Source organism: Massilia sp. Masssp93, from assembly GCF_059491295.1.
Genome location: NZ_CP168502.1, coordinates 6,126,113 through 6,183,783 on the forward strand (window position 1 = coordinate 6,126,113; position 57,671 = coordinate 6,183,783).

Below are 57,671 nucleotides of genomic sequence, written 5' to 3' on the forward strand. Positions count from 1 at the left end.
CTCCGGCTTGTATTCGAACCGGTGGAAGACCTCCATGGGCGAATTTGGCGCGCTGGTGGATTTGTCGCTTAACAAAACCAGGAACCGCTTCGATACGCTCAACCAATCCGTCTATTATCCGAGGAGCGGTCTCATTCCAGGCCAGACGGCGTGGGTGCCGGTCGGCGCTGACTGGGGCACCACCACCGGACAAAACCAGCGTACGGGCATCTATGGGGCGTTGCAGTGGAAAAACAGCAGCATGGAGTCATCGCTGACATACTTCGATTCCGCTTTCCACGAAACGACGTATAACAGCGAGATCGGCATTTCCGCCAGCTCCAACTACGGCGATCCCGAAGATCCCTACAAGGTCGTGTACACGGACGCCAAGTTCGACAGCAACGGCGTCTTCCAATCGGGCGTACTGAGCCATCCGCTCGGCGGCAGGGGCGCGAACCAGTTCGCGGACGGCGGCATCGGCACGAACGTCACGCAGAATTACCGCGATGTGCATGGACGCACGCGCGAACTGGCCTGGAACTTCAAGTGGCGGGTCAATGAAAGCTGGACGTTCCAGAACGATCTGCAATGGGTTCACGCCACCAATTCCGGCGATTACGGCATGATCAACCTCGGCACCTTCGCGCCGAGCATCGGCATCAATGAATCCGGCTCGCGGCCCTCGTACTTTTTCGATGACAAGACGCGCGCTTTCCTGGCCGATGCGGGCAACTACTATTGGGGTATTTCGCAGCCTGAAGTCAACAAGGCCAAGGCGGATCTGTATGCGTGGAAGGTGGACGGCAAATACAGCTTCGATCATCCGGTGCTGCGCGATTTCCGCTTTGGCTTACGCGTGACGGAACGTTCTTCGCGTAAGGACAAGAATGCCGGGACGGGTTGGAAATCCTACGCCGAAGACTGGGCCGTGCTGCCCACCAAGGTGGCGGGGCAGTTGCCGAACGTCTCCGATTTGAGCTGGCAGCGCAGTAACTTCGGCTATATGAGCGACCCGAAGTATGCGGCCCTGGGCACCGTCGTCCCCTACACGTTCCCCGACTTCTTCAATGGCAGGATGTCCGCGCCGCCAACGGTCATCGTACCTGCCATGGCGATGGTCATGGATAAACCGGCCGCGTACCGGAACTTGTTGACCGCGCTGAAATATAACTGCATGGACGACAATGCGATCAAGGGCGGCAGTACTGATTGTTCGACGGCCGGCAGTGACTGGAAACCGGATGGCTACAGCAACGATCCGCAATACGTCAGCAAGCACAACGAAGGCACCCAGGCCGTGCACGGCACCCTGCGCTTCGCCTTCGACGACTGGAAATATCCGGTGGAGGGCAATGTGGGCGCCCGCGTGGTCCGGACCAGCACGACGGCCCACGGCTACACGGTGTTCAAGCCACAATATAGCCAGACCACCAATCCGAACGTTCCCCGGTTTGGCGAGGTCGACGAGCCGCTCGATCTCAAGGCCAGTCACGTCGACGTGATCCCCAGCCTGAACCTGAAGGCGAACCTGACGGACAAGCTGCAGGCGCGGTTGGCGCTGTCCCGCGGCATTTCCCGTCCCGGCTTCGATCAGATGCAGGAATACATCACCCTGTCGCAGAACGTGATCAACGACCCCAACGACAGCAAGAAGATCAGCACGATCACCTACACCGGCAAGAATGACGGTAACGTGAATTTGCAGCCGCTCAAGTCGAACAACTTCGACGTGTCGCTGGAATGGTATCCGAATCCGGGGCAGTCGCTGACCGCCGCGGTGTTCTACAAACAGGTCAAGGACATCATCCTGTCCGAAACCTATACGAGGACCTATAAGGATCTCGCCGGCGAGGATATGGACTTCACGATCACCGGGCCGGCCAATGCGGCCAAGGCCAGGGTGCGCGGCGTCGAGCTGGCCGGTATGACCTACCTCGATCACCTGCCTGGCCTGAGCGACAAACTGCCCGACTGGGCGAAGGGTTTCGGCGTGTCGTCGAACTTCACCTACATCGACGGCAAGCAGCAACTGTATCACCCGTTCAAGTCGGATTATTGCCCGTCCGGCGCCCTGACGGGTAGCGCCATGCTGTTTGGTTGCGACACCAACGGCATGCCATTCAAGGATATGCCGCTGCCGTACATGTCGAAGCGCGCATTCAACCTGGCGTTCATGTACGACCACGGTCCGGTGTCGGCGCGCCTGGCTTATAGCTGGCGTGACCGCACGCTGCTGGCGACGGGTGTCTACGGCGCCAGCGGCAGCAATGGCACCAGCGCCGATCCGGCGCGCGCGGATGCCAACGGCAACGAGCCGACGGACGTGGGCTGGGGCCTGCCGGTCTGGCAAGAGCCTGTGGGCCAATGGGATGCGGGTATCACCTACCGCTTCAGCGACCACTTCTCGGGCAGCTTCAATGCCAGCAATCTGACGCGTACCGTGACGAAGCAGACGAACGAGCAGCTCCCCGGCAATATGGGTCGTTCCTGGTTCGATCCGGGCCGCAGCTTCCGGGTACAGGCGGCGTACGTGTTCTGACCTGAGGCGACGCGCCGGCGCGAGTCGGCGCCGTGCGTGATGTCGCAGCAAGGGCGGCCCCGGTATCCGGGGTCGTTTTTTTTTTGGAGAGGGTTTGCAATGAAATCGGTACTCATCACGGCCGCCGCATTGCAGGCCGAGGCGGAAGCCAATTTCAACGCAGCGGCACTCAAACTGTCCGGCAAGAACTGAGCGGACAACATCGCCAAGGACGACGAATCCAACACTCTCGACGATCTGTTGGACTGGAACCAACATACAGCAGTGTAAACGCCGGACTACCGGTTACGCCGCGACAGGCATGCTCCATGCATATCCACAAGTGGGCGCGTGAAATGCGCTCCATCCCATTTCCGACCACTTGAGGAGAACTATCATGAAGACCTTGACTATCGAAGACCTGCCCTTCAACGACGCGGCAAAAGCCGTCGAAGGGGTGCGCTCACTGTCGCCCGAAGAAATGAAGCGGGTATGCGGCGGCCGGGCGATCAGCGTGCTGGTTGACGGCAGGTCCGGCGGCGTCGTGGACGATTTCTCGCTGAATATGGAAATATTCAAAGGGAACATCGGCGGGCCCATGGTGCTGTAAACCTGGCACCCCGATGTGGGCGCCCAGCTTGCAGGCCAGTGGTACGGCCGGCAAGCTGGCGGGGTTTGATAAGGTGTGCACCGATAAAAAGTCGGCCACCGCTTTCCTAATAAATCAAAGGCTTACACCAAGTGTAACGGCCTAGTTTTGAAGAAAGTTTGCCACAGAATCCGGCTGTCACAACCGAAGACAACTTCTCGCAATAAGAAAGTTCGCTACAGGAGACAGGACAGCTGCAAGCTCATACTGACGCCCCATCCTCAAGTACGTCTAAAAACCGTTCGACGTACGTGCAGCAGATGAGCGAGCAGGCCAACAAAGAAAGGCTTGATGAATATCTGCGCGGCGCTCGTAGCGGATCTTCAATCGGCGATATCGGAAGCCACCCAAGTCGATCGTACCGATGACGCGGAGATCTTCGTACTATTGCTTGCTGCTACGCTCATTTAGAATGAAGGCCTCAGCGCGTAACGCTGAGGCCTACTGAGCAGTGTCACACTCTATTAGTTAGTGTCACACTTTATTATTTGCTCACGCCACATAATGGGATAAGTAAATAGAAGCGCTTCGGGAAGCGCTTCTTGAGACCACGCCTCTCCTGGTAACCCTCTGATAACACAAAAGAATTTTATTGGCTGGTCAAATTTTTACCAAACGTTTTCAATGGCCGCAGACCCGCGCCCGGCGCCACAACTGGTGTCACGTCCGGTTCTGCCGGCAAAAGCGCTTCGGCCCGCATGCGCGCTGCCTTCTACGCTCAGCAGACCCCACGGCTCCAAGGCTATTGCCAAGCATAGCCCAGCCGTCTTTACAATCGAACTTGGCCATTCACAACGGCTTGCTCGGCCTGTTCAGCACTGCAATTCTCCCGGGCTGCGGGTAAAGACCAGTCCCAGTAGCGGCAAAGCTGGCTACCTCGCACTGTCTCTCAAGTAACTCCGCACTTACGTGGCGTGGCGCTCAAGTTCGCGAAGCCGCCAGTTGAGCATCAACCGTGAATTTTGGACTGGCAAGCAAACTAGCTCCTAGCGTTGACACTGACCGAACCAAGCCACGTAACGCCCAAGTAGAGTGGAAAGCCTCAACGAACCAGAGCGCTAAGCGCAGTCAGGCTCCAAACATGACCATGCCATATGAACGTACTCGTGCTGTACTAGAGACTCGAGAGTTCCTACTAGCACTAACTCGTCCAAGCCACACGCCCGATGTGCCGGAACCCATACGTCAGCGCGCGATGGCGCTACTTCGCCATTACCCAAACGCTGGCGACATGGATTTGGCTCACAGCGCTATCCCAAATTGGTTTGGCCCCCCAAGTAGCTAGGCCTAAGAACAGGTAATCGCTTGCGTGTGCCACGAAAAATACGACGCCCTTAATGGCCTGTGGTTTTTTAATATCAATAGCTGCGACCTAGTGCGCGAGGCGTTATATTTTTCTTATGGCCTACGGATATTTTTAGTTGCGTGTTGTAAAATATTTAGACGCGCTCGACCGAAGATGTCTGTTAGGGCAACCTACTAGCGGAAACAAATTGGAGAACAATAGCGTGCCGCAACACAACTTCAAGGTTGCTTATGAGCTATGGGTCCATATCGCCGGGATGTTCCCCACAGTCCTCCCTTTTGTCGCGGGTTAATTGGCGTGCCATCAGCAATCGAACTGCTAAGGAACTTCGAAACCGCGAGATTCATGCACCCGTAGTGTCCACGTACCGCTGGTGGGCAAGGCGCCCACATAGCGTGATGGGAGCGCTGCTGGACGCAGCCATTGCACAGTACGGACCGTCTCTCACAGTTTCAGACCCTTTCAGCGGTGGGGGCACGGTTACGTTTGAGGCCACGAGGCGCGGGGTAAAGGCGTATGCTCAGGACTTGTACCCTTGGCCTGCGAGAGGGTTGGCTGCCGCGCTGAGTATTTGCAACGCGGATGAACTCACAAATGCCGCACGTACCGTGCAAACGGCACTTGCGCACCACCGAGAAGCCTACCGGACACAGAACGGGGCCGAGCTCTCACACGTGCTCAGAGTCCGTATTGCAGAGTGCAAAGGTTGCAAGCGCAAGGTACATGAGTTCCCGTATGCGCTAGTCTCATTGACGAGTCGTGGGGTCCATGACAACGGCGCCTATTATGGTTGCAGAGCATGCGGCGCCCTCACGCTACGGAAAAAAAACATCGCCTCGTTCACCTGCGATGGCTGTAGCCATCATTGGCAGTTGGACCAAAAGCTTGTGGGCTGTCCGCACTGTTCAAATGCTGAATTGTCTCCATGTGGATGGCGTGCTGTGCTCGTACAGGAATTGACCACGATTAAGGGGCACCTGCGCGCTGTCCTCAGACCAGTGTCAAAGGGGGACCCTGTCGAAATCCAGCTGGCATCGGCAGCCCATCCTGCACTTGCGACGGGCATTCCTCCGGGAAAAGAGACAAACAGACTCTTAGATAACGACTTCAAGACCTGGGGTGACCTGTACACGCGTCGACAGGCCGACATTCTTATCGACGGATTGCGCGCAATTGCCACATTGGAATGCTCTGGAGCTGTAAAGGACCGCCTCGCCTTCGCGTTGCTTGGCGCGGCCGAGATGCCGGCGTTCCTCAGCAGATGGGACCGATTCCACCTGAAGCCATTCGAAGGAATGGCCAATCATCGGTACACTCAAACAACACTAGCAGTTGAGTCTAACCTTCTCTCCCCGGTTGGCCGGGGCACGATTCCTCGTCGATTGGAAGCAACTGGTCAAGCACTGCAGTGGCTCATCGAGTCCCGCGCCCATCCGCCTAGAGTGGTCACGACAGTGCCGGGCCGGAGGGGACGCATGAAGACTGATTGGGACGTGCTTGTCACCACTGGAAGTAGCGCGAAACAGGCCCTTCAGACTGGGTCTATTAACGTCGTGGTGACCGACCCGCCATATTTCGATGACGTGCAGTATGGTGAACTGGCAAGACTATTTCACGTTTGGCTGTCGGTCTACGACCCTAATGTTACGGTCAATGAAGACGCCGAAGCTGTGCCGAACAGCATACGAGGTACGTCCACTGCAGGGTACGAGGCGACGATTGCTGCATGTTTGGCCGAAAGCCGCCGTACACTAAAAACAGAAGGTCGGGTTGTTCTTACCTTTCACAACAAGAAGATTGTTGCTTGGCGCGCACTGGCTGGCGCGATTGCAACAGCGGGGTTGAAGGTGACAGCACTTGCCGCCGTATTGTCTGAAAACGATGCTGACCATTGCAAACGTAACGTTGAGGCGATGCTTCACGATTTAGTCATTGAGTGCGCGCCAGCAGACACCCCTTTGTTACCTAGCCTCTCCCTAGAGTTCACTCCGAAGTCGACTGCAGAAAAGAACCTCGCAGCCATGGGCTTAGCGCTTGCCGATTGCGTAGCGGCCTGCGATTCGATAGACATCGGCGCCAAGTACCGCAGTCATCTCGACAGGCTTGGTACCCGCACTCGCCTCATAAAGTAGCAATGTGGGACGGCGCGATTCAGTTATCCACACAGCGCGTTACTGACGCGCTTTTGCATCGAGCCGTTCTCCCGCAGGAGGCCCAGGCATTCGAAAAGGTCACCGGGGCCATTGCAGTTCGAGCAGCCTTGCGACCAGGCGAGCAAAACTTGCTGTTCGCCGTGCCGGAGGCAAACGCTTCGATTGCCCGTCACGTCGTCGCCGCACTGCTCATTGGTGACCATGCACACGCAAACGGGCAAAGTGCCCTACCCCCGCTAGAAGTCCACCACCTCCTGCGCGGCGACATCGTCCTAGTGACGCAAGCGATTTCTGTTGGCAAAACAAAACTTGAACAGCTTCAGATTGGCAAGGGGCTCCGCCTTACTGACATCTGGGAAGTGGCTACGCTTAGCCGATATACCGCAGCCAAGTCGTCGAAGCCAAGGATATTCTTGGCCAATCCAGGCTGGCTAGAAAAGGCAATGGAGGGACGACGATTTGGTGCGGTGGTCATCGACGCTTCTCACCCCAACACTTTCGCTCAGCTGCCAGAATTGATGCGTGCAGCCTCGGGATGCACGTCTTTGCGGATAGCTGTGTCTCCGCCGCCCACCGACGCTGCACTAACAGCATGTGGTTATCCTTCAAAGCTGCAGTTGTGGATGTGGGACCCGCAGGCGAAATGTGACGCTGAAACGGTTGTCGAGGCCGCGGACCCGGCGCCGCATATGACCGCTGACCGGTTCCTTTGGATATGTGATTCCGACGACGAATCCGCTCAGGCACTTGCGGACGTCTATAGGTGGCTCTGCACTGCGGCAAGAGCGGCCGATGGGCGAAGCTATCCGGGTCTTCGCCAGTGCTGGGGAGTCTACAACAGACTGCGCCAGGTTGCCGTCCCTCTTGGACAGTTGGAAGAGGTGGCGGGTCGTACCTGGTCTGGCAATTTGCGGCGGCGCATAGACGAATTGAACGCAATCAGCGGACATGGAAACGTTGCGTGGGACACTACCTGGCCCCAACTTGTGACAACGCTCAAAGCTGCATACGAAACGCTGCTACGTCGCGAGGAAACCGCAAAGTTCTGGGCTTTAGCTTCCAATTTGGAGACGTTCCTCGTGTCGCCAGCACCTCTCCGTGTGGTCACGAGCTCAGAAGCGGAAATGACGCTTCTCGTGCCTGCGTTGGAGGCCGTTGTCGGCGGTTTCTCGGAAGCGGTTGCCTCGGGCAGAGTTGAGTTCGTGACTGGCAGTCGTGAGGCCCGACTGGTCGCCGAAGGTCATGTCTGTCCTACGGTACTACTTGCTCCGAGAACTAATCAATTCCGCTACCTCGATGTGTTTCCGGCGGCGCGCATTGATGAGCTGCTCTATCCGCACGAAATCGATATTGAGCGCGGTAACCAGTTCAGGCTTCATGCTGCTTGGGCTCCTCGGCTAACAGACGACGAGCGAGTGCGGTTTCTCGAGCCATATGGGTTTCGTCCCATGAAGTCTTCACGAGCACGAGTTGCCGCGCGGCCGCCTGCCATCATCGTGCGTAAGTCCAACGGGCAACCGGTTTCACTGGTGATGCCAGCAGAAGTCTCCGGTGAAATTGACATCGACGCGCTGGCAAGTGATTCAGGTTCTGGTCTGTTCGACGGACACGCGCCTACAGTCTACGCATCCTCAGGACAAGTGGGAGGGACTACCGAAATACGTTTCACCAACGGTGAGCGGCGTCAGTTTTACGGAACCCAAAAGGTGGACGTCTATCTATCTGAGACGTCAACCATTCAACGTCACTCGGCGAAGGACGTCCGTGTCGGATGGCAAGTCATCACTTTTGTCGACGGCGAGTATGAAGGGCTTTTCCAGCGACTTTCCGACGCTGTTAATTTGCGGCTACCGCAAAGTGAACGTGCCGCCCTAGAACTTTGGCGCAAGGCCAAAGAGCATCTCCTCGCGCGCTTCGATAGTAAACGCGAGTTGTTCGACAGGCTGGTATCGAAGGGTCTTACATCAAGTTACGGCACGTTCATCAGTTGGTTCGGAGACGGTGAAGACTACGTCATTGCCCCACAGCAATTCGAAGAGTTCAAGATTTTAGCGGCTGAAATCGACGCCTACGCAAACTCGACGCTGATGATGAACAGTGCCTTCAAGGCAGTCCAGCACGAACGAGGACGAAATCGAAAGCTCGGCCGTGCTCTTCGAAAATTCCTCCGTGCGGTTGTGACCGGTTCTGGGTACGAAGAAGCTCTCGCTAGTGCACGCAGCCTAGATGCAGCCATTGGGGACGTGTTCGCTGCCGTAGAAGTGTTAGAGGTTAGTTCAGTTTCCGATATTTAAAGGAGTCACGATGGCTAACAAGAACGGCTACAGCCCCACGTACCGCGACGAGCTCGCCATCTCGCGGCATTTTGTACAAGTGCTAGAGCAGAGGCTTGCCGGACGCGATAGCGTCCGAAGGACGAATGTGCACCCCTTGGACTGGTGCCATTTAGGGGTCATCGGGCCCGCGAAGCAGCAGCACACCCCTGTTGAAATAGATGCCGCAGCATTGGAAGCTGAGGCCCTGCCGGATAGCGTCGTTGAAACAAAGTCCTCTGGCGGCTCCTCTGCCGAGGCGCGACCGGCTTCAGTGACTTCTGCCAACGCAAAGGTGAGCACGCTTTCAAACAACGCTCCTGCTGAGCCGGAAGACCCGAAGGCCAGTGAAAAGAACGACGACCGGGAGGGGACACGACGTCCTCCGTCGGCAATTGGTTTTGAAGCTCTGGTTCAGCCCGATGCGCAAGGAATTGTCGAATTGGCCCTCAGCACTCAGTTCTGCATCTTTACAAAGCACCTCCCTGACTTCGCTGAACAGACCAATGTTCTGGACGCGGGAGCGTCTGCTGGGGCGCCTCTTGCCGAGGTAGTGCAGCGATGGCCCCTAGAGCTGTGTGACATCAAACTGAAGATTCCGGCGACGGGCGGCATATTCAACGACAACGGCGCGGTACAACACGTGTTGGACCAGGCCATGAAACGTGCCTTTGAGCGTCCCGATGCAGAACGCGTCCTGCCGGCCACCAGACCAAAGGTGTCAGAGGCCGACATCAAGACGCCCGAAGCGTTCAAAGCATTTTTGGCAGCGCGAGTCCACAGTTTCGATGTCGATAAATGGCAGCTGCAGGCCTCGCTGGAAGTGCGGGCAGTCGCGCGCCTCGACGGAAAGGTTCGCATTGGCTGTTACTTCAAGAACGAGACACCCGAAACGCCGCCATTGACGAAAGGTAAAGGACTAAAAGATGCATTCAAGGTTATCAGCGACGTCCGCATCGAAGCCAAGGTCAGTGGTGGAGCGCTTCATCCCATAGAAATCCTGCCAGTCCCTCAAGACTACCAATACGACCGCCGCGTGTGGGCTGTGGGCCACAACACCAGCGTAGTTACGAAGCCTGAGGATGGCTCGATTCGCACGGCGGCCTTGGCTGTCTTCGAACAGCCTCGCATCATGACGCGCGACGTGGTGCCGGCAAAGTTTGCGGCTCTCGACGAAGCGCCCTTCAAAACGCTCCAGGCTGTCTATGATTCGATGTGCGAATACGAACGGGATTGGCAAAAGCGCATTATCGATGACAACGAGCTCACGCTGGATGACGCAGCTTTGGCCGAATGTCGCCGTGACCATGCCGGCTTCAAGGACGAGATTCGTCGCTTTGCATGCGGTATCGCGGCGTTACAGGCCGATGAGCGGTTGCTTCGTGCCTTCCAAGCGGCGAATCGTGTCTTCGGCAAGCTGGCGAACGGCTATGACGCATGGCGGCTCTTCCAGCTTGTCTACATCGTCACCCAACTTCCGGCGCTCGCAGTCCGCGAGAACCACGTCCAAGGGGAGTTTCCGATTGGAACGAAGCGAGACTGGAGTGACGCCTTGGATTGGGGCGATGTGCTCTGGTTCCGGACTGGCGGCGGTAAGACGGAAGCATACTTGGGGTTAGCATGCTGTGCCATGCTCTACGACCGGCTGCGGACCAAGCGTTTCGGCATGACGGCCTGGCTGCGCTTTCCGTTGCGCATGCTAAGCATCCAACAACTTCAGCGGGCCATGCGTGTCGTCTGGGAGACGGAGACGGAGCGCAAACTAATCCTCGGCGATGAAGCCAGTCAGTCAGCACCGCTGCGCCTCGGTTACTTTGTCGGTAGCACAACGACCCCCAACAGTCTAACGGCTGAATATCTGAGCAACCTCACCGCGGAAGATAGCCTCGAGCGCGTTCGCGCTGTACCCGATTGCCCAGCGTGCGGTGGGCGCGGCACAGTCAAAACCGAGGCAGATGTCGCGGCAATCCGCTTCCGCCATATCTGCACGACCTGTACTGCGGAACTGCCCTTGGATGTGTCCGACGATGAGGTGTATCGACACTTGCCTGCGCTCGTAGTCGGCACTATCGACAAGATGGCGACCGTCGGCCAGCAGCCGAAGTTCGGTCTGCTGTGGGGCGGGGCCAAGTGGAAGTGTCCAGAGCACGGTTATGGCTTTGGAGAATGGTGCTCAGCGTACGGCTGCAAGATAGACAAGAAGCTTCGCAGGAAAGTCAAGCCTTATGACCCTGCGCCCGCACTTCACATTCAGGACGAGCTACACCTATTGCAAGAGGAGCTCGGAGCCTTTTCTGGGCACTACGAGACGCTCATCCGCTACTGTGAAGAAACGGTAGGGGGGTTGCCGTCGAAGGTCATTGCAGCGACGGCCACTATCGAAGGCTTCGAAAATCAAGTGCGGCACCTCTATGGCGTAAAAGCTGCACGACGCTTTCCAGGTAGGGGCTACGACCGCATGCGCAGTTTTTACGCTGCCCCTGACCAGGACACGGAAGGTCAACCAAAGACCGCTCGAATCTTTGTTGCGTTCAAGAGTCCATCGCTATCGCCAGCTGACGCGTCCGCGTTGAGCACCGAAATTCTGCACACTGAAATTGGCCGGCTGTTTGCAAATCCGCATCTCGCCTTGGCAATTTTAAAAGACGCAAAGACATCGGAGGATGTCGATGCGCTCCTGCGCCATTACTCGACCACTTTGAACTACGTCGGGAGCTTGGCCAAGGGTTCCCGGGTTCGGCAGGCCTTGGAAGAGGTGGCGTCGAAGATTAGGCCTGGTGCTCGAGACCTTAATGTCGAATACCATTCCAGCCGCTCATCAAGTGCCGAGGTCGCTGACGTTGTCCACCGAGTTGAAAGTCCTCCCAATTGGACCGATGACGGTTTCCTTGATGCTCTGGTCGCGACGAACATGATTAGCCACGGCGTCGACCTCGAGCGGGTCAACTTAATGACGATGGACGGTGTTCCCGAGGAAACTGCTGAATACATTCAGGCCTCCAGTCGAAGCGGTCGGCGACATATTGGCTTAGTCGTGGTCGTCTTAAGCGGATTCTCGTTGCGAGCCAACAGCATCTACCACAGGTTCATTGAGTACCACCAGCACCTGGACCGAATGGTGTCTCCTGTGCCGGTTAACAGATTCGCTAAGTACGCGGCTGAGCGAACCTTACCCGGCGTTGCCCTCGGCGTCATCTATGGAGTGCATACGGCTCAGACCGGCAACTCTAAACTGAACAACCGAACCGATGTGGTTGACCTGCTCAACGTATTGGGCAAAGACTTTATTAATGAGCTCAGGAAGGCCTACTCCCTTGGAGACGGCATTTACGACGAGCGGCTCGAGAGGTCGCTGACCGAGGTGCTGGCCAAGCAGCTCGACCGTGTAGAGATGTCGATTCGAAACAGCACTGAGAGAAAGGTCAAAGACGCCGTACGGCCTGCTCCCATGACAAGCCTACGCGACGTCGAGGCAGGCGTCCCTTTTTGGCCTGACCACTGCGACTCGCGGCTGCTTACATTCGTTCAAAAGACCAAGGACTGAATATGGCTAACAAAGGATTCTCACGAGGTCAGACGCAAGTCCTCTTCCGCCACTTGCCGGAAGCGATTTTTGAGCACGACGATTATGGTCTTTGCAAGGTAACGCAAGTAGCACTCGGCGACACTGACGTTAACCGTGACGCTCTCTTCGACGCGATGGCGGACGCATTAGCCATGTGGCCCGCGGCGTTTGCCACAAAATTTCCGGATACGCGCGACGTGTCACGTCGGTCCTTCTATGCTGTTGGTTCCCCGAGGGAGGTGCGTTTCACACCCTATCCTCAGGTATTTCGTTGCCGAACATGTGCCCGTACTGGGAAGTTCACGGACCTTTTGAAACGCGGAGCCTCCGCCTCGGGACGCTGTAGCTGCGGCGGTTATCTGAACCAGATGCGCTACGTCCAAGCACACAACTGTGGCAGACTTGAGGAGCTCCACGTTCCCTCGCAACGCTGTGCCGGTTGTGGCAGCACCACGGACCTCGCGTTTTACGACCCTGGTCGAGTTAAGCAGGCACGGTGGTACTGTGCGAAGTGTAAGACGGACGTCCAAGCGCTGCGTATGACCCCCTGCAAATGCGCCTACAACAATTCTCTTCCTCCGGGCCCGCGCGCTGAGAAATATCTTCGTGTCGTTCCGACGGGAGACCCGTCACTGTACATTCCACACACTGTGGCATTTGTAAACTTCCCTGAGGACAGCCAGGAGAAGCTTCGTGAGGCGCCGGACTCATTGCAACTCATGCTTGCGAGGACGTGGGGGCTTCTGCGCGACAGTGTCCCTGAAACGATGCGCGAGCGCGCGAGTTTAGGTACGCAGGAGGATGCGGACATGACCGCTTCACTTGTAGAGCAGCTTCGCAAGTTCGACCCGAACAATCCGGTCGTACTCGAATATGACACCAAGAAGCGCAAGCCAAAGGGCCAAGCCGAGATTGACCGAGTCAACGAGTTGCTCAAGGCTTGCAAGGTAACAGCAACCGGTGCTCCTCGTCGCTGGTTAATCGAACACACTACCCTCCTCGATAAATCGGACATCGGTACCGTTGCGGACGTGGCCAGAATGCTTAGGGGTTCCGGGGATGAGGCTGGTGCGCACGACATCGAAGAGGGGCACCGTAAGGCGACCGAACTGCTCGGAATCAACAGTATTCGAGTGATTAACGACTTTCCTCTCGCTCTTTGCGCGTATGGGTACACCCGTACTGCGCGAGACCCCTCGCGCACGATTATTACGCCGTTTCCCGTGGATGAGCGCGGACGCATCCCCGTCTATGCCATTACTGCCGAAACGGAAGCGCTTTGGTTTGAGCTTGACCCCGTGAAGGTCTATAGCTGGCTGATTCAGAACGGTGTGGCTGCCGGCACCATACCGGCTTCTCGAGAGCAGGCGTGGGCGCGATTGTATGCTGAGGTGCCAGGCCTGCGCCAAGCACCACATGAGCCTTCGTATGGCCAGTTGGAGGCAGTGGCTGTCCGGTCGCTCTTGCATACCATGAGCCATCTCTTCTTGCGGCGCATTGAGTGGAGTGGCTTTGCACCCTCTAGCGTTGGCGAATACCTCATCCCTGGCTCACTGTCGTTCATCCTTTACGCTAATCGTCACGCTGAAACAAAGATTGGTGGTTTGACTACCCTGTTCGAACAACGTTTGAACACTTGGCTATGGGACGCAGTGCAGTCAGGACGCGAGTGTGTCTATGACCCAATCTGCGAGGACGAGGGGGGCAGCTGCGCTGGATGCACTCATCGAGAACATAACTGCGTCAGCTTCAACCGGGAGCTCTCAAGGGCAACCGTGTATGGGGGGCCGGCACCTCAAACCAGTGCCTTTGAAGGCGCCAGTTTGGCCCACGGGTACTGGCAGGACGCGTGGAAGGTGGCGCCGGAAAAGTGAGACAAATTTCTGAGGTTTCGGCTCGCATTCAACGACCGGACGGTGTTAGAAGGCTCGGCCAGGCACTTTGGATGATGGTCGGTGAGTGCTTGGATTCATCGGCAGAGCTGCTGTGGGCCTGTGCATTGCTCGGAGTTGACGGGGAACGCATTTTGTTTGAGGCGTTGCTAGAGTCTGGTTGCATCGGACTAGACAACCGGCTCCTAGCACGTCCACTTGCAGCCTTCCTGTGTACGCTTTGGCAGGCACCAGATGAGCCGGATGTGTCTCTGCTGTGGACACTGCCAGATGAACTCAGTGTTCCTGGAATCGACGCCTCTGGCTACGCCGATGGAGTGCTAAGAGTCATTGGAGGCGCTCAACAACGCCTGATGCTTCTCGCGCCATATCTGGAGGCCGAAGGTATAGGCCAGTTGCAAGAGGGGCTCCTCCTCGCCTTGGCCCGCCGTGTATCTATCGTCTTAATTACGCAAAACGCAAACGCATTGCCTTCATGTGCCTCGGCCTCACTTGAATCCCTGAGGCGCGAAGCACGTGGCCTGCCAGGAGCTCTTCGCGTGTACACAGCGCGTGCCTCCGCTCCCGTGCTGCTTCATTCGAAGCTTGTTGTGGCAGACGGAACTACTGCCATCGTCGGTTCTGCCAACCTGACCGGGAACGCGCTGCTACGGAATCTTGAAACCGGTGTATTAGTTGGCGTTCGCCAAGCCGTCGAAATTGACCATGTGATTCAGAGAATTATCGAGCTCGGGCATGTGCAGTTTCTATTTACTACGGAGACGCATTGACTCCGGTGCGTGCAATTCTTTACCGCTGTTTTCGACCGCTATCAATCCGATGACGAGCTTCTCAGACTGTGATAACTTCCAAGTATTTAAAAGATGTTAACTACTAATCAAGGAGGGGCCTTGGATGTAGAAATACCGACTCTGTCGGGAGCAGAGTTCGCGTCCGCGTTCGCGTTGCGGCCGAATCGGTTGGCGTGGTTTCTCGGTGCCGGCGCCTCCGCCGCGTCTGGTATCCCGACTGGGTACGCCATGATTCGCGACTTTAAGAAGAAAATCTTCTGCCAGAAGAACAACTATTCGCCTCAGGAAGTCGACTCTGGGGACCCACTTTGGTCGGAACGCATTGACGAGTTCTTCAAGCGCACGAGCATCCTTCCACCCGATGGCCACCCGGAAGAATACTCGGCAGCTTTCGAGGCGGTCTATCCGCACGAATTGCACCGGCGCCAATATATAGATGACGCCGTTAGCAAGGGCACACCATGCTTCGCGCATCGAGCGCTTGCGGCATTAATGTCTAGTCGGCAGACAGATTGCGTATTCACTACCAACTTCGACCCACTGGTCGAGGAATCGGTGACCCTGAGCAACGCATTGTTGCCCGTCGAGAGCCAGAAAAGGCCGACCGTTGCCGCGATAGATTCAGCCGAGCGTGCCCTACGGTGCATTAACGAGAGCGATTGGCCACTCATCGCTAAACTCCACGGCGATTATACCTCTGTCAAAATCAAGAACACCAATGCTGAACTGCAGACGCAGGACGCAAACATGCGGTCGGTTCTTGTAGAAACATGCAAACGCTATGGCTTGGTCGTCGTAGGATATAGCGGCCGAGACGCATCCATCATAGAGGCGTTAGAGCAAGTCTTACGGGAACCGTACGCGTATCCTGGTGGGTTGTACTGGGTGACGTCCTCGAAGAACCGGCTATTGCCAGCGGTAAAACAACTCCTAGAGCATGCCATCATTGCTGGCATCAATGCCGTTGTGGTTGAGTCAAAGACCTTCGACGAGTTGGCTGGCGACTTGGTTGCCCAAGTTCAGCTTCCCGACACACTGCGAAACCATGTAGACGTCCACAAGGGCACCGAGCGTCTGCGGCCAGTCGTTCCGTTGGCTGTCGAGGCTCTGCAGTTCCCAGTATTGCGGTATTCAGCCATTCTAGTTGAGAAACTTCCCGTCGAAGCTAGACGGTTATCACTTAACAGACCACTCACCACGGAGGATGCTCGACGACTCCTGAAAGACCAGAAGTGTCGGGCCGTGGTCGCCGCACGCGGTAAGGAGCTGGCTATTTTTGGAAGAGACGAGGAAGTTCTCAAGGTGTTTGCGGAATATGGCGCAAAACTAGAAGGCACAATCGCGCTCAATCCAGAAAGAGATAGTTGGGCCTTGGGCCTTCAATATGATGCACTTATCCGGGCGCTTGCACGTAAGCGTCCGCTGCTTCCTCGGTTCAAGCACAATGGCCATGTCTTAGTGGTAGCTGGTCAGCGCGAAGAGGATAGTGACGAACTTCGCCGGCGCAAAAATGAGGAGCTAGCCAAACTTAAGGCCACCTACGGGTCGTTGACAGGTCAGGTCCCAGGACTGGGCTACGGTTTCGCTGAAGGTATCTATCTCAAGTTAGAGAAGGTCCAGGACCGATGGTGGTGCGGATTTGAACCGTCCACCTTCGTCGACATTCCACGTGAAGTTAAGGCGAAACCTGAAAACGACACGAGTGACGAGCTTGGCAGGCCGATGATGCGAACGCTTGACCCGTCGGCCGATTGGCGGCGCGAGCGGTGGGCCCGGAAATACAACAGCAACTGGGCGCAAATCATCGATGCTTGGGCCGGGCTGCTTACTTCTTGTAAAGATAATTCAGTTTCAGCCCTTGGGCTTCAGGCGGGAGAAGGAGTTGATGCGGTATTCAAGGTTTCTCCAGTGACAGGGTGGAGCCGTCCTTCAAATGCCCATCAATATTTCAATCGGAGCAAATAATGGCAAGTACCGCTCAAGATTCGAAACTGCCACCTTTTACGTTGCTCGACGAGCCGTATCTGTCTTTTGCACCGAACGATAATCAGGTCGACGAACACCCGCTGCGCGGATTGGTGAGATTCGGGCCATTCTCGAAGGGCTCGTTCGGCGGCTATACACCGCGAATCAGAATTGCCACAGTTGGCCCCGCAAGCACATTCATAAGGCGCGGTGACCTGATGAAGGAGCTACTCCGCACACATGATGCGGCCGAGCGAAAAGAATATGTGCCCCGTTTCCCTGGCTTTCAGAACCTATTCCACGTCGAGCTAGCATCCGCTCCAAGTGATGCGCACGTAAAGTGGCCTGAGTCTATTGGTCAGCTGGCAGGAGACGGCACAGCGGAGCAGCGCCTGTTCATCGCCATGGACAACGCACTGGCCAGATTGAATAACGTGCGCGATTATTTCGACGTTGTTCTCGTGCACTTCCCAGATTCTTGGGCTGCGGCCACACGCACAAGGTTCTTTGATGCGCACGATGCGCTGAAGGCACTGGGCGCCAAGTACAACATCCCGACACAGGTACTTAACGACAGGGCCTTCACTTTCCAATATAGAGCGTCGCTTGCCTGGCGTCTTTCCACCGCGCTTTATGTAAAAGCCGGGGGCATCCCTTGGAAACTAGCACGCATGAAGAGCGTTCCAGACGACACTGCCTATATTGGCCTTGCCTATGCGCTCCGCGGCGACCCAACAAATGCACACTACGTCACGTGCTGCTCCCAAGTGTTTGACATGGATGGTGGGGGAATGCAGTTCGTCGCTTTCGAGGCCCGCGACCCTGTGGCCGATGTGAAGGAGGCCCGGCGCAATCCATTCCTGAGCCGGGCTGACATGCGTGCCGTAATCGCAAGAAGCCTGGAACTCTATCAGAAGAGAAATGCAGGTCAACTCCCCAGACGGCTCGTCATCCACAAAACGACTGCCTTCAAGAAAGAGGAGCTCGATGGTGCTTATGATGCGCTTGCTGGAATCCAGGAGGTTGAGTGCATAGAGGTTGGAACACATTCCACTTGGCGAGGTGTTTGGCTGTTGGATTCCAAGAAAGACTCTCCGCGTAGCATCCCGTCGGGCTACCCGGTTCCGCGGGGCACAGTCGTCGTGCGCTCTGGGCCATCTGCCTTACTCTGGGCAGCCGGCAATGCGCCGAGTGTCTCGACAAAGGGTGACTTTTACCAAGGCGGGAAAAGTATTCCAAAGCCGCTACAGTTGACCAGGCACGCCGGACGGGGGCCCCTGGAGACGGTTGCACAGGAGGCATTGGCGCTGACAAAGATGGACTGGAACAACGATGCTCTCTACGACCCTGTGCCAGTTAGCATTCGTTACTCCCAACGGCTGGCCAGGACGATAGCGAATGCTCCAGACTTACCAGGGAAGATTTATCCCTACCGTCTTTTTATGTGACGTGTAAGCGTGAGCGGTTCAAGCGGAGCTATTGATATAGCTCCGCTTTTTATTTTCCTACCATTTCCTCCTTTGGCTGAGATAATATTGTGCTGCGGGTGTCGGAGAAGAACAAAACGCGAAATTTTATAACCATGCAATCGTGTAATACTTGGTGAAGTTGGCATGCGAACGTCCGCGCAATTTATTGATTTAACATTTCAAAGTTGCTGGCCATTAACTAATAAATTACGCCTAGACTCCTTTTAACTATCACCCTTTATTAAGGCTGAAAAAGTGAGTGGAATGAAAAGAATTTCCTGAGGGTTGGCTTATCTATTAATATTTAGCACCCAGTAAGGCTGATAATCTAAAAAATCAAAAATTTTTCACATAGTATTAACATGAGCACATCTACCGAGCATCCGAAAGTTTTCATCTCCTACAGCTGGACCAGCCCTGAGCATGAGCAATTCGTCGTTGACCTCGCAACTACATTACGCGGCCACGGTGTTGACGCAGTACTCGACAAGTGGGACTTGAAGCCAGGGCACGACAAGTACGTGTTTATGGAGTCAATGGTTGTTGACCCGACTGTCCAGAAAGTGCTTGTAATTTGCGACCGAAAGTATCAGGAAAAGGCCAATGCACGCGCTGGCGGAGTCGGCACCGAGTCGCAAATTATTTCTCAGGAACTGTACGGGCGCGTGAAGCAAACGAAGTTCGTTCCTATTGTGTGCGAATACGGCGATGACGAACAGCCTTGTCTTCCTGTTTTCATGAAGGGCCTCATCTACATCGACTTGTCGACTGAAGAACGGTACGGCGCAGGATTGGACGAACTGCTTCGCCTCATCTATGAACAACCGTACCATCAAAAGCCTAAGCTCGGGGGACTGCCATCGTTCGTTGCTAGTCCGGGGGCAAGCTATGTTAAGGAACTTGCTGCCGCTCTTAGGGCGATACAGGACGGGAAACCCAATCGACAGGGACTTGAGTCGCTTTTTGTTAAAAGCTTGCTAGCCGAGGTTGCGAGGCTTTACGTTACCCCAACTGGAGAAGGTTATGACGAAGAGGTATTTCAGGCAATCTCATCAACTAAAGTTCTCCGCGACCAACTCGCGGAATATGTGGACGTTGTCGCGGCTTTTTCCGCAGATGACCCCAATTCGTTGGCCCCTTTCCATAAGTTAATGGAAGGCCTGGGCGAACACTTTGGGTTACCCATCAACCAAGGTACTTATTACCCTGGGTGGGCAGACCTTTTTTCATTTTTTGCACTCGAGGCGTTCCTCATTCAAACTGCCGTACTTCTGCACCATCACCGCTGGAAAACCCTACGGCGACTGTTAAGCGCAACGTATATAGTTCAACAACCACAACGAAGAGAATCGCAGGCTGAGAGCTATATGGCGTTCGACGCAAACGTCGTATCGTTGGATGAACATAGGAACCGCCGTTTGCAGCTAAACCGAGTATCGGTTTCCGCAGACATACTGAAAGAGCGCTCCACGTTGGATAAGACCTCCTTCCCAGAGCTTATAGAAGCGGATGTTTTTTTGATGTTGGGTTCGATTGCAAGGTCCTTTTCCCCAGCTGCGTCTGAACAATGGCCGAGCATTTGGCGAGCTCGAACCACCGTTTATTCCTCTTATGGCAATAGATTCCCAACTTTCATGCGCGCAGTGGACGAAGAAACGCGCAACGGCATATATCACGCCATCGGTGTAACCTCGGGCGCGGAGTTAAAGGCCAGAGTTGAGAAAGCCAAAGCTCGCTTTGGTGAGTTCGACCATCAGCGCAGGTCCTTTAGCTATTTCAATTTCTTTGAAGCCATAAACTCAGATGTCCTGCTGCAGTAAGGATAAGCCAATAATTAAAAACAATTGAATTCACCCATATTTAATCCGATTCTCGCTGCATAATGTATGAAAAAAATTAAAACGACTGTCGACCCGGAACGAGTGCAGAAGGTTCAAAGCTTCTTAAGTGGTAGCGCCGATGACTACATCGCCGCTCGAGTGCTATTTCTATCTAGTCTCCCACAACAGGCGGCAATTTTGTCGAGCACGGCCATTGAAAAGTGCTTTAAGGCAATCCTTGCTTTCAATGGTAACGAATCTCACGGACATTTGCAGAAGGCTCACTGGAATGCGGTAAAGAATTTCGATAGAGAGTTATATGGCTCATTAAATCAGGAATTTCTTGAGCTTAACAAAAAGGTTTATTCTCTCAGATATACAGACGACCTTCCTCCAGGTTACAACATAGTAATTGCCTCTCGTGAGTTTCTTGCCGAGCTAGACCAGACAATTTTGTCAATTAGTCGGCTTTTTCAAGTCGGCGAGCGCGATGAGAACTATCGCTTCACCAAGCTCGAAAACTTAATATCGTCGCGCGATAGTCGTGCATGCAATGACAATCACGTTCTTAGTGGTGAGCTAAAGGAAAGCTACATATATAGCAGACCGCAACTCGTCTATGAGCTAAGAAAAGTTGCGCGGGGTTCATTGTTTGAGGTAATGTATTCGTCACAAAGCAGACCGCAGAATAGTAGTTTCCTTCGGCCTGGTTTTTCACCATCTGGCAATTCAGGTAGGGAATTTACGTTGAGTTTCCAAAGAGACGAAAATCCTCGTTAACAATCCGTTTCCGGAAACGAATTGCGACGTATGCTGCTTGGTTGTCACTAAAGTTCAGCTAACCTCCCGCCTTTGTCGCCACTGACAGGCCAGTTCGGGTCAAACGCTACCAAACATAAAAATCAAGGTCTTTTCATGCTTGCAATCGCCGCATTCTGCGTTTCTATTTTCGCCTTAGCATTTTCTGGAGCCGCTCTTGCCATTACATATCGTAAGGAAGCGCATCGTATAAGACTTGAGTTCTTCCTGGTAAAGAATGGTGGCATAGTGCTTGGTATTAGTAACGATAGTGGAATTGATACGGAAGTGCGTTCAATCGGGTATTTCCGTCACTTCGGCGAGGTTACGTGGCTCGGCGGCCAAATCGGTAACAATACTACGAATAAGCCTATGGACTGCCCGTTTGTTGTCAAAGCACGGTCGACTTTCGAGGTCTACATGAATACGTGGAGGGATATCCCGGACTTTGATGATTCGGTGGGGCTTTGCATCCAACTTGCCACCGGTCGAATCTATGTTTTGCCGCGGTCGGTTAGTTCGAAAGACTCATTGCTCATGTATGTATCGTCTTGGGTTTCTCGTATCAGCGGTGGTCGCTTTGCCTTGGGTGTCAATCGCCCACGGGTCAAGGTTTACCGATGAATTGAATTCACGAGTCGACTAGGGCTTTGTTGCACAAATCCCGCCTCTTGCACTGCACTGCTACCTAGACGTTACAAACTTTGAAGTTGAATAGGAAACAGTGTGAGTTGGCTTAAATGATAGATGCCTGCTTATGCTGAGTTAAAAGCGCAAATGCAAGAATTGGAAAATCAGGCTGAAGCTGCTCGCCAGCGAGAGCTCGCTGAAGCGAGAAACAAAATCCGGGAGCTGATGGAAGCCCATGGGATTACCGCTGCTCACCTGGCGCAAGCCAAAGGAGAGCCAAAGCCGCGCGGCGCGGTTCCCGCTAAATACAAGGACCAGTCTCCGGTAAGACTTGGACTGGTCCAGGCCGGGCGCCCAGGTGGCTTGAAGATCGCAATACGGCTGACTTCCTTATTGGCTACGATGTGCGGGCAATATAGCGTAGTTGCTGGTGGCGTCATGTCGGTCGTTCGGAACTATACTTCTGCCCGACATTGACACCTCTAGCTCTATGCCTGACCTTACGCAAGACCGAATGGCCGACGTCGACCTTCGAAAAGCGGCCTACCATGAAGCCGGCCACAAAATCATCTATGAACTCTTCGGCGGCGCCGGCGACGCGGTTGTCTGGAAGAACGAAAGTGGAAGCCCTGATGAAGTGGCGTGGTTAGGGCAGTTCCGACCCCGCACTTGCGCGGAGCAAATGCATGAAGTATGGGCCCGCGCAGGACTGGATGTCCCTCCACTCCCTTCGAACTGGCGTGCGATATTCGGCATGGCGGGCGTAGTCGCCGAGCAAATTCTGTGTGGCGAGGTGGAGGTTGAATTTATAGCTGGGAACCTGTACTTGAGAATATGTTACGACGAAATATCCGCAACTGATTTGGCCTCGATTGGCCTCACGGATATAGAGGATTTCGAAGTCGACATCGAAGGCGTCGAACATTGTGTACAGCATCTTCTTGAACATTGGCCGCGAGTGCAGGCGGAGGCGGAATCTCTCATTTCTAATGCGCCTGCAGAGGCGCTTGGAACGGTCAACGTGTAAAGTCTAGACCACGGCCGAGCATCAGTGGCCACTGATTAGTTTTTGAACGCAGCCATAGAATCAGACTCCGCAGGGCTCCTCAGCTGCCGAGGGCACGGGCCAGTGGAGCATCGCTGCCACACGTCGAATAACCCATCGCGCTTCCGATTCCGAAGTCCACCGTGTCGCAATCAATCGCGGTAGATACTGTGCGAGAATATCAAGCTCGGACATGTGCGAACGTTTCCCAGCCTTCGACTCTAAGGATTTGACTGATAACTGCTTGGCGAGGTCTTCGCATACGTCCCAACGCCGGAAAATTTCAGGCGGAGTGCAACCCGATGTGTAAAGGCGACCGTTGTACCGGGTCATCAGCAGTTTCGGCTGGGCGCCACCGACAGCGCCTGGGTAGTGTGGTTGAGGGAAGTCCGCCGGGACCTGCGCGAATTGAAACTCCTTGTTTGCGTCGGTAATCCCCCCATGTTTAGAGCGAGCTAAAAGTAGAGGTTAAGCGGCAAGGGCAAGTTTCTGTTTTGGTGTGATGCCGCCGAGTGCCATGTTGGGCCGGTCGTGATTGTAGGTCCACAGCCAGCGAGTAGCAAATTCCTGGATTTCGTCGAGCGTTTCAAAGAGGTGGTGCGCCAGCCAATCGTAGCGCACGGTCCTGTTGTAACGCTCGACGTAGGCATTTTGCTGAGGCTGGCCTGGCTGGATGAAATCGATGCGGATGCCGCGTCTGGCGGCCCACGCCAAGGTCACGGCGCTGATGTACTCAGGGCCGTTGTCGCAACGGATCGCCTCCGGTTTGCCGCGCCATTCGATAATCCGGTCCAGTGATCTGATGACGCGGTCGGCGGGCAGCGAGAAATCGACCTCGATTCCCAGGCCTTCCCGATTGAAATCATCGATGACGTTGAACAGGCGGATGCTGCGCCCGTCGGCAAGCTGGTCATGCATGAAGTCCATCGACCAGCATTGGTTGATTGCGGTCGGCACAGCCAACGGCAACGGCTTCTCGCGTACTAGGCGATGGCGCGGCTTGATCCGCAGATTCAGCTCGAGTTCTCGATAAATCCTGTAGACCCTTTTGTGGTTCCACTTGAAGTCTTTGACGTTGCGCAGGTACAGGAAGCACAGACCGAAGCCCCAGTTGCGCTGGTTGTTCGTTAGCCGAACCAGCCAATCAGCAATGATGGCGTTTTCCGCGTCCAGCTTTGCCTTGTAGCGGTAGCAGGTCTGACTGATGCCAAACGCCCGACATGCCAGGTTAATCGTGGCTGACCGCTGTGCCACGGCCCATTGCGCCATCTCTCGCCGCTGAGATGGCGCTACCACTTTTTTGTCAGCGCCTCGGCAACGATCTCGGCCTTCAGACGTTCTTCGGCATACATTTTCTTCAGTCGCCGATTTTCGTCCTCGAGCTCCTTCATGCGCGCCATGAGCGACGCGTCCATCCCGCCGTACTTGGCGCGCCATTTGTAGAACGTGGCGTTGCTGATGCCGTGCTCGCGGCACAGCTCCGGTACAGGGCTGCCGGCTTCGGCTTGCTTGAGGATGGCGATGATCTGGCTGTCGGTAAATCGGGATGTCTTTATGTAGAGCTTTCTGTCTTAGGTAGAAAATTCTACTTCCAAACGCGCTCTTTTTGTGCAGTGCGAAAACAGAAGTGCTTCCCAAAGTGCTTCGACACGTCGTGCGCCCTTCGACAACCTGTTGATTGAGAAGACAAACATCAGCATCGGCAGGTCGATTTTGTTTTGTTGTTTTACTTGCCGAAAAACCCCTGGCTTTTCGCGCATGTGACGGCAACACTACCAAGGACGGTAAAAGCGCTTCGGCTCGCATCGAATCGAACTTCCAGCCCGGCAATACCCCTCCGAAACATAAGAGTAAGAGGCGGCATCAGCGTCATCGGACGGAAAGCAGCTCGGCCCTTCAACTATCTGCCTTTCGACATCTCCCTGCGCTTTGCAAGATTGCGAACCAGTGTCGACGGACCGCGAACACAACGTGCTTCTAAGCGTGCCGCAACCCGTCGGTTATCGTAGACAGAATGCTTAGAACAGTACCGTCACTTCTCGCGCACCGCGGCGTTTGATTTCAGCAATCAGCTCTTCAATGCTGAGTGCGCTGATGCCGGCGCCACTCAGCTCTCCGTCCGCAGAATCGTCCTCGTCCAACTCTGCCTCTATTTCAGTATCGACATCATCCAGTTCTTCTTCGTCGTCCACACCTTGGGCGAGCAGACCGACACGCCGTGGGGTCGTGCCCGCGAAATCAAATCGAGAGGCGTGCCCCCAGCTCCCCTTGACGTAGTCGCCCAAGCCGATTTCCTCCACCGCTTTAAAGGCGGCGACTACATTGACCCGCTTCCCTTTCACAATACGATGAATGCGGTCGATTTTGACGGACTTACGGCCGTACACGTAAGTGGCCAACGCGTCGAAGACGGGCCGAAATGCTGGCTTGTCAGCATAAAGTTGCCTGAGCAAATCCTTTTGTTCTGTAGTTTCCTGCATGCGCGCTCCAAATTTCATTAAAGTGATTTCACTATATACACTGAAAATCACTCTGTAAAGTGTTTTCATTTGAAACTTGGTTCGGCCGTCTGCGGAGCTGGAGCGAGCCCGACGTCTGGTCAAGGACACTGCGGAAATTGTTAACCGAGGCTATAGGTTGACCGCAACTAGGTCGCGGGCGCAATGTCCCAGATAGTCGCTAAAGCATGGCGAGTGGAGGCAGTCACGTGACCACAGCGTGATTAAATGCACGGTGAATAAAGGCTCATCGAGAAGCCTAAATCTGCTCGATTTTCCTAGCCAAGTCGTACACATTCTCGTAAAGTTGTTGCTCGCCGGCATCTACTTGAAGTTGCCGGGCGCTCGCAACTATAACAATCGACATGAGGCAGACATGCGACTGGAAACCGTACGAATCAAGGGATTTCGCTGTTTTGGACAGGAAACCGAACTCTCGGTGGATAAGTTCAATGCAATTCTGGGACGAAACGACGTCGGAAAATCTAGCTTGCTCGAGGCACTTCAAGTTTTCTTTGATGATTCCGCTCCGGATGCTGGGGACGTCAACATGAACTCAGATGACAAAGAGGTGCATATAGTTTGCGAGTTCAGTGAACTTCCGCAAACGGTCGTATTGGACACAGATTACCCAACGTCACTCGATGAAGAGTTTCTTCTACGAGCGAACGGCCGGCTGGCGATTCACAAGGTCTATGATGGGTCCTTAAAAGCTCCGAAACTCAAAGGGACCTTTGTGCTGGCAAACCACCCGACTGCCGACGGCTTCGCCGACCTTATGAAGCTTAAAAACAAAGATTTGAAGGAGCGTGCAGTAAAAGTTGGCGTTGATATGGACAAGGTACCGAAGAACATTAACGCCGCCCTTCGCCAAGCTATCCGGGCAGTCGCTAAAGACCTTGAGTGTAAGGAGATTCTCCTCGACGTTACTGAGGAGGGTACCAAACAGGTATGGGCTCAACTCAAGGAAGCCCTTCCTATCTTCGCGCTTTTTAAGGCAGATAGGCCGAGCACCGACCAGGATTCCGAAGCACAGGACCCGATGAAAACGGCGGTACAGCAGGCGCTAAAGGCACATGAGGACAAGCTAGAGGAACTTCGTGCTGCTGTAGAGTCGTCTGTACTAGAGGTTGCCAAGCTAACGGTTTCTAAGTTAGCGGAAATCGACCCGAATTTGGCTCGGGAGTTGAAGCCCACGGTGCAGCGCCCCAACTGGGCCACGGCCTTTAAAATTGCACTAACGGACGAAACTGAGGTCCCCGTCAATAAGCGCGGTAGTGGGGTTCGCCGAATGATTCTTCTGAACTTCTTCAGAGCACAGGCCGAGCGCCGAAATGATGCTGCTCTTGGGCCAGGCGTTATTTACGCCATTGAGGAACCAGAAACTAGCCAGCATCCAGCGAATCAGAAGCTCTTACTCAGAGCGTTCTTTGAACTGGCCGAACAGCCGGGATGTCAGGTTCTAATCACCACGCACAACCCGGCGCTAGCCCGCAATCTGCCCGTGCAATCTCTTCGGCTCGTTACACGTGCCCAAGACAACACGCGCCGTGTCTTGGTCGGCAATGAGGATGTGTATTATCAAGCGGCGAAAGAGCTCGGCGTTCTGCCAGATAACTCTGTCAAGGCGTTCGTCGGCGTCGAAGGAACGAACGACATTAATTTTTTAAAAGCGATATCAGCTGTACTTGCGCCTCACGAGGCAGATATTCCCGACTTAGCAAAAGCCGAGGAATCGGGCCAACTCATCTTCATCCCTCTTGGGGGGTCAAATCTCGAAAACTGGATAGGTCGGCTTGCCAGGCTTAACCGTCCGGAGTTCCATCTGTTCGATAGGGATACCATTCCGCCAGCGGCGCCCAGATACGAAGCGGCTGCCGACCAAGTGAATAACCAGCCTGGATGCATCGCAATGCACACTGATATGCGGGAGGTCGAGAATTATCTTCATCCAGACGCGATTCGAGAACAATGGCCCTTGATTCAATGGCAGAACCACGCCGCCTTCACTGATGTGCCAAAAACGCTTGCGCCCCTGTGTGTTAATGCCGGCGGTGGAAGCTGGGCCAACTTAGACGACAAAGCGCGTGGAAAGGCCGAGCTGGGCATCAAAGTTAAACTCAATCGCGATGTGGCGGCGCGCATGACACCAGCTCGGCTCTCCCTCGCGGACCCAACGGGAGTCGTGCGGACCTTTCTGCGTCGTATCGGTCAGGCACTCGTGTAAGTCTACGTCACTTTTGAAGACCCGGGGGTCAGCCAAGCGGCACACTCTGCTTCTGGCCCATGCCTCAATTAGGCCGCTCTTAACGGCTGAATCAGCTTATCTTCCCACTCGATGAGCTTGAACTTCACATTCAAAGTGGCTTGATTAAAGACGCTCTCCGATTCATCAAAGGAGGCGGCGACGATGCTTTGAAGGCCGGGCTCCAATGCTAAAAGCTGGAGGAGAGCATGCTGACTCTCAACCCGCATTGAATGCTGGCCCGGCTCGTCGAACAGCAAAATCCCAAGATGGTTACCATTCACCTCACTGCCGGCTGAGGTTTGATAGATGGCGAGCAAGTAGCTCCAAATCAGGCGCACAAAATCGCTAGCACTGGAGTCTGCCTTAATGTCCGTCTTGTCATTCTTTTTCTTATTAATTTCACGAAGCTCAAGCTGTCCCAACACCGGGGTAAGGGTGTCACGGCTAATCTCGACGTCTCGGATAGGCGCGCTCTCGTAGCCGAACGAGCCTGCATTTGCTCGGAACCATTTCTCAAATAAGGCGATTTTTTCCTGGTCGGCTTCGGCGTACCGTTCTTTAGGAAGCAATGCTCGCTGCCTCTGATTTTCTTTAAGCTGAAGCGCGAGCCTCTCAATGACCGGCAGGCGCTCGCGTATCAAATTGTCGATTCCAATCAACCTGTCGACTTGCGTTTCGAGTTGCACCTGCCTGCGAATCATAGCCTTGGACTGAACGGTACCGGTGCTGACGTCACCGCGGAGCGCTTTCAAATAGTCGCTCTTGGCAACCAGCCGACGACCTAATTCCGCAGAAATTTGCTCCGCCTGCTCGATGTCCTCCCTAAAACCGGCGATTTGACGCTCGAGCATCGAACATTGCTTCTTCAAATATGCAATGTTCTCGTCCAGATTCATAACCGGACCTGTAATCGCGCCGCCAAGGAGGGATTCGGACACGCCTTGAAGGCAGGTCGGGCACCGATTATCGGCTAGTTCCAGCGAATATTCGCCGCCGAGGCCCTTAAGCTTCTGTGCCGTGCGGTTCCGCGCCAGGTCTTCCCGTGTCTCGGCAAGCAACTCCTCGTATTCCTTGAGAGAAGCTCGTTTAAGGGTTAGCTGCGTGATGCTCTGTTCATGTAAGAAGTTTAGTTCACGCAGTTGCGTAGCTGTGGCTTCAAGGTCGGACAATGCTTCTTCGCTCGTCACCTTGGCATAGTTATCAGTTTTCTCTTCCAGAATTCGATATTCGTCTCTAAGCTGCGTGCGATACTGGGAAAGAGTCATCTGACCATCGGCTGATTTTCTAAAAAGATGAACAGCCTCCTTATTGAACGACGATTCAGGGCGATTGGGTAGCCCCACGATAGTGAATCCTTCGCTGGCCGCAGCTCTGGTCAAATCACCGACAATTTTTGTCCAGTCTTCGTGAATTTGGACCGACTCGCTGTTCAATCTGTTTTTTAATGCATCGGTATCGAAGACTTTCAAGCCAAGCAAAAATTCAACTACCTTGGTCCGGACTTCGCGAATTCCATAGAATGGAATCGTTGCGATGTAGTCAGTCCATCCACGCTTCTGTTCAACTGCGTGCGCCGCGAAAATGGTTTGTAGATAGAGCTTCGCTTCACCGCCAGACGAAGTGGGGACAGTAGGCAAGCGTAGGCCCAGAAACGTCTCGAAAAAGCGATGGAAGCCCTCATTTTTCTGAGCAGCGCCGGCATCATGAATGTAGGTCGGCTTTGCATTTTCGAAAGGCACGTTGCCAGTAAGGCAACTACCATCGAACACCTCAATGAGCTTGGGCTGGCGCTGCTGATGCTTGATGGCACGGCGAATAGTCACGACCTGCGCGGCATTATTCTCAATCTCAGCAAACACCTCAGACGAGAGCACATCGAGGCGGTTTCCGTTGTACAGGAAGTGGTCACGTACGCCGTATGGAAGTACATGCTCATCTCGCCCGCCGACGAGTTCCTCCATGCCGAGAGAATAAAGGATAGTGTTGAACAGCGTACTCTTACCTGCGGAATTTCGGCCACGCACAACAGTCAGTTGACGTCCGAACTCAAAATCGAAGCCGTAGCTCCCTGTTGATGTGGAAATGTGCAACTTTACAGCTCTGATTTTCATACTTCTCCCCACTTATCCGACACTGCCGAAACCATCCCTTCGGTAAGCGACTTGCCGAGCGAGGTCAGAAAACTACGTTCGCTTTCAAGGTTCTCTGTGTCTTCGCAAACGCTTTGCGTAAAGCTCTTTCCGAGGTTCGTAATTTGATAGCCGGTCGCCGTTTGCTTTATCAATTTCTCAGCTTCAGCAAACCGCAATGCGATTGCCACCACAGGGTCAAAGCCCCATGCGGCAAGATTAAGCTGTCCCTTCTTTACGGCTTCAACCAACCGTGCCCGGCGTGGTGCGGTCTTCAACGCCCAGTTGAGTAACTGAAGTCGCGGCAGTGAAGACTTTCCTCCTCGCGAGGCCAGCTCAAGCATCAAAAGAATTTGAGCAATCTTGTAGAGCGGTCGATGCTCGGGAAAAACCGGGGCCGCCCGTCGAACAAACCGCAATGTTTTCGTATGTTCACTCATAATCTAGCTGGCATATGGCAAGCCATCGCGCAACAATGTGCCGCGCAACCTGGCTGGCGCTAGTTTGATTGAATTCCGGCTTCAGGTCATGTACGATTCGTGCAATCAATCCGTTGGAGACGTGACTGGTAAGTTCATCAGCCGAACCACACCACACGATTGCCTTTTCTCGTACCTCATTTTCGTATTCATTGATGAGCGCGATAAGTCGAGCATGGAGCAGAGGTGCGCTCTTCTCAATGTTGTGAAGAAAATTGTCCGCTTCTAAGAAATTTTTGAACGTCGAATCCAGTAAGGCAGACAGTAACCGGTCATACGAAGGTGAATCACGTTTCTGCTCAAGACGTGAGACGCTCTTTCTTCGAAGATTTTCTTCGTATTCTTCTGGAGGAGCTGTCAGCTCCTCGAGCTTTGGCGGAGTTGAGAAAAAATCCAGCGCCTGTCCTTGCGCCGATTGAATTTGGCGGATTTCAACTAAGTAGTGCTCGACGTCATGCAGCATGATTCGGAATTCGTCATCCACATAGGACAATCCCGCTGCCTTTACCTCACGCTCTTTCTTTCGAGCATGCCTTAAGAGCGCATTCGAAGCTAATTGCGGGGTGACAAAAATCCAGTTTTTAATTTTGACAGCGCCCAAAATCGCCGCAAGGTCGTCCTTGTTATCTTGAAGCTTGTTGATATCAGCGGTAATCTTGTCCCGCTGCTTTTCGTAGAGCTCTGCGCGATTGTATTGTTTCTCAGGGCAATAGCATTGGAAACCATACCCAGTTATCGAAGTATAGCCTTCCAACCCGTAATCACCTGGACTCACTGGAATGTGCTGATAGCCGTCAGCACCATACTTCCTCTTGAAGACCAACTGACAAAGGTTCTCCCAACTGGTCCCATCGAAGACGCCAAATGCAGTTGCAAACATAATTTTGTAGTTCTTCCCGGTCTTAACAGAACTATACATTATTTTGCTTGCTTGCAAAACTTTGGGTCTTTATCAGTTTCCGACGGAGCTGATTAAGCGCATCGCGACGAGCTCGCCCGACAATGGCTGGACATGCTTCATAAGGCAGACGGTGTGAAGCAAAAGCAAGCTGTGCGCAGTAAGGTTTCAAGCAGTTTTCAGACGTGGAGTTAGTTGCAGCGGGCCCTAATTGAAAACTTGAGATGGTCTGTGCACAGCCCGACGGCATCACAAAAATCGCAAATAACTGAAACCCAGCGCTTCTTGCGGTATCCACTGACCTTCGCCCCAGAGCTCGCTCAGTGCCGTTCCCAGTTCGAGGCCGAGCCATTGAGTTGCCAGCGGAGTCAGGTCCCGACAGGCTGGCCGGTCGCGCCGGCGCCCGTTGAGCAAGAGCCACTCGTACCATTCAACTGCAGGCGCCACTTTGATGTCGTCGCGCGTCGCACTGTTGTAGTCAAGTGGAATGGATACGCCCTTTGGGTCCAGGTCCCCCAGGTAGACGGCACCGGTTCCACCGACTTCGCGCAGAACCTCTCCCAGTGCGGCACCGCTGCTGCGAAACGCCTCGCCTGCACCGTAGACAACGGCCGAATACCGGCGTGCGGACTGATTCCACTCTCCGAAGGTCCAGTAACTGTTGTGATTTTCGACCACAAGAACCGGGTTGCCGCGTGCTGCAGCTGCGCGATATGGAAGGGGAGGCGGAACCACAAAAGCACCCAACGTCTCGAGCGACAGTCGGCCGGAGAAAAGCGTGTTCGACAGGCGCATGACGTCCAGCCGCTTTTCATCCCCGAAAATTTCCAGCGAACGCTCCTTGATGGGCACTGGGAACAAGGAATTCCGGTTCCGAAGCAGAAATTCGTTGATTACAACAGCCGCTTCCAACTGGCTGGGCTTGAGTTCGGGCCAGAAACCCAATTCTGGCACCCAAGGCACCCGCGAGAAATCGCGTGTAGGGGCGGAACTGGACGCCCGCACCAAGGTGACCCATTTGGGCAGTACCGGCTGCCCGACGCGTTCCCAGCTGTCCGGTCCCGGCAGCGTGAGAACGCCGTCGCCGGCCAAGGATTGGAGCGCCTGCAACAACCTGGCGCTGCGCTCCGGATGATTCTGCACCTCGGGATGGGACTCGAAGTACAGTTGCCGCAGCTGCGCCAGTGGGATGCGTTTCCTCGGCAAAGTGGTCAGTCGCTCAACAAATTGTGGGGCTATCATGCAGGCTCCGCACTGGCTATATCGGCAGCCGGCTCTTCATTGAGCCGGTAGCGCACACACTCAAGGTGCCAGCGACCGCTCTTGCTATTCCGGCCGGCACGGCGCAAGCGCACGAAGGAAGAGAACTCGCCCAAGGTGTTGTAGTCCTGAATGGCGGTCGCAAAGACCAGCTGCACGCCCATCGCCTGGGCGAGCAGCCGCTGCGCCTTCCACATGGTCGGCGACGTGGCCTTGGCAAACGGGTTGTCCAGGATGAGCGGCCCGCCCGCCAATTTGTGCAGCTTCGCCTGGGTCTCGGCGCGCAGCTGGGCAATAACAACGTACAGGAACATCGCCATCACCACCGCTTCGCCGCCAGAGTTGGAAATCTTGTCGACCGGGGTGTATTGCTGGTTCTCGTCGACGACCATGCGCAGCACCTGAATCCCGAGCGACCTGCCGCCGCACATGCGCAGCAAGGCTTCGGCTACTAAGTCCGCGCCTTTCGCCGGGACCACCTGGTTCTGGATGAGCCCGTCCAGGTAATTCGTCAGCGCCTGGCGCCGGGTTTCGGCGTTGATGGCATTGAAGTTCGCACGCATTTTCAGGACCTGCTTGCCGGCCACGTAGGGCGCAGCTGCCGGCACACGCTTGTCAACTGCGGAGTGCAGCAGGCTGATAGCCACACGCGATAACACCAGCAGCTCCTCGACACAGGCATCAAAGTCGGCCTGCATCTTGTCCACGTTATCCTGGGTCGTCTGGATGCGGTCGGCCAAGCTTTCGAGCAGTCGCGCCGCATCACTGCACGCCGCGTAAAAGTCGTTGCTCAGCATGGCCGCGGTCAGTTCGGGCTCGACTTTCTGCAATTCCGGGGTGGCCGCGGCCCTGCCCAATCCCTCGAATGCAGTCCGGGCGTGGCCCAAGGCCGTATCGCATGACTTCTGCTTCGTTGAGTACAGGCCCATGATACGCTTGACGTCCTCGCCAGATTCCTCGGCGAGCACCACCGGCGGCAGTTGGTCGAGGTCCACCGGCTCCTGCCCGGAGAGCTTCGCGGCTTCCAGCGCGAGCAGTTCAACCTGTGGCGGGTCTTCGAGCTTCATCAAGTTCAGCAGCATGTCGGCCGAGCGGGCATCGTTGGCCGCCTTTTCGCCCAGCTCCTTGGCGAGGTCCTTCGCGCGGTCCGCTTCCTGCTCCGCTTGCGCCTGTCTTTCGCTCGCCACCTTGCTGAGCTCAACTGCTTCGTCGCGTTTGGCTTCCAGCGCCACGTCATCAAGCGCTTCCAGGTCCGGCGTCGCCGGCTTCACCTGTGGATTCTTCTTGTGCCACGCTTCGGATGCATTCTTGGCGGTCTGCTGTGCGGACATCGCCCCAATACACTCGACCTGCGCAGGGTCGAGTTTGGCCTCCAGCTCACCGAGCAGCGCCGCATGGTCCGCATCCACATACTGGGAAAGCTCTTCTTCCGAGAGTGCACTGAAATCCCGGGAAAATTCACCCCGTTTATCCTTGCACAGGTCGCGGGCGCTCTGCAGCTGCACCTGCAGCACACCAAGCTTGTCCTGTTCCTTTGCGTGGTAGGCAGACATGGCCTCGCGGTAAGCCCTGCGCAGGAAGTCGAGGTCCCGCGGCTGGGACTCAAGCATTTCTTCCGCAGCCACGGAATCGTCGTAAAACTCGACCGCTGCGTGCTCACGCGCGAGCGTGCCTGCATTGGCGTCGGCTTCGGCTGCAACGCGGCCTTCTTTCAGCGTCTGGTCAGTGAGTGCTTCAATCGCACCGCGGGCGGCTTCGCGACGTTCTGCCAGCTCGTCCAGCTGCGCACCCAGCTCGTCGATTTGGTGCAGGCGCTCGGCACGACCAGCTTCGTGCTCGCTCAGGAATCGCTGCAGTTCTTCGATATGCCCAGCCGCCGTCGTAGCGGCGCGTGCACGCTCGGCCGCGTTCACCTGGCATTGCTTGGCCAGCTCCGCTTCCTCCTGACCCTTCATACTCGCTTCATTCTGGCGCGCGACCGCCAGCTCAAAGTCGGCGGACAACTGCGCGTGCTTGACGAACATCGCGGCCAACTGGCCATCACCAAAGCGTTTTTTGTACGCGGCCAGTTTTTCCAGCGCCGCGAGTGCTTCAGTACGTCGAGCATCGTACTCCTTGCGGCGTTGCTCTTCGTCGGCAATGCTCTCGTTCAGCGTCTTGGCCAAGGCCGCTGCTGCCTGTTTGTTGTAGGCCGCATCGCTGTCGCCGGCGACGACAAAGCGGTCGTTGGGCGCGGGTGCGGCCGCAAGCGCAATCGGCGAGACCACCACGGGATGCGTGAGCTTCTGTGCTTGCAAGTCGACTGCGCGCGCCTTCTCCATCTCGCTCGGCGCGACAGACACGCCGAGGAACCGGGCGGGGTCGCTGACGACGAGCGCACGCGCGGCGTCCGCATCGTCCAGTGCATCAGCCAGGTACTCGTTGAAAGCGCGCGCCGAACGCACACCGGCGTCACGCAGCCGTGCCACGACGCGCGTGACATCCGGGCTCCGGCCGGCAACGCCGGTTTCCTCGATGGCCTCCGCAGTCGTTCGCAAATCGCGCAGGCGAGCGTCGCAGATTGATACCTCAACCGCGGACGCGCGGGCTACCTCGTCCAATGCGACTGGCAGCGCGGGAGAATCGGAGTCAACAGTGTCCGATTCGATGGCCAGCTGGGCGACCGGCAGCTGCTCCAGTTCCTCCTGCGCGGCCGCGCCTTCGCCGAGGAAGTTTACGGCGTTCTGGATTTCTCCCTTGAGCCGACCAATGTCCGCGCCCAGTAGAACCTCGTTGCGCTGCCAGTCCTGCGCGTGCGCCTCGTGCTGAACTTGTTGCGTGCGGTAGGCTGCTTCCTCGCGCCGCAGCTTGTCGTGCGATTCCTTCCAGCGGTCCATGCCGGCTTGCGCGGGCTCGCGCTTATCAGCAAGTCGTCCGGCACTCACATGACGGTTGAGTTCCTTGCCGTACGAATCTTCCTGACTGAGCAGGCGCGCCAGCGCAATGTTAGTGTCACTGTGGCGCTTGTCGTCCTCGGCCAGGGCCCTTCGATGTGCAGCGGCGGCCTGCTCCCGCTCGGCGGTCTCGCGCGCAATCCTGGTGGACGTATTCCGCTCCACCTGCTCGCCGTGCTTCAGGGCGGTGCGCAGCAGCGCGCCCTGCAAGTCGACCCGGGTCCGGAACGGCAGCAGTCCTTCCTCGGCAAGCTTGGCCTGCGTCTCGAGTTCCTCCACATGTGCTTCCTGCGTCCGCACGCCCGACAATGCACGGGCCCCGCGCACGAGCTGGATGTCGTTTTTGATGGTCTCAAGCGTAGCTTCAGCATGAGTCGCGCGCGCTTTGGTAGCGCGCGCGGCGCGCACGTACACCAGCGATGTCATGCTGTCGGCTTGACCCGAATAGCTCAGGACGTCGGCACCGGCGCTGGCCGCAAGCTTTCGCTGGTCGCTTTCGTAGCCGAGTTCGCGCTGCTGCTTTTGACGTTGCTCGGCAGAGCGTGCCTGAAGCGCCAGCACCATGCGGGCGCCGTCAAAGGCTTGTGCACTCTGCTCCGCGAGGGCGCGGTGATAGTCCTGCGCCTTGCCGGCGAACGTAGTTAGCACGGTGGAGAATTTGCCGAGTTCCTCGAGCCTGGCCTGATACGACGGCTTGCGGCGCAGCTTGTCGCAGGCAATGGCCACTGCCTCGCGCACGGCGGATGCGCGCTGACCGTCCAGCGTTAGGTGAAAGAACTTCTGCAGGAAAGCGCTTTCGCTCGTGAAGTTCAGAAAGCCAGTGTCGAACCCGCCTTCCTGGACCGAGAAATTGACTTGCATTTGAAGCATCTCGAGGTCAATCAGCCGCTCTTCCCGCAGGTGCCGCTGCCAGTCCACTTGCTTACGGGTGAAGTAGACGTCAGGGTGCTTCGTCTGCTCTTCGTGAATCCAGCGCGAAAACTCCGCCATTGTGTTGACGGGGTTGGACACCAATTTCGGGGCCGGGACCGATTGCAAGGTCAAACCGTTCACTGCTTCGAAGCTGAAGAATTGCCTTTCGGCCTCGGGCCCGTCCGCGCCGGGCTTGATGGAAACCGTCTGACCGACCACCAGCCGATAGGGCGCACCACCGGCGGTACGCGCTGGCATCTCCCATTCCACCAGAATAAAACCGAGCAGCCCGTCCTGCGAGAAGTACTGCGAAAAGTGGTTGTTCTTGTTCTGCAGGTGCTTGAGGAAACGGTCCAGGCTAGTATCGAAGCAGGAAAAAATGAGCGCGAGGAGCGACGTCTTGCCGCCGCCATTCTCCAGGTTGAAGATGGTGTCCGTTGGCTCGTTGGTTTCCGGGTCGGTCAGGTCGAGGACCGTGCCGTCATACCACGCCATGAGATAACCACAGTTGCCCAAGTAAATCCGGGTAATGCGCTGCATGTCACACCTATAAAGTTTAAGTTGGTCGAGCGACTTCTTGAGCGATTTCGAATAAGCGTCGCAACGCCAGTTCGCGTAGCTGCACACGGAGCCGGTGGGTGGGGGTGTAAGTCGCCGAGACGTCGTCGTCGGCTTTCCGGTCCTGCCGAATCAAGCCGTTGTTGTGCATGTTGGTCAGGCTGATTTTGAGGACGCCCACGAGTGAATTGGCGGAAGCGCGCTGGCCGGCCGGAAGCACGAGCGGCATGGCGCAGATGGCTTCCCAGCCCGGCGCCAATTCCGGCGGTATGTCCGCAGGCAAGCTGCTGGATTCCTTCAACCGCCGCGCCAGCGCGTGTAGGGTGTCCCGGAATGTCGACACCGCGGTGGGCGGGGGCGTGTAGGTATCGGAGTCCAGCCCGTCCGTCGTCGGGAAGAACGCCGCGGCGATGGCGACGTGCGCGAGCAGCATGCACGCCTTCTGTTCAGCATCCAGATTCACCCGAATGTCGGCCATGCGGATGGCAAATCGACTGGTACGCGATGCGGGCGCGACGATGAGACCGCGCTCGCTGACGTCCAGGATGACAAGCTCGAAGCCCTCCGCGACGTCTTGGACCTCAGCGGCAAAGCCCGGATTAGCCCGGTAGTAAGCCAGCAGCTGTCGGTATTCCTGGTCGTTGCCCGGAACGAGGTTCGTATGTAAGGCCTTGTAGACAAGCCGTGCGGCTTGCCGTGCTCCCAGTTGCATGTCAGTCATGTCTGTCCCCCCTTGGGACTGAAGCGAAGGTTAGTGCCGCGAGCGACATCGGAGATGAACTCGTTCAATGCCTCGGCCGTCATGTTCGGAAACTCCGATTCGGAATGCGAGTAGGCGCGGTAAAGGATGAGCACCATGCAACGGAGCGTGAACCAGTCGAAACCCGCGTCGTCCGCTTCGACCAGCAGTTCATCCAACTGCCAGGATTGCCCCGAAGCGAACTTGGTCCTCAGCCAACTGGTGACCAACTGGATGGTGCTTTCTTCAAACTGCAAAGGCGGCGGCTCGAACGGCGTGATTTCGCCGTCGTCATCGTCCAGCTCGCCGTCATCGCCGCGCTGCTCGAGCAGCAAGGCGAACAACGAGTTCAGGTCATACAAACGCGGCGGTACCGGCGGGTACACTGTTCCCAGTGTAGCTTCCGCTTCTTGAGCGAGCTCTTCGGTCGACAATTCCATGAGCTGCGGGAACAGCCTGGTTTCGAGGTCCGGCAATCCGGTCGGGGAGCGCGCGCGAAAGACCGACCGTTGCGATTCCAAAAAGCGGTCGTTCGCGCCACTGATGTCGCCCACGAGCTTGGTGCGCAGGGTGCTTGCTCCTTGCAGCGTCTTCAGGAGCAGCGCGAGGTTTTCGCGCGACTTGGGCTCCTCGGCGTGGCGCAGGGCGTCACGGACAGCCTCCTCCATGCGCTGGTCTTCTTTCTGGCGCAGCCGCACGTGCTGCCGCGCGCTGTCGAGGCGCGGTCCCATGTCGCGCGCCCAGTTGACTGTCCCCGGCGCGCGGTATGCCTGGTGCAGACGGTCACGGATGTGCTGACGAAACTCGATGGACAGCGTTCTAGCCCGGCGCGCGATTTCCAGCGCAGCTTCGAAGCGGCCTCGCTGCACCAGCATGTCGAGCATCTTCTCCATCAGCTCCTGCGCGTCTTCCGGAGCCAGGTCCAGCATGCCCAGGTAGACCAGGTAGCCCTCGGACGTGGGACGATAACGATAGACATCCTCGAAGTCGGGCTCGTAGGTGACGAGCCGAAAACGAAATGTGCCTGTCGTCCTGCGGGGCGCGTCGAAATATTCGTACGAAAACTCGCGATAGCCCTCAGCCTTGTTGTCGAGGGTTGCCAAGACCGTGTCCGCGACCTTTGCGAGTTCGGCCTTGGACAATCCGGGCTTCATCGCGGCCGCAGCCATCTCGATGTGTTCCAGCATCTCGTCGCTCGTGCAGCCCGTCGATACCGTCGTGCCTTCCATCATCTGGTCAAGCGCGCTCAGCACCAGATAGTGCGTGTCGATATTCTGGAACAGCTTGGTCTCTTCACCAATACGCTGCTTGTATAACTCGAGCGCGTAGAGCGGACGCAGCAACAGCAGGTTGCGTTGCTGCCGGGAGAGGTCCAGTAGCCCCGACGCGGGGGCAGCCATCTGGGTCTCGAGTTGTTTGACGTGATGGTGGGAGACGTTGTCGTTCATGGGCATCTGGCCGTGGATGTGGACGCCGTCGCTTTTATGTTCGGCGACGGGCGTGGCTTAGTCTCGTCCGAGTTTCCTTATTTTTCCTTGCGCACACCCTTGAATGGCGTCTTGTCGGACGTCTTCACATCGAGGAAGCGCCCGGTGCCTGTGTCACGTTTAACCCAGTTGCCCGACGACGTCTGGGTCTGACTGCGGTTCTTCACTGCGCCGATACGATGACCGTCGCCAGGTGGGTTGTTTTTCGCCATGTCTTTCTCCTGTTCAGAAAGTGTTAGTGTTGCGAGATTATAAAATCATTTTGATGATGTCAATCAATCGTTACGATTCTATGATGTACTCGTCTGTGTTAGAATGTCAAGATGAATCAACTTCAAACACAACACCATGCTGGTCAAGTGCCAGAGGTCCCTCGGGCTCAGCTCGAGCGTCTGTCGTACATCGACTTTCGGCTTTTTTTCTTGGGTGAGTTAAGGCGAAGTGACTTGATGGAGCGGTTTGGCATCGGTCCAGCCGGTGCAACTCGGGACATCGCGATGTACAAGCAAATTGCGCCAAACAACTTGGACTTGAATGGTGCAACCAAGGTTTATCTGTCGACATCACGGTTCGAGCCCGTGTTTAAACACGAACCGCAACGTGCGCTTACCGCGCTCTCGAGAGGATTCGGCGAAGGGATAGAGGTAGGCGATGCTCTCGTCAGGTGCGAAGTGCCTTTCCCATTAAACCAACCGGATTTGGTTGTCCTTGCAGCCATAACTCGTGCAATCCACAGGAGTAAACCCGTCCGAATTACGTATCACTCGGTAAGCAGTGGCACAGGAAGTCGTGAGATTGTGCCCTTTGGCCTGGTGAGCAATGGCGTACGTTGGCACGTTCGAGCATATGACAGAAAGTCTGCGGATTTTCGTGACTTCGTATTCACTCGGATAGAGTCGCCTGAAATTCTTGAGAACTCAACTGTCAGCCGTGAAGAGACACCTGAATGCGATGTTCAATGGAGCCGCATTGTGCAACTGGAGTTGGCTATACACCCCGACCATCCGCGTCCGGAAGTTGTAAAGCGTGACTACCCCATGGTAGAAGGCATTTTGAAAATTCGTGCCAGAGCCACTAACCTGGGATATCTACTTCAGCTTTGGCGCGTCGATTGTTCCCCTACGCACTCATTGCCAGCTCTTGAATATCCTTTGTGGCTACGTGACCCTCTAGCATTACACGGTGTCGAAAGTGCTGTTCTTGCACCAGGGTATGCAACGCCGCGAGGTCGTCTTGCCTGAGAGCGGCAGCCTAGGTTCGAAGGCGGTTGGGTAGAGCCAGAACCCTCACAAGCATGTTTTATGCAGTTACCGAACTATTCAGTACTGAAGTGCTTGAAACTTGAGATGAGCTTTGCACCGCAGCTTAGTTTGTCGCCGTCGAAAGCTATTTTTTTGCCCTTGATGAGGTGGTGCGAAGACCCGGTCGTAATCGTGCAGTTCGTGTGACCAGGGATGGGGCAACTGCAGGCGTCGCCGACGCACGCCACCGGCACACCGTGAACCTTGAAATGCGTGGCACTGCTGCTGACGACCTTGCCGCCGTGTGAGGTGGCATCGCCCAACCGGATGACGTTTCGCATTACGTCTGCTCCTCTGTCTCTTGTATCGATTACGGCCTTGCGGCGGTCGCGTTGACGGCCTCGTCTTTACCGAAGACGGCGCCCACCGTTGGCGGCTTGTAGTTGTCAGGGTCGATAGCAGGCTTGACCTGATGCTTGAAGACGTCGCGGCCTTCCTGCGCCTTGCGTCGTTCGTCGTTCGGAGGGCTGATGAAGACAATGCTTGCTCCGGCCGGGGCGCGCAGGTTGATGGCGGCCGACGGCCCACCTTCGATGTAGCTGCCCATGACACCCAACGCCATCTGGACGAAGAAAGTGGCCGCGCCAGTGTTGCCCAGGCGCCAGTCGGTGTTGATGAACTGCGCTGTCTTGCTGCTGTCGATTTCCGGCCCGCCCTGCGCCGCGTACTGGTGCAGCACGCCTTCCATCGCAACCAAGTGGTCGACGTTGTTGTCGAAGGCGGCGACAATCCTGGCAGGACCTTTCGCGCGCTCGGCGTCCGGCAGGGTTTGCAGCGCCTGCTGCCAGCCGGCCTCCAGTAGCTTTTGGCGAGCGTCCCGCCGCGTTACCGGCTTGCCGTGCTCGTCCTCGAACTTGACAAACACCGGGCGATGGATGAAACCCAGCGACGGCAAGTTGTCGAACGCCTTCATCTGCTCGCTGTTCCAAGGAATCGGGAACCACGGGGTCGGTTTCCAGTCCTTCGGCGGATGGTTCGCCCAGCGTTTGAATGCGTCGAGCAGCGGACTGCCGTCCTTCTTGACGTAGACCGGGTGCTCCGCGAAGGCGGCGGCGGCCTGCAGCCATTCCGCGACCGATGGCTGGCGGCCGATATTGACTTTGCCCGGGTGAGCGAGCTTCTCGGGATTAGGGACATCGTCTTTCAGTTGGTAGTACATCCTCCGCAGGTTCTCATGCAAGTAGTCGTTGTCCGGGTCGTCCCACACGTAAGGCCGCAACGGCTCAACCCTCTCGCGCCGGGCCAGCAAGAACACGGCGGTCGCATCCGGCCGCTCGGGAATGTAGTAGCCATCCTTCACAAGCCTAGGCGTGCCAGGGACTCTAATGCTATTGCGTACCGCCATGTCGTCGTTAGATAGCAGGACGACGTAAGGCAAATCAGGATATTTGTCGAAGAGCTCGAATGCCTGTTCCAGTAACTGGTCCGGGCGCTCGCCGAGCCGCCACGGACCGGTCACGAACAGGTGCCACGCCATGCCGGTGCCTTCGGCGCTGGCAGCCAGTCCTGACTCCGGTGAAATCTCACTCGGCTGATAGGGGAGATATTCGATTGGAGCGCCCGCATACATCGTCGGCACGCCCCAGAACATCGGAGACGGCTCGGCGCCGTTCTCCAGTGCGTCGCAGGCGCGACCGCCTGAAACCCCAATCTTGTCAGTGTCTGCCCACTCATACTTCTTCGGGTCGCGCTCGCGGATGCTAGCGTGCGGATTACCTCGTTGTAGTGCATCCCAAAGCTTGCCCTGCCGGTACTTTTCGTACGTGATGCCTAGGCCCAGCACTTCAAGCACGTATTCGCGACGTGCCTTCTCAGTGCGCGCGGCGGCTTCATGCTCCTTGAACTGCTGCGTCTTCTGCTGCCACGCCTGCTCGCGCGCGTTCGCGGCGAATGAGTCCTTTATCCATTTGCCGCCAAAGAGGACCGCGACCGCCAGCAGCGGCACGCCGAACCAGCGTACTCTGTCCATCGTCGTCTCCACGTTAACGTTAGCAAGCTCCGGGTGCCACACCCGAAAATCGAACACGAGCCACAACAGGAACAGGAAGGGGAACGCGCTTACCGCTCCCAAGATATATTTCCAGGCCTTGGGACGCGTGATGTCCACAGTCGTAGTGACGGTGTGGCTGCTCATGATTATCCCTTCGGTGCGCCTGGCTGATTCACGCGCCTGCCCGACGTCGTTTCCGAGACGACGATGTCCCAAAGCTTACCCGACAACATGGGCAGGCAAGACGGCAATATGCCCGTGCTGTAGTAGTCAACGTTGCCCTCGATGAGTTGCTTGCGCCAATCGGGCTCGCAGTTGTAGTAGGCGCCGTGTTTGTCTGTGAAATCGTCCCAAGTGGGCATTCCTGGGCGCTGTCGCTCAGTACGCTTTTCCGACTTCTTCAACCGCCAGTCCGCGACCGCGCATAGGTAGGAGTAGAACAGCCGATGGCTAGACGCCTGACCGCTGCCAATTGCCACGTCGTAGGCGGTGACGCGTCGATGGTTCTCGCGGCTGTCGAAAATCGCGCTGTGGAACGACTTCTCGCCCAGCTCGTGCTGCCAGCGCCGCCGTGCGTCGTTGGGGCTTTCCTGCACCACGGCCACCACTTTGCCATCCGGCTGGCGGACCGCGCGCACGACCGTGAATTTGTCGTTCGGGTCGTCGGGGTTGCGGCCTTGGGCCCGGTTGTAGGCGGTCTCAACCTGAGCGCGTTCGTGCGCCGGCAGGTCTTGCGGCGTGCCCGGATAGCGGGCTTGCCCGACCGGGTCGGGCACTTCCACGCTCCTGGCGAGCAGCGGGCTCGCCGTCACCGCAATCGCGGCGGTGATTGGGTCCACTTCCTCGCACGGCCCTCGCTCCTGCGGCGCCGCCTTGGCCAAGCGCGAGCCGGCCGGAATCTTGTTGGCATCCACCTGGTTGCCGCGCAGGTCCGCCTCGCACGGCGGGTGAAGCGGTTCGCCGTTGATTGCGCGGATGCCCTGCCGCTGCATCTCTGGCTTGTCTGTTGCGTCGATGGGCCATGTCGCAACCGGAAGCGAGTCGCGCAGGCTGCGCACCGTTGCTGCGACGTGCGCATGGTCGTCTTCGCCCCTAACCCTTAACGCGAAATCGTGCGGCGGCTGGCCGACCAGGACAGGAAGCACTTTCCCCGTGCGTGGGTCCAGCCGGCGTTTAGCAGTGAATACGCGCTGAAAGAAGCTTGCCCCAAGTTCGGCTAAGGGCTTGCGGATTACTGTGCTGGGGCTCCACCGTTGAGGACGCGCATGGGACACGTAGCCAAGGTCGCCGATTTCGTGCTCGGCCACATACTTGAATTGCTTTCCCCTGGCGTAATCTGGCACGCCCTGCCAACCGATACCGCGCATGTTATCCAGGGCGACCGTCATGTCCTCCGGGCAGAAGTAGAGGTAGACCTTGCCGCGGTTGTCGCGGTCGGCATCAGGCTTCCAGCAGCCCGCGACCATACCGCGGCAGTCGTACTCGTTAATCTTCGCAAACGCCGGCTCAGTCGCCTTCGACTTCACAACGCCAGACACGATGTTCACCAGCGTCTGCAGCCTGGCATGCAGGCTCTGGCGGCCATCAAGCAGGTCGTATTGCGACTTACTCATCGCCGCATCCGAGCCCCCCTGGAAATAGGTCAAGCCTTTCATCTCAATACCCATTTCCTCGTCCAGGCTATACGGCGGATGAGTCAGGATTAACGTGTCAGCGGCCCGCTCGCCTTTCTCAAGCAGGAGCGCCTGCGCCAGAAGACTCAACAGGCATCCTTGGCTGTGCGCGACGATGCTGACCGTATCCTTCGGCTCGAACTTGCGAATCATCGCGATGAGGGCAGCCAGGCGCAGCGCGGCCAATACCATGTACATGCGGCCCGGCCCTGTCTTGATAGGCCTGAGCGGGTCACCTACTGGGTCGAGGGGAGCGTAGACGCCGCGGTTCCACATATCCGGCAGGCTACTGGTCGCATTGCCAAACGGGCCTCCGCCCTTTGAGAGGTCCTTGTCGAGGCGTGTACCGTAACGGTCGGTTTTCTGTCCGTGCACGGTCTTTGTTTCGACTTTGGGCTCCGTGTAGCCCCAGTAGAACGGGATGACAGGGCTGTCGGTGTCCGATTTCACTTGGCGCTTGAAGAACACCGCATCCGGGTCATCGCCCACCTTGTCCTTGTCCGCCTCGCTCGGCATCTTGTATTCGGCCGGCTTGAAATACCGTAGAAGGCGCTCCTGCAAGCCCGCACAAAGGCCTTCCTCCACCGCGCTATATGAGGTGCCAACATCGTTGACTCCGTGGACCAGGATGATGTTGCCCGGCAGGTCGCGTGGCACCTCGATGACTTTGTCCCGGAGACGATTGCACTGAAGTAAAGTGCTCTCGCGTTTGACGACATACTCAATCTTCGGATAAGGCTTTTCGGCCATGTCTTCTCCCTGAAGGCTACTTGTCTCCACCGCCACGTAGCAAATCGATGTCGGCCATATGCATCGCGTCCCGCGCGAGCAGTTCGGACTTGCCGTCTGCGCCGCTCCGGGTCTTCGTGCCGGTACCATCGCTCAGCTCTATGTTCATGCCCGCATCCTTGACGATGCCGCCCTGGACCAGCTTCTCGTCGGCCGTGGCGGCACGCGGGTAACGCAGTTCGGCCTTCTGGTCCGCTCCGCCGCTACCGAATGTCGGACGTAGTGGCGTCATGGTTTCCGGGTCGTCGTACAGGTAATCGGGCGCATGGTATTGGATGGGATGCTTGCTGCCGATGACGAATTCCCCATTGCCCATCCTGACGAATGAGCCGTCTTCCACGACAAGGTGTAAGGCCTTCGCGGAGACTGTCACCACGCCATCGCTGGCCGTAAGCTGCATGTTCCTGGCCGAATCGATAGCGGTGTCGTCGTGCTGGCTCTGGAGAACGAGCTTGCCGAAATGAGCGATTGCGTTGAGCCCGCCGTGATGCGCAAAAAATGAGAGCCCCTTACCGGCGTTGACGGTGAAGCGCTGGCCGGCCGCGAGCTGCAGATGCTGCTGTGCGACAGTGTCGATGTTCCTGGCCGAGTAACTGACGATGGCCCTAGAGCTGGCAAATCCGATTCCGGCCGGCGATGTGATACCAATAACAGGTTCTCGTGGTTCGGTAGGCTCGGGGGCAGTATTGCTGCCGTCCTCCCATCGTTTGAAGCGGGTCAGCAGTTCGTCCTGGTCCTTGGCATCGATTGGCAGACCATTGTGCTCGGCCGCATAGTTCCCGAGTGCGCAGAACAGTTCGCCGCACTCGCGCAGCAGGCCAACGAAGTCGTCGCGAGCGAGCTGCTTGCCCTTAGTGCCTGCCCCACCGAACAGCTTCCAGGCACTCAGGAAGATGCCTCGCGCGGCGTGCAGCGCGATTGCCTCGTCGGTGCGCAGCTCCGCACCTTCGCCTCGCGGTGTCGCCTGACCGTCCTGCCGGAATTCGGTCAGGTAGCCCAGATTCAGTTCGGTCGTGGCGTGGTCGCTCGCCAGTTGGGCGCTAATCTGTCCTTGTGTGTCGTCGAAACGGAGCTGGTTGCCGCGGTGGCCATGCACTTCGCGACTGCGTAGGCCCGACTGATACCGGGTGGCTGGCAGCGCGTCTTCATGTCGGAAGGCTGGGGGAAGCGCGTCGGCGTTGTAGAGCTGTCCGACAATGATGGGCTTGTCCGGGTCCCCGCCGGCGAATTCGATGAGCACCTCCGTTCCAACCGGGGGCAACAAGCGCGCGCCGCATTGCGCGCTGCTACCGGGGCCGTTTCCCGCCCAGTTCGAGGCCACTCGAACCCAGGCCGAAACACCATCAAGATTGGAAGCGTTTGCTCCGTTCCCATGGGCGTTAGGCTGCGGCCTGACTGCCGGAAAACGTACTTTGACCCGCCCCAGTTTGTCGCACCACACCTGCTCGCCTGGTGGGCCAACGACAATCGCAGTCTGAACCTGCGGGCGCCGCAGGACCCGGCGTGGTGGAACGATGCGCACCCCGCGCCGCACGCAGGAGAACCGCGTCTTGTAGCGGGTTTGCTCTCCGTTGTCTGCCATGAGAACGGCGTCATCTTCGTGCGTCCAGCCGTTCCGGTTGAACAGCCGCTCGACACGCGTGCTGATGTCGACGGGGAGGTTATTCTGGGCGACTATGTGCTGTTCGGTGATGACAAATTGCCGCTCTTCCTCCGCGTGCGTGTCAATCTCTGGATGCCCCACAAGACTGAACCACTCACCCGCAGCCAGGTCACGAACGCCGCCTTCGCCATGAAAGGATTTGGAAGCGTATTCGAAACGCGCCATCTGCGTGTCACCCAGCGCGGCCAAATCAAGTATCGTGTCGCCCAGGTGCGGTGCCGCGACGTAGTAGTCCTCGAGGTTCGCGGCAAGCTTGTTTCCTCGTACACCCTGGTTCATTTGGGATGTGGACTGGACCGTCGTAAACGGCGCCGCATCGGGGTTCTTGTAATCGGGGCTGTACAGGGCGACCCTGCCGGGCTGTAAGCTGCGCTCCGCGCCCCAGTACGTAATCGCGTCACGCTCTTCGGTCGCCGCGTCCCGATGAAAGCGCACTGCACCTGCGGAATTCTGGCGAAGGCAATACGGGTCTTGGAAGAGGACGAGTGTGTGGCCGATGACGCGGTCCACCTGGTTGCCCGGGACTCTCGACCAATTCGGGAGCCCTGGACGAAAGAACCATGCGATGCCGAGCCGCTGCATCAGGCGGCGAATGAACGCGGCGTCCGATTCGTTGTGCTGCATGGTGAATTCGCGTCGCGGTGGCCTCGCGTTCATTAGGCCAGCATCGACGTCGAGGTCGAACGTGGCCGCCAGAAGCGGATTACTTGCCCGCCACTCCCTGATGAGCGTCTCAATGATGTCTAGCTCGCTCATATCCCGGAAAATGCGCGTGTTGACGCGGTTTTCCATCACGGACAGTGCGTCGCGCATGACCAACTGATACGTCGCAAGTCCGCCGTCACTCTGGCCAGACGAGGCTCCGGTAACGATGCCGCAAAGACGACGTATCTCGCCGCGGTCGGTGACGACTTGCAGTTCAGCGGGTAGGCCAATGAAGTTCTTGAGCGCGAGGCTGACACTCTCCGCGACGCAAAGGATTCGATGCTCGAAGCCGCCGCATATTGCTTCGTGTCCCACTACTTTCTGAGGGAGGAGCTGGCCATCCGCGTTCCCGTCAACGCGGTCCAGTACAAGCCGAAGTGGCCTGTTACTCGTCGAAAGGAGGTACTGAGCCAAGTTGGAGATTTGAACTTTGTCAAACTCTGCCATATGTTGTCCTCTGCTAGGGGCTCCAGTTCTTTACTGCACGAAAATAGGTTGATTACGTTTATTCTTTTTTAAGAAAAACATCACCTTCGCTCTACAGTTCCTGCTTGAGAAAAACAAATTATTGTTGTGCGAGCGGTGCGGCATACTGCGCCGCTGCAAATTGCATCAGACTCATGTGGCAAGTAGACCGAGCGCTTCGGCTTATTACGAGGACCTACACGATTTGTGCCGCGCTCCCATCAGTCACACCAACGGTTGGACACCCACATCTGTTTGGTTTGCAGGAGTATCCGCCTGGCAATATTTCGTGTATTGATTGGGTTCAGCTAGGGGCGGAATAGGAACAGCCGCGCCAGCTTCTTAGAGCCAGACGCTTGGATGACGCCGGACGTCAGGCATAACATCCCAGCCTCGAGCAGACTAAACGAAGACACTGTTGACCAACGCCACCCTTAACACCGGTTTTCTTCGTTCCGTTGTAAAGTTCGCATCCCGCTACCGAGGCTGACTACACCGATGGTAGGATGTTTATTTTCAGCAAATAACATTGACCAGGCTGCATATGAATCATCAGGCCCTGTCCTCCTTTATCTGGTCTGTCGCCGACCTTCTCCGCGGAGACTACAAGCAGTCCGAATACGGCCGCGTCATCCTCCCTTTTACCGTTCTGCGTCGTCTTGACTGTGTCCTTGAGGCTACTAAGCCGGCGGTACTGGTCGAGTTCGATGCTAAGACCAAGGCTGGCCTGAATCCCGAGCCGTTCCTGCTGCGCAAGTCCGGCCAAAGCTTCTACAACACTTCACCCCTGGACCTCGTGAAGCTGCTGGGCGACCAGGACCACATTCGCCAGAATCTCTACGCCTACGTCCAGGCCTTCTCGCCGGCGGCGCGCGACATTTTTGAACGCTTCGACTTTTATACGCAGGTCGAGCGCTTGGCCAAGGCCAACCTGCTCTACCTGGTGACCGAGAAATTCGCCAACATCGACTTGCACCCTGAAGTCGTGGACAACGCCAGCATGGGCCTCGTGTTCGAGGAACTAATTCGCAAGTTCGCCGAAATCTCGAATGAGACGGCAGGTGAGCACTTCACTCCGCGTGAGGTCATCCGCCTGATGGTGAACCTGCTGTTCATCGAGGATGACGATGTGCTCACCCCCGGCAATGCCGTGGTCCGCACCATCTACGACCCGACGGCTGGAACTGGCGGCATGCTGTCGGTCGCAGGCGAGTACCTGCTGGAGCACAATCCTCAGGCCCGGTTGACCATGTTCGGCCAAGAGCTCAACGACGAGTCCTACGCCATCTGCAAAGCCGACATGCTCATCAAGGGCCAAGACGTAGCGAACATTATTCCCGGCAACACGCTCAGCGATGATGGCCATGGTGGGCGCAAGTTCGACTACATGCTTTCCAACCCGCCCTTTGGCGTCGAATGGAAGAAGGTCGAGAAGGTCGTGCGCCAAGAGCATGAGAACAAAGGCTTCGATGGCCGTTTCGGCCCAGGCCTGCCGCGCGTGAGCGATGGCTCCATGCTGTTCCTAATGCACCTGCTCTCCAAGATGCGTCCGGCGCAGGACGGTGGCAGCCGCTTCGGCATCGTGCTCAACGGCTCGCCGCTGTTCACCGGTGGAGCGGGTAGCGGCGAGAGTGAAATTCGCCGCTATGTACTTGAGAACGACCTAGTGGAGGCTATCGTGGGCCTCCCCACCGACATGTTCTACAACACTGGCATCGCCACCTACGTCTGGATTTTGTCGAACAAGAAGCCGGCGGACCGCAAAGGCCAGGTGCAGCTCATCGACGCCAGCGGCTTCTGGCAGAAGATGCGCAAGAGCCTGGGCAGCAAGCGCAAGGAGATGAGCGATGCCCACATCGCCACCGTCACGCGCCTGTTCGGCGACTTCACCGAGGCAGAACTCGTTACCGTGTTCGATGCTGCAGGCGTTGCGTTGGGCGAGCCGCAACTCGTCACCGGCACCGACAACGCGCCCGTGCCTCCGGAGGGCGGAAAGGTCAAGCGCGTGCCCATCTCGCGTATTTTCCATAACGAGGAATTCGGTTACACCACCATCACCGTCGAGCGCCCTCTGCGTGATGGAAGTGGCAACGTGGTGCTTGGTATGAAGGGCAAGCAGAAGGGCAAGCTGCAGCCAGACAGTGCACTGCGCGACACTGAGAATGTACCACTGACCGAGGACATTCAAGCCTATTTCGAGCGCGAGGTATTGCCTCATGCGCCTGATGCCTGGATTGACAAGGAGAAGAGCAAGGTTGGCTATGAGATTCCGTTTAACCGCCACTTCTACGTCTTTGAGCCACCGCGTAGCCTGCATGCCATCGACGAAGAGTTAAAAGCTGTCTCGGCCAAAATTATGAAGATGCTGGAGGAGCTGGCGGAATGAGCTTATCGAGCTATAAGGAGTACGTGAACGTCCAGATGGAATGGCTTGGACTAATCCCATCGCATTGGAGTTTGCCACCGCTTTACTTGCGTTATCAGGCTGAGTTGGGGAAGATGCTAGACACAAGCCGTATTACGGGTAAGAACTTATTGCCGTACCTGCGGAACGTTGATGTACAGTGGGACAACATTAATCTTGAAGATTTACCTGAGATAGACATCGAACCGAGCGAACTATCTCGTTATACAGTGCGAGTTGGCGACCTCTTGGTTTGTGAAGGCGGAGAAGTTGGCCGTGCAGCTGTTGTAGATTCCTTACTTGGGCCAACTGCATTTCAAAAGGCGCTACACCGTCTAAGAGCAATTCAGCCTGGCGAAGTGCCGAAGTACATGTTCTACGTATTTTGTTGGGCAGTGAATGCAGGGGTTTTTACTAACAATGGTCAATCAACGATTGCGCATTTGACTGGGGAGCAACTGCGAAAGTGCCGTTTTCCTTGCCCTCCATTTGACGAGCAAACAGCCATCGCCGCTTTCCTCGACCACGAAACCGCCAAAATCGACGCCTTGATTGCCGAGCAGGAAAAGCTTCTAGTCCTGCTGGCCGAAAAGCGCCAGGCCACCATTTCTCATGCGGTCACCAAAGGCCTCAACCCAGACGCCCCAATGAAGGTTTCTGGCGTGGCGTGGCTGGAGGAGGTGCCAGCGCACTGGGAGGTGCGGCGGCTAAAAACCATAAGTCCAGAAATCACCGTCGGCATCGTTGTCGAACCATCCAAATACTATGTTGATGACGGTGTGCCCGCGCTTCGTTCCCTGAATGTTTTCCCAGGTCAGATTTCTACAGATAACCTCGTATACATCTCTGCCGAGTCTAACGAAACACTCGCAAAATCGCGACTACGAGCAGGTGACCTTGTGTCCGTTCGCTCAGGACAAACGGGCGTCACCTCTGTTGTACCTCAGCATCTCGACGGCTGCAACTGTATCGACCTCATCATTATCCGCAAACCACTCAATAACTGCGAGAGATTCCTCTGCTGGTTTTTCGCCTCTGATTCGGCTCTGCGACAGTTCGCCTCCGGTTCGGGTGGCGCGATTCAGCAACACTTCAATATCGGCACCGCAATGAACTTGCAGATTCCGCTGCCGCCTCTGGATGAGCAGCATGCCATCGCAGCCTTCCTAGATGCTGAAGCGAAGAAGCTAGATGCGCTATGTGGCGAGACAGAACGGGCTATCACTCTTCTCAAAGACCGCCGAATCGCCCTCATCACTGCTGCAGTCACTGGTCAAATCAACGTGCGGGGCACGGCAATGCAATACGCCAACATCGGACAGGAACTTGCTGCATGAGTGACATTCAACTTTTTCATCTGCACGGCAGCGGCACGGTCACTGAACTCGCTAGCAAATCGGTGCCACTGGAAAAGACTCTTCAAACCCTTATCGAGGGACAAATGGAGACTTTCCTGGGAGTGCGCTTCCTCGCCAGCGAGTACGCAACCGGCAAAACACACAAAGGCCGTATCGACTCGCTAGGGCTGGACGAGAACGGCTGCCCGGTCATCGTCGAGTACAAGCGCTACAGCAATGAAAACGTCATCAACCAAGGCCTGTTTTATCTCGACTGGCTGCTGGACCACCAGGCCGAATTCCGTTGGCTGGTGATGGAGAAGCTCGGTAAGGAAACGGCCGAACATATCGAATGGACGGGCACGCGCCTGTTGTGTATTGCGGCCGACTTTACCCGCTATGACCAGCACGCGGTGCAGCAGATACCCCGCAATATCGAGCTCATTCGCTACAAGCTGTTCGGAGACGACCTCTTGCTGCTGGAACTGGTCAACGCGCAGAGCGTGCCGGACGCCACGGCCGTCAAGCCAACCCCCATCGATGCACCGCCCACCCAGCTAGGCACTCCAAAGCCCGCTGGGAAAGACAAGTCGCTGGTCGAGCAATTGGGGCTGGCCACGCCAGAAATTCAAGCACTCTACGAGCGGACCACCTCGGTACTGCTGTCGCTGGGCGACGACGTGCAACAGAAGGCCCTCAAGCTCTACACGGCCTTCCGCCGGCTAAAAAACTTCGCCTGCATCATTGCGTACCCAAACCGCCTGCTTATCACACTCAAACTCGACCCAGCAACAGTCACTCTCGAAGAAGGTTTCAGTCGCGACATCAGTCAGGTGGGTCATTGGGGTACAGGCAACGTGGAGCTGTGCGTGCGCAACCCTGCCGACCTCCAGAAGGCCCAAGTACTGCTGGAGCGTAGCTACGCCGAGAACTAAGCGCTACTCAAGCATTCGCACAAAAAGACGAATAAGAGAAAAGCATGAGCCAGAACCTGCACCAGGAACACCACTTCGAAACCGAAATCTGCACACACTTGGCAGCTAACGGCTGGCTGTACGCCGATGGCGACGCTACCCGGTTCGACCGCGCCAGCGGCCTGTTCCTGCCCGACCTGCTGGCCTGGGTGGAGACGACGCAGCCCGAGAACTGGAAGCGCCTGACCAAAACCCACGGCACCACCTTGCCCCAAGTGCTGGCCGAGCGCGTGCGCAAGAACATGAACGAACGCGGCACCCTCGACGTACTGCGCCGGGGCGTAGAAATGTTGGGACTCAAGGAGCCGCTGGAATTGGCCCAGTTCAAACCAGCGCTGGCCATCAATCCGGCCATCCAGGCGAAGTACGCTGCCAATCGGCTACGCGTGGTGCGTCAAGTCTGCCACTCGCCCAACAATCCCAAGGACGAGCTGGACCTCGTGCTGTTCCTCAACGGTATCGCCGTAGCTACGGTGGAGCTGAAAAGTAACTTCACGCAGAGCGTACACGACGCCGTCGACCAGTACCGCTTCGACCGTCTTCCGCAGCCCAAAGGCGGCATGCTAGAACCACTTCTGAGCTTCCCAGGAGGTGCGTTAGTGCACTTCGCGGTGAGCCAGAGCGAGGTAATGATGTCCACGCGCCTAGCGGGGCCCGCAACTACCTTCCTTCCCTTCAATCGGGGCAACGCCGGCGGCGCCGGCAACGCATCGAACCCAGACGGCTTCACCACGGCCTACTTGTGGGAAGAAGTTTGGGCGATTGATAGCTGGCTGGACATCCTACACCGCTATCTCATCTGCAAACGCAACAACAAGAAACAGCCGCAGGCCGTCATCTTCCCGCGGTATCACCAACTCGACGCGACTCGCGCTTTGGTGGCCGATGTACTGGACAAGGGGCCCGGAGAGCGCTACCTAATTCAGCACTCGGCCGGTTCAGGCAAGACTAACTCAATTGCCTGGACGGCGCACTTCCTGGCCGACCTCCACGACACCCACCACAACAAGCTCTTCGACAGCGTGTTGGTGGTCAGCGACCGCACGGTTCTGGACGCGCAGTTGCAAGAGGCCATCTTCGACTTCGAACGTATCCACGGCGTGGTGGCCAGCATCACCAACGAGCACGGCAGCAAGAGCGCCCAGCTCGGCCAAGCGCTCAAGGACGGCAAGAAAATCATTGTTTGCACAATCCAGACGTTCCCGTTCGCCTTGCAGGCGGTGCAGGAGCTGGCTTCCACCGAAGGCAAGCGCTTCGCAGTGATTGCCGACGAGGCACACAGCTCGCAAACTGGAGAAGCTGCGGCCAAGCTCAAGCAACTGCTTTCGGCACAGGAATGGGCTGACTTGCAGGACGGCGGCGAGGTAGACACTGAGGCGCTGCTCGCTGCGCAAATGGAGGCCCGCGCCGGGGTGAAGGGTCTGACTTACATTGCCTTCACTGCGACGCCAAAAGCCAAGACGCTGGAGCTGTTCGGTCGCAAGGGCCCTGACGGGCTGCCACAGCCTTTCCACGTCTACTCGATGCGCCAGGCCATCGAGGAAGGCTTCATCCTTGACGTACTGCAGAACTATACGAGTTACAAGCTCGCCTTCAGACTGGCTCACGATGGACAGGAGTGGGACGACAAGGAGGTCGAGCGCAGCACGGCAATGAAGGGGTTGATGCAGTGGGTTCGGCTCCACCCCTACAACATTGCGAGCAAGGTGCAAATCGTTGTAGAGCATTATCGCGAGAACGTGCAACCGCTGCTGGAAGGTAAGGCCAAGGCGATGGTCGTGGTCGGCAGCCGCAAGGAGGCCGTACGCTGGCAGAAAGCCATCCGCGCCTATATCGGAAGGCAGAACTACCCGCTCGGCGTGCTGGTCGCTTTCTCGGGCGAGGTGAACGACACGGACAGCTTCCCCGAGGCCGTAACCGAGACCAGTGAGGCTTTGAACCCCGGACTGCGTGGCCGGGACATCCGCGAAGTGTTCAAAGACGACAACTACCACCTGCTGCTGGTGGCCAACAAGTTCCAGACCGGCTTCGACCAACCGCTGCTGTGTGGGATGTACGTAGATAAAATGCTCGGCGGCATCCAGGCCGTGCAGACGCTCTCGCGCCTGAACCGTTCCTATCCCGGCAAGGACACGACCTATGTGCTCGACTTCGTCAACGAGCCGGTGGACATCCTCAAAGCCTTCAAGACCTACTACGAGACCGCGGAGATGGAAGCGGTCACTGACCCGCACTTGGTCTACGACCTGCGTGCCAAGCTGGACGCTACCGGCTTTTACGACGACTACGAAGTGGACCGCGTCGCCAAGGTCGACCTGGCCCCGAACGGCACACAGAAACAGCTCGACGCTGCCATCGCCCCCGTGGCAGACCGGCTTCTCAAGCGCTACAAGGCCGCGCAGCAGGACAAGCTGGTGGCCGAGGAGAAGCAAGACGACAAAGCCGCGCGCGCCGCGAAGGACCAACTGGAAGCGCTGCTGCTGTTCAAGAACGACATGGGCGCCTACGTGCGGCTCTACGCGTTCCTGAGCCAGATTTTCGATTACGGCAATACCGATATCGAGAAGCGCTTCCTGTTCTACAAGCGCCTAATCCCGCTGCTGGACTTCGGCCGAGAACGCGACACGGTGGACCTCAGCAAGGTAGTGTTGACCCATCACACGCTGAAAAGCCGGGGCAAGCAGCCGCTGGGGTTGAGCGCGGACGGCACGTACAAGCTGCCGCCAATGGACGCGATAGGGAGCGGCAGCGTGCAGGAAAAGCAGCAGGCTTACCTGGTCGAAATCATCGAGAAAGTGAACGGCCTGTTCGAGGGAGAACTTACCGATGATGACCAGCTCGTCTACGTCAATGGCGTACTCAAGGGCAAACTGCTCGAGAATGAAACTCTGATGCTCCAGGCCGTCAGCAACACTAAGGAGCAGTTTGCCAATTCGCCGGACCTCAAGGATGCACTATTGCACGCCATCATGGATGCGCTCGACGCCCACCAGACCATGAGCACCCAGGCATTGGGCTCGGAACGTGTGCGCGAAGGTCTGCGCGACATCCTGCTTGGGCCAGCGCAACTGTATGAATCCTTGCGAAGCAAGTCTATGCCTGCAGCAACTGGGGCTGCGAACTGAGGCAGGGCAGGGCAGGGCAGGGCAGGCCTGCACGGCGCAAGCGCGAAGAAGAAGAACTCTTCCAACGTGTCGTAGTCCAGCATGGCGGTCGCAAAGACCAGCTGAACGCCCATCGCCTGAGCGAGCAGCCACTCCACACGTTAATCCGGATAGCCCGAAAATCCGAAATAGGTCGCTGCGAAACCCGAACCATCTGAGATGCAACGAAGAAAGGATGATGGTCCGTCGGGCTTAGAGAAATCTGTCGGCGAGCAGGAGAAGAGCAACAAGAATGCCAACGAGCGGGACATACGTCCCCAGGACGTGGACAACTTTACTGCGACCTTCTGGCGTCTCGATGTAGCGAAGTAATTTTCTCACGAAAGCCTCTTTAGGTATATTCTCGCCTTAAGTATTTTCCGCGCAGTTTTCAATTTAAAATTCTCGAATCACTTCTTTCTGACTCAAGAAATATTTCATGGCTGTGCCGTATCAGGTACAGGCCAATTGAGAATTTGAGCAGCACGCCGGATGATGTAACGGGCCTCCGCTTCGGAAGTCCATTTTGTAGCTATGAGCCTCGGCAAGTACTGGCCAAGTATCGCGGGCTCGGACATGTGCATGCGCTTTCCCCGCTTCGACTCTAAAGCCTTTGCCGCAAGTTTATTTGCTAAGTCTTCGCAAGCATCCCACCGCAAGTAGAGTTCTGGAGGTGTACAGCCCGGTGCGTAAAATCGTCCTTCATATTGCACAAGTAGCAGCTTGGGATGAAAGCCACTAACTGCTCCATGAACATCAGGACGAGGGAAATCCGTTGGAACTTTGGAATAGTCTGGGGAACTGTCATCTCCCGACTTCGGGCTTTTATCCACATTGTCCATGCATCCTCCTTTACGCTAAGGTAGTCCGCATCACGCCAAGGCTCAAGAGACGAAAATAGAATATTTGACGAAAATCAAAGACTAACTTTACAGTTGCTATAGAAAATAGCGAAAATCGAATAATACACATGCACTGCGGTCAATTCATGTTTCCTAATCGCAGTACCAACCGGGCACGAAATTACCAATCGGGGTCCTCAGACATATTGTTTCGATTAGGCTTTCGATAACCGACCAAGCCTACCTCAACGGTAACGTTGTCCCTTTTATCAGATTTCTTGGTAGACGTTTTGGAATCAGGTACTAGAAGTTCCCGATTTTCTCTAAAATCTTCGCCGACGATTTCTGAGTTGCCTTTACCTCGGTTCGCAAACTTTTCGCCTTTGATGACGCGATTTTTTGGAAGTCCGTCAACCTCTCTGATTGCTTTCTCTTTTGCAATCGGCAGCATCGCTTTCTTTGCCTGTTCGGCTCTTTGGATACGCAAAAGAGCGTTACTCTGCTTATTAACAAAATTATGTAGCCAACTAGGAGAATCTTTATATTGCTCTTTACACCTTTCCATCATTTCAAGAAATACAAACGAACCGTCTTGTCTTTCCCATGCTAATATTTTATCGGTCTCCGCAAATTTATACACTGTTATCGATGGCTCCTGCTTTTTCTTGCTAGGTCCGCTGTTCCATTGCTCATAATACTGAGTCAGCTCGTCGGACTTATAACTTGCCTTGCCTATTGTCACAGCGCCGTTTGTCGCGGTTAGCTCGTGCCTTTCCAAGAGATTTTTGTAGATAGCGCCCGGTGGCCAGTCATATGTCGCGTCGCCGCGTCTTTGATTCCTATTCCAGAGGAAAATCGCCTTTGGATTGGGTTTTACCTTCGCCTTTATCATATCAGCAGTGAGTAAATGGCTCACGGGTGTATAAAGGTTGTAATCACTAATCGCACAAAGCAACAACTGCACAAATTTTTTGTACTCGATTTTGGCGCACGCCGCTGCGTTCTCTTTTTTATCTTGGTCTCGAATGGAACTTGTGCGTTCATACGCCCCAGGCAACTTAGCCAACTTCTTTTGCAAAATTCCATTTACATTTTCCACAACTCCCTTACCTTTAGCATCTCGAGGCCTAGTCATCAATCCGTCCACGCGAATTTCTTCTGTAACGGCCTTCGTAACTGCTAACGAAATACCCGGACCGCGGTCAAACATCGCCTGCTCACAGACGCCGTAAACAAAACCAGTAAGATGCGAGACGTCATAGCGCAGCAATCTTGATTCCTTCGAAGTGAACGCATTGAACAGGCAATGTTTGTACGCGTAGCCGCTCTCCTTGCCTAACCAATCATAC

At 56.3% G+C, this 57,671-nt stretch carries 37 protein-coding genes and 1 pseudogene (2 of these 38 running past the window's edge); 22 read left to right on the forward strand and 16 right to left on the reverse strand.

Annotation, left to right across the window (positions count from 1 at the left end):
* The 16 genes and pseudogenes from ACEN9Q_RS25605 to ACEN9Q_RS25680 form a co-directional block, all read left to right on the forward strand.
* A protein-coding gene (locus ACEN9Q_RS25605) for a TonB-dependent receptor (RefSeq protein ID WP_495626489.1) crosses the window boundary here: on the forward strand, nt 1-2,521 show its 3' portion. It extends 506 nt beyond the left edge of the window; 2,521 of the gene's 3,027 nt are visible here — the last part of the coding sequence; the start codon falls outside the window, past its left edge; the stop codon is at nt 2,519-2,521.
* Between the two features lie 376 nt (nt 2,522-2,897).
* A complete protein-coding gene (locus ACEN9Q_RS25610; RefSeq protein WP_495626490.1) occupies nt 2,898-3,110 on the forward strand; it encodes a hypothetical protein in 213 nt (70 codons plus the stop codon).
* 1,126 nt (nt 3,111-4,236) lie between these two features.
* On the forward strand, nt 4,237-4,434 hold the full coding sequence (locus tag ACEN9Q_RS25615) for a BPSL0761 family protein (protein WP_495628997.1): 198 nt from the start codon (nt 4,237-4,239) through the stop codon (nt 4,432-4,434).
* A gap of 1,496 nt (nt 4,435-5,930) precedes the next feature.
* Complete coding sequence (locus ACEN9Q_RS25620; RefSeq protein WP_495626491.1) at nt 5,931-6,587, forward strand: hypothetical protein; 657 nt, start codon at nt 5,931-5,933, stop codon at nt 6,585-6,587.
* Between the two features lie 2 nt (nt 6,588-6,589).
* Nucleotides 6,590-8,902 carry a DISARM anti-phage system protein DrmE domain-containing protein gene (locus ACEN9Q_RS25625; protein ID WP_495626492.1) on the forward strand — a complete coding sequence of 771 codons (2,313 nt, stop codon included), beginning with the start codon at nt 6,590-6,592 and terminating at the stop codon, nt 8,900-8,902.
* A 10-nt stretch (nt 8,903-8,912) separates the two neighbouring features.
* The gene (locus tag ACEN9Q_RS25630) at nt 8,913-12,464 is read left to right on the forward strand and encodes a helicase-related protein (RefSeq protein ID WP_495626493.1); all 3,552 of its coding nucleotides are present in this window, start codon (nt 8,913-8,915) and stop codon (nt 12,462-12,464) included.
* 2 nt (nt 12,465-12,466) lie between these two features.
* Nucleotides 12,467-13,033 (forward strand): annotated as a pseudogene (locus tag ACEN9Q_RS25635) (DUF8724 domain-containing protein); the annotation flags it as partial.
* Nucleotides 13,034-13,294: 261 nt separating this feature from the next.
* Nucleotides 13,295-14,359 (forward strand): hypothetical protein, encoded by a 1,065-nt coding sequence (locus ACEN9Q_RS25640; protein WP_495629009.1) that lies wholly within the window; start codon nt 13,295-13,297, stop codon nt 14,357-14,359.
* A gap of 71 nt (nt 14,360-14,430) precedes the next feature.
* Nucleotides 14,431-15,147, forward strand: coding sequence for a phospholipase D-like domain-containing protein (locus ACEN9Q_RS25645; RefSeq protein ID WP_495626494.1), 717 nt, complete (start codon nt 14,431-14,433; stop codon nt 15,145-15,147).
* A 249-nt stretch (nt 15,148-15,396) separates the two neighbouring features.
* Nucleotides 15,397-17,133, forward strand: a complete 1,737-nt coding sequence (locus ACEN9Q_RS25650) for an SIR2 family protein (RefSeq protein WP_495626495.1) — start codon at nt 15,397-15,399, stop codon at nt 17,131-17,133.
* Nucleotides 17,133-18,581, forward strand: coding sequence for an argonaute/piwi family protein (locus ACEN9Q_RS25655; RefSeq protein ID WP_495626496.1), 1,449 nt, complete (start codon nt 17,133-17,135; stop codon nt 18,579-18,581). The genes ACEN9Q_RS25650 and ACEN9Q_RS25655 overlap by 1 nt, the downstream gene beginning before the upstream one ends.
* Nucleotides 18,582-18,964: 383 nt before the next feature.
* Nucleotides 18,965-20,422, forward strand: coding sequence for a toll/interleukin-1 receptor domain-containing protein (locus tag ACEN9Q_RS25660; RefSeq protein ID WP_495626497.1), 1,458 nt, complete (start codon nt 18,965-18,967; stop codon nt 20,420-20,422).
* A gap of 66 nt (nt 20,423-20,488) precedes the next feature.
* Entirely contained in the window at nt 20,489-21,202 is a 714-nt protein-coding gene (locus ACEN9Q_RS25665) for a hypothetical protein (protein WP_495626498.1), read from the forward strand.
* A 135-nt stretch (nt 21,203-21,337) separates the two neighbouring features.
* On the forward strand, nt 21,338-21,844 hold the full coding sequence (locus ACEN9Q_RS25670; protein ID WP_495626499.1) for a hypothetical protein: 507 nt from the start codon (nt 21,338-21,340) through the stop codon (nt 21,842-21,844).
* A 123-nt stretch (nt 21,845-21,967) separates the two neighbouring features.
* Nucleotides 21,968-22,327 (forward strand): H-NS histone family protein, encoded by a 360-nt coding sequence (locus ACEN9Q_RS25675; RefSeq protein ID WP_495626500.1) that lies wholly within the window; start codon nt 21,968-21,970, stop codon nt 22,325-22,327.
* Between the two features lie 37 nt (nt 22,328-22,364).
* Nucleotides 22,365-22,877 (forward strand): hypothetical protein, encoded by a 513-nt coding sequence (locus tag ACEN9Q_RS25680; RefSeq protein ID WP_495626501.1) that lies wholly within the window; start codon nt 22,365-22,367, stop codon nt 22,875-22,877.
* Nucleotides 22,878-23,363: 486 nt separating this feature from the next.
* On the opposite strand, the gene ACEN9Q_RS25685 is transcribed toward ACEN9Q_RS25680, so the two are convergent.
* Both ACEN9Q_RS25685 and ACEN9Q_RS25690 read right to left on the reverse strand, forming a co-directional pair.
* Nucleotides 23,364-24,451, reverse strand: a protein-coding gene (locus tag ACEN9Q_RS25685) for an IS3 family transposase (RefSeq protein ID WP_495628998.1) whose coding sequence is annotated in 2 segments (ribosomal slippage) — nt 23,364-24,199 and nt 24,199-24,451 — 1,089 coding nt in all. Because the reading frame shifts where the segments join, the coding sequence is not laid out codon by codon here.
* A 462-nt stretch (nt 24,452-24,913) separates the two neighbouring features.
* On the reverse strand, nt 24,914-25,444 hold the full coding sequence (locus tag ACEN9Q_RS25690; protein WP_495626502.1) for a hypothetical protein: 531 nt from the start codon (nt 25,442-25,444) through the stop codon (nt 24,914-24,916).
* Nucleotides 25,445-25,769: 325 nt separating this feature from the next.
* Here ACEN9Q_RS25690 and ACEN9Q_RS25695 point away from each other — a divergent pair, with 325 nt between their 5' ends.
* Nucleotides 25,770-27,620 (forward strand): ATP-binding protein, encoded by a 1,851-nt coding sequence (locus ACEN9Q_RS25695; protein ID WP_495626503.1) that lies wholly within the window; start codon nt 25,770-25,772, stop codon nt 27,618-27,620.
* A gap of 68 nt (nt 27,621-27,688) precedes the next feature.
* On the opposite strand, the gene ACEN9Q_RS25700 is transcribed toward ACEN9Q_RS25695, so the two are convergent.
* From ACEN9Q_RS25700 to ACEN9Q_RS25735, 8 genes are all read right to left on the reverse strand, one after another.
* Nucleotides 27,689-29,752, reverse strand: a complete 2,064-nt coding sequence (locus ACEN9Q_RS25700; protein ID WP_495626504.1) for an ATP-binding protein — start codon at nt 29,750-29,752, stop codon at nt 27,689-27,691.
* Nucleotides 29,749-30,210, reverse strand: coding sequence for a hypothetical protein (locus tag ACEN9Q_RS25705; protein ID WP_495626505.1), 462 nt, complete (start codon nt 30,208-30,210; stop codon nt 29,749-29,751). Before ACEN9Q_RS25705 ends, ACEN9Q_RS25700 begins: the two co-directional genes overlap by 4 nt.
* Complete coding sequence (locus ACEN9Q_RS25710) at nt 30,203-31,168, reverse strand: hypothetical protein (RefSeq protein WP_495626506.1); 966 nt, start codon at nt 31,166-31,168, stop codon at nt 30,203-30,205. The genes ACEN9Q_RS25705 and ACEN9Q_RS25710 overlap by 8 nt, the downstream gene beginning before the upstream one ends.
* 228 nt (nt 31,169-31,396) lie before the next feature.
* Nucleotides 31,397-32,389, reverse strand: a complete 993-nt coding sequence (locus tag ACEN9Q_RS25715; RefSeq protein WP_495626507.1) for a Wadjet anti-phage system protein JetD domain-containing protein — start codon at nt 32,387-32,389, stop codon at nt 31,397-31,399.
* Nucleotides 32,386-36,792, reverse strand: a complete 4,407-nt coding sequence (locus ACEN9Q_RS25720; protein WP_495626508.1) for a coiled-coil domain-containing protein — start codon at nt 36,790-36,792, stop codon at nt 32,386-32,388. The genes ACEN9Q_RS25715 and ACEN9Q_RS25720 overlap by 4 nt, the downstream gene beginning before the upstream one ends.
* Nucleotides 36,793-36,808: 16 nt before the next feature.
* Complete coding sequence (locus ACEN9Q_RS25725; RefSeq protein WP_495626509.1) at nt 36,809-37,531, reverse strand: hypothetical protein; 723 nt, start codon at nt 37,529-37,531, stop codon at nt 36,809-36,811.
* A complete protein-coding gene (locus tag ACEN9Q_RS25730; protein WP_495626510.1) occupies nt 37,528-38,997 on the reverse strand; it encodes a hypothetical protein in 1,470 nt (489 codons plus the stop codon). Before ACEN9Q_RS25730 ends, ACEN9Q_RS25725 begins: the two co-directional genes overlap by 4 nt.
* 77 nt (nt 38,998-39,074) lie before the next feature.
* On the reverse strand, nt 39,075-39,248 hold the full coding sequence (locus ACEN9Q_RS25735) for a hypothetical protein (protein ID WP_495626511.1): 174 nt from the start codon (nt 39,246-39,248) through the stop codon (nt 39,075-39,077).
* A gap of 111 nt (nt 39,249-39,359) precedes the next feature.
* On the opposite strand from ACEN9Q_RS25735, the gene ACEN9Q_RS25740 reads away from it, so the two are divergent.
* Nucleotides 39,360-40,277 carry a WYL domain-containing transcriptional regulator gene (locus ACEN9Q_RS25740; protein WP_495626512.1) on the forward strand — a complete coding sequence of 306 codons (918 nt, stop codon included), beginning with the start codon at nt 39,360-39,362 and terminating at the stop codon, nt 40,275-40,277.
* A gap of 74 nt (nt 40,278-40,351) precedes the next feature.
* On the opposite strand, the gene ACEN9Q_RS25745 is transcribed toward ACEN9Q_RS25740, so the two are convergent.
* The 4 genes from ACEN9Q_RS25745 to ACEN9Q_RS25760 are packed head-to-tail and all read right to left on the reverse strand — an operon-like array spanning nt 40,352 to nt 47,604.
* Nucleotides 40,352-40,618 carry a PAAR domain-containing protein gene (locus ACEN9Q_RS25745; RefSeq protein WP_495626513.1) on the reverse strand — a complete coding sequence of 89 codons (267 nt, stop codon included), beginning with the start codon at nt 40,616-40,618 and terminating at the stop codon, nt 40,352-40,354.
* Between the two features lie 29 nt (nt 40,619-40,647).
* Nucleotides 40,648-42,471, reverse strand: a complete 1,824-nt coding sequence (locus ACEN9Q_RS25750; protein WP_495626514.1) for a type VI lipase adapter Tla3 domain-containing protein — start codon at nt 42,469-42,471, stop codon at nt 40,648-40,650.
* 2 nt (nt 42,472-42,473) lie between these two features.
* Entirely contained in the window at nt 42,474-44,750 is a 2,277-nt protein-coding gene (locus ACEN9Q_RS25755) for a T6SS effector phospholipase Tle3 domain-containing protein (RefSeq protein ID WP_495626515.1), read from the reverse strand.
* Between the two features lie 16 nt (nt 44,751-44,766).
* Nucleotides 44,767-47,604, reverse strand: coding sequence for a type VI secretion system Vgr family protein (locus ACEN9Q_RS25760; RefSeq protein WP_495626516.1), 2,838 nt, complete (start codon nt 47,602-47,604; stop codon nt 44,767-44,769).
* Nucleotides 47,605-48,166: 562 nt separating this feature from the next.
* Here ACEN9Q_RS25760 and ACEN9Q_RS25765 point away from each other — a divergent pair.
* From ACEN9Q_RS25765 to ACEN9Q_RS25780, 4 genes are read left to right on the forward strand one after another with little or no spacing between them, the layout of a single operon-like run.
* Complete coding sequence (locus ACEN9Q_RS25765) at nt 48,167-50,008, forward strand: type I restriction-modification system subunit M (protein WP_495626517.1); 1,842 nt, start codon at nt 48,167-48,169, stop codon at nt 50,006-50,008.
* Nucleotides 50,005-51,363 (forward strand): restriction endonuclease subunit S, encoded by a 1,359-nt coding sequence (locus ACEN9Q_RS25770; protein WP_495626518.1) that lies wholly within the window; start codon nt 50,005-50,007, stop codon nt 51,361-51,363. Before ACEN9Q_RS25765 ends, ACEN9Q_RS25770 begins: the two co-directional genes overlap by 4 nt.
* On the forward strand, nt 51,360-52,298 hold the full coding sequence (locus ACEN9Q_RS25775) for a DUF5655 domain-containing protein (RefSeq protein WP_495626519.1): 939 nt from the start codon (nt 51,360-51,362) through the stop codon (nt 52,296-52,298). Before ACEN9Q_RS25770 ends, ACEN9Q_RS25775 begins: the two co-directional genes overlap by 4 nt.
* A 44-nt stretch (nt 52,299-52,342) precedes the next feature.
* Nucleotides 52,343-55,462, forward strand: a complete 3,120-nt coding sequence (locus ACEN9Q_RS25780) for a type I restriction endonuclease subunit R (protein ID WP_495626520.1) — start codon at nt 52,343-52,345, stop codon at nt 55,460-55,462.
* A 455-nt stretch (nt 55,463-55,917) separates the two neighbouring features.
* Here the strand turns inward: ACEN9Q_RS25780 and ACEN9Q_RS25785 are convergent, their stop codons facing one another.
* A complete protein-coding gene (locus tag ACEN9Q_RS25785) occupies nt 55,918-56,322 on the reverse strand; it encodes a hypothetical protein (RefSeq protein WP_495626521.1) in 405 nt (134 codons plus the stop codon).
* Nucleotides 56,323-56,503: 181 nt separating this feature from the next.
* Nucleotides 56,504-57,671: the 3' portion of a TnsB C-terminal domain-containing protein gene (locus ACEN9Q_RS25790; RefSeq protein WP_495626522.1), read on the reverse strand. Its footprint extends 911 nt past the window's final position; only the last 1,168 of its 2,079 coding nucleotides appear in the window; its start codon lies off the right edge, out of view; its stop codon occupies nt 56,504-56,506.

Bases quoted from the DNA above. Each gene is read 5' to 3' on its own strand.
- ACEN9Q_RS25610 (WP_495626490.1), top strand. From the start codon at position 2,898: ATGAAGACCTTGACTATCGAAGACCTGCCCTTCAACGACGCGGCAAAA.
- ACEN9Q_RS25615 (WP_495628997.1), top strand. From the start codon at position 4,237: ATGCCATATGAACGTACTCGTGCTGTACTAGAGACTCGAGAGTTCCTA.
- ACEN9Q_RS25620 (WP_495626491.1), top strand. From the start codon at position 5,931: ATGAAGACTGATTGGGACGTGCTTGTCACCACTGGAAGTAGCGCGAAA.
- ACEN9Q_RS25625 (WP_495626492.1), top strand. From the start codon at position 6,590: ATGTGGGACGGCGCGATTCAGTTATCCACACAGCGCGTTACTGACGCG.
- ACEN9Q_RS25630 (WP_495626493.1), top strand. From the start codon at position 8,913: ATGGCTAACAAGAACGGCTACAGCCCCACGTACCGCGACGAGCTCGCC.
- ACEN9Q_RS25640 (WP_495629009.1), top strand. From the start codon at position 13,295: ATGACCGCTTCACTTGTAGAGCAGCTTCGCAAGTTCGACCCGAACAAT.
- ACEN9Q_RS25645 (WP_495626494.1), top strand. From the start codon at position 14,431: ATGATGGTCGGTGAGTGCTTGGATTCATCGGCAGAGCTGCTGTGGGCC.
- ACEN9Q_RS25650 (WP_495626495.1), top strand. From the start codon at position 15,397: ATGATTCGCGACTTTAAGAAGAAAATCTTCTGCCAGAAGAACAACTAT.
- ACEN9Q_RS25655 (WP_495626496.1), top strand. From the start codon at position 17,133: ATGGCAAGTACCGCTCAAGATTCGAAACTGCCACCTTTTACGTTGCTC.
- ACEN9Q_RS25660 (WP_495626497.1), top strand. From the start codon at position 18,965: ATGAGCACATCTACCGAGCATCCGAAAGTTTTCATCTCCTACAGCTGG.
- ACEN9Q_RS25665 (WP_495626498.1), top strand. From the start codon at position 20,489: ATGAAAAAAATTAAAACGACTGTCGACCCGGAACGAGTGCAGAAGGTT.
- ACEN9Q_RS25670 (WP_495626499.1), top strand. From the start codon at position 21,338: ATGCTTGCAATCGCCGCATTCTGCGTTTCTATTTTCGCCTTAGCATTT.
- ACEN9Q_RS25675 (WP_495626500.1), top strand. From the start codon at position 21,968: ATGCCTGCTTATGCTGAGTTAAAAGCGCAAATGCAAGAATTGGAAAAT.
- ACEN9Q_RS25680 (WP_495626501.1), top strand. From the start codon at position 22,365: ATGGCCGACGTCGACCTTCGAAAAGCGGCCTACCATGAAGCCGGCCAC.
- ACEN9Q_RS25690 (WP_495626502.1), bottom strand. From the start codon at position 25,444: ATGAAAACACTTTACAGAGTGATTTTCAGTGTATATAGTGAAATCACT.
- ACEN9Q_RS25695 (WP_495626503.1), top strand. From the start codon at position 25,770: ATGCGACTGGAAACCGTACGAATCAAGGGATTTCGCTGTTTTGGACAG.
- ACEN9Q_RS25700 (WP_495626504.1), bottom strand. From the start codon at position 29,752: ATGAAAATCAGAGCTGTAAAGTTGCACATTTCCACATCAACAGGGAGC.
- ACEN9Q_RS25705 (WP_495626505.1), bottom strand. From the start codon at position 30,210: ATGAGTGAACATACGAAAACATTGCGGTTTGTTCGACGGGCGGCCCCG.
- ACEN9Q_RS25710 (WP_495626506.1), bottom strand. From the start codon at position 31,168: ATGTATAGTTCTGTTAAGACCGGGAAGAACTACAAAATTATGTTTGCA.
- ACEN9Q_RS25715 (WP_495626507.1), bottom strand. From the start codon at position 32,389: ATGATAGCCCCACAATTTGTTGAGCGACTGACCACTTTGCCGAGGAAA.
- ACEN9Q_RS25720 (WP_495626508.1), bottom strand. From the start codon at position 36,792: ATGCAGCGCATTACCCGGATTTACTTGGGCAACTGTGGTTATCTCATG.
- ACEN9Q_RS25725 (WP_495626509.1), bottom strand. From the start codon at position 37,531: ATGACTGACATGCAACTGGGAGCACGGCAAGCCGCACGGCTTGTCTAC.
- ACEN9Q_RS25730 (WP_495626510.1), bottom strand. From the start codon at position 38,997: ATGAACGACAACGTCTCCCACCATCACGTCAAACAACTCGAGACCCAG.
- ACEN9Q_RS25735 (WP_495626511.1), bottom strand. From the start codon at position 39,248: ATGGCGAAAAACAACCCACCTGGCGACGGTCATCGTATCGGCGCAGTG.
- ACEN9Q_RS25740 (WP_495626512.1), top strand. From the start codon at position 39,360: ATGAATCAACTTCAAACACAACACCATGCTGGTCAAGTGCCAGAGGTC.
- ACEN9Q_RS25745 (WP_495626513.1), bottom strand. From the start codon at position 40,618: ATGCGAAACGTCATCCGGTTGGGCGATGCCACCTCACACGGCGGCAAG.
- ACEN9Q_RS25750 (WP_495626514.1), bottom strand. From the start codon at position 42,471: ATGAGCAGCCACACCGTCACTACGACTGTGGACATCACGCGTCCCAAG.
- ACEN9Q_RS25755 (WP_495626515.1), bottom strand. From the start codon at position 44,750: ATGGCCGAAAAGCCTTATCCGAAGATTGAGTATGTCGTCAAACGCGAG.
- ACEN9Q_RS25760 (WP_495626516.1), bottom strand. From the start codon at position 47,604: ATGGCAGAGTTTGACAAAGTTCAAATCTCCAACTTGGCTCAGTACCTC.
- ACEN9Q_RS25765 (WP_495626517.1), top strand. From the start codon at position 48,167: ATGAATCATCAGGCCCTGTCCTCCTTTATCTGGTCTGTCGCCGACCTT.
- ACEN9Q_RS25770 (WP_495626518.1), top strand. From the start codon at position 50,005: ATGAGCTTATCGAGCTATAAGGAGTACGTGAACGTCCAGATGGAATGG.
- ACEN9Q_RS25775 (WP_495626519.1), top strand. From the start codon at position 51,360: ATGAGTGACATTCAACTTTTTCATCTGCACGGCAGCGGCACGGTCACT.
- ACEN9Q_RS25780 (WP_495626520.1), top strand. From the start codon at position 52,343: ATGAGCCAGAACCTGCACCAGGAACACCACTTCGAAACCGAAATCTGC.
- ACEN9Q_RS25785 (WP_495626521.1), bottom strand. From the start codon at position 56,322: ATGGACAATGTGGATAAAAGCCCGAAGTCGGGAGATGACAGTTCCCCA.